The sequence below is a fragment of the Tianweitania aestuarii genome (genome assembly GCF_018457165.1).
GTDB classification, from domain to species: domain Bacteria; phylum Pseudomonadota; class Alphaproteobacteria; order Rhizobiales; family Rhizobiaceae; genus Tianweitania; species Tianweitania aestuarii.
Genome location: NZ_JAFMNX010000001.1, coordinates 736,755 through 792,497 on the forward strand (window position 1 = coordinate 736,755; position 55,743 = coordinate 792,497).

Here is a 55,743-nt window from a genome sequence, read left to right on the forward strand (position 1 = left end):
TCTGGGCGATCGATGAAAAGCCGACCGGAAGCAAGGATCCGTATGCTTTGCGTCGTGCAGCGCTCGGCGTGATCCGGATCCTCGTCGAGAATGGCGTAGAGCTGAAGCTGCTTCCGCTTCTGGAGGACCATGATGGCGTTGCCGGAAGGACGATCCCGGCGGCTTCCGATGAAGGCACTGGCGGGATCAAGGCGATCGGCCGCGCGATTGTGTCCGTTTTCCACAAAGGACGAGATACCAATCAGAACAGCCTGGACCTCCTGTCCTTCTTCCACGACCGTCTGAAGGTCTATCTCCGCGACCGTGGTGCGCGGCATGATCTGATCGATGCTGTGCTGGCAACGGACTCGGCCAATGACGATCTGCTTCTGATCGTGCGCCGCGTGGAAGCGCTCGGCACTTTCCTCGATACCGAGAACGGCAAGAACCTGCTGGCCGGCACCAAGCGTGCGGCGAACATTCTGGCCGCCGAGGAAAAGAAGGGCACGGCGGTTGCCGATGCTGTAGATGCAGCGATCTTCAAGCTGCCACAGGAGGAAGCGCTCTTTGCGGCCGTCAACCAAGCTGAGAAAGATGCTGCGGAAGCGATCCAGCGCCAGGACTTCTCGGCTGCCATGCAGGCGCTGAGCCAGTTGCGGGCTCCGGTGGACGCCTTCTTCGACGCCGTTCTGGTGAATGACGAGGATGAAAGCGTGCGGGCCAATCGTCTGGCGCTGCTGCAGCGCATCCGCGCCGCCACCGGTCAGGTCGCGGACTTCTCGCGCATCGCGGGCTAAGCGATGTCGGACCGCGCCGCGATCGAGCGTGCCGTTACCGAGCTTGCCGCCGGCCGCCTTGTCGCGGTTCCGACGGAAACGGTGTACGGCCTCGCGGCAGATGCGACCAATGGCGAAGCGGTGGCCGGGATCTTCGAAGCCAAGGGCCGGCCACGCTTCAATCCGCTGATCGTCCATGTCGCCGACCGCGCCATGGCCGAGCGCATCGCACGTTTCGACCCGCTTTCCGCAGCGCTGGCCGACCGCTTCTGGCCAGGACCGCTGACGCTGGTTCTGCCTTTGCAGCAGGCCAGCAACATTCATCCGCTGGTTACGGTCGGGCTCGACACGGTGGCGCTGCGCATGCCGCAGGGATTGGCGCGCGACGTCATCGCCGCCCTAGGCAAACCGATTGCGGCCCCCAGCGCCAACACGTCCGGGCGCATCAGCCCGACGAGCGCGCAAGCGGTGCAGGACGATCTTGGTTCCAAGCTCGCTTACATTCTCGATGGCGGTTCGGCGGATGTCGGCGTGGAATCAACGATCCTGAAAGTGGAAGGCGACATCGTTCGTCTTCTGCGTCCGGGCGGACTGACGGTCGAAGAGATCGAGGACGCCATCGGCCAGGACGTTGTTGTCGGCAGCGCGGGCCCGGCTATCGAGGCACCCGGCATGCTCGCCTCGCATTACGCACCGGATGCTTCCGTGCGGCTCCATGCCGAGCATATCGAGGCCGGGGAAGCGCTGCTTGCCTTCGGGCCGGATCGCGCGAGCGGCTTCGAAAGTGCAGCGGCCGTTCGCAACCTTTCGGAAAAAGGCGATCTGCGCGAAGCTGCAGCCAATCTCTACGCGCATCTTCAGGCGCTTGATTGCTACGGCGCGCGCATGATCGCGGTCGAACCTGTTCCGCAACACGGGCTGGGCGCAGCCATCAACGACCGCCTGAGCCGTGCCGCCGCGCCACGCGGCCAATAACCAGCCTTTAATCTTTACGTTCTGCTAAGCATCAATGCTTCGAATACGAAGCTTGATGATTTATGTATTGCGGTTGTATTCCGATAACCATTGTCGAAGCTGAAATTGCTTAACCCAACTTCTTAAGTGCGGCGGTAAGGAGCCCGCTCTAACTTCCACTTCAACGAGGCCGGAACACCGGCCCGGAAGCTGAACCGGACCACCGGAAGACGCTCAGGAAGAACAGGAAGGCACGGATGATGATGAACACGGGATTGAAGCCGGTTTGGGCAAGCAACAACATGCGCCTGGACCCGTTCCACCTGCCGCAGGCGGTAACCTATGCCAGCCGCGATGAGCAGGGGGATGTTCATTTCACGATCGACAAGCGCGGCGCGGTGATCCGCCGTTGGCTGGAGCGCAGCGGTCTGCCGGTCACGATCGCGCTGCCGGCACCAGCATTCCAGGGCGTTGCTGCCCGAGCAATGGAAGACGAGACCGGCTATGTGACGGTGACGCTCGAATTGCACCATTCCGACCCGCAGCTTTCCGTGCCGCTTTTGGTGGCGCATGATCTGGACGATGTGGCAGCCGATTGGCGCGCCTGGGCGGAAGCCTATCGTTTGCCGATGCTTCTGGTGGAATCCGACGGCGTGGCGCGCACGCTGGAAGATTCGATCGGTGGCGTCACCAATGGCGAACCCAAGCCGCGCCGCAAGCGCGCGACATCCGCGCCTCGCCGCCCACGCTTCCTCGCGCGCCGCAAGATCGGCAATCTCGGCCTGCGTCTGGTGGTCGACGGCGAAGAGATCATCGCCCGCAGCTAAGCGGGCGAGTGGATCAGAGATAGATGCGCAGAGCGGCCCACGCGCCGCCCGCCATCAGCCCGATGAACATTAGCCAGCCGATGGTCGAGTTTGAACGGAAAAGTTTGAGGCACTGATCGGGGTTGTCGATATCGAGCACGCTGATCTGCCTGAACATATGCGCGGCCGCTGCGAGCAACCCGGCCATCGCGGGCAAGGGCACCTGCGCCAGTGTAAAGGCCGAAGCAAACAGGATCAGCGCGCCGCCATAAAGATAAACCAGCGCTTCCTTGGTGCGGTCGCCGAACAAGCGCGCCGTTGATCGCACGCCCACAAGCGCGTCGTCTTCCTTGTCCTGATGGGCGTAAAGCGTGTCGTAGCCGATCGTCCACAAGATCGCGCCGAGGTAAAGCAGAACGGGTGCTGCATCGAGCCGCCCGAAATAAGCCGCCCATCCCATCAGCGCACCCCAGGAAAAGGCGAAGCCGAGAAAAAGCTGCGGCCAGTCGGTCACGCGCTTCATGAAGGGGTAGATCGCAACGGGAACCAGAGCACAAAGGCCGGTCACGATCGCGAATGTGTTGAACTGAAGCAGCACGGCCAAACCGACCAGCGCCTGCGCCACCAAAAACGCCCAGGCCTGCTTGCGGCTGACCTGACCCGCCGGCAGCGGCCGTGAACGGGTGCGGTCGACCTTTTCGTCGATGTCGACGTCCACGATGTCGTTATAGGTGCAACCGGCACCTCGCATCGCAATCGATCCGATCAGGAACAAGACGATGTGCCAGGGTGAAGGCAGAACGCTGGCGATTGCGTCGCCCGCCTGCGCACCGGCTGCGGCCGCCATCGCTGCCGACCACCAGCACGGCCAAAGCAGAAGCTGCCAGCCGATCGGCCGGTCCCAACGCGCCAGCTGCGCATAAGGCCACATGCCGCGTGGCAGCAGGCGATAAGTCCAGTGCCCCGAAGGCGCATCCTTGACGCGCCCGCGCACGCCTGACGATTGAACGGTTTCCATGAAGAGCGGGAGTGGCAGGGGCGGAGCAGGGCGTCAAGATGGTATGGTTGTTCGGTCGAGAACACCGTCCTTCCAGCTTGCCTTTCCTGCCTCCCACCCTTAGGCGGAAAGCCAAGATTTCTGCGGACCTTGGTTTCTCATGAACGTTCTCCTGATCGGCTCCGGTGGCCGCGAACATGCGCTGGCCTGGAAGATTGCTTCCTCGCCGAAGTTGACGACGCTGTATGCCGCGCCCGGCAACCCCGGGATCGCCGACCATGCGGAGTTGGTTGATCTGACTGTGACGGATCATGCGGCGGTGATCTCCTTTTGCCGGGACAAGGCTGTCGAGCTCGTTGTCGTCGGGCCGGAAGCGCCGTTGGTCGATGGCTTGTCGGATGCGCTGCGCGAAGCGGGCATCAAGGTGTTCGGACCGAGCAAGGCAGCTGCGCAGCTGGAAGGCTCGAAGGGCTTCACCAAGGATCTCTGCGCACGCTTCGATATTCCGACTGCAGCCTATGGCCGCTTCGACAATGCCGCCGACGCCCGTGCCTATATCGAGAGCAAGGGCGCGCCGATCGTGGTCAAGGCCGATGGATTGGCTGCGGGCAAGGGCGTCACGGTCGCCATGACCACGCAGGAAGCGCTGGATGCCGTGGATGCCTGCTTCGACGGCAGCTTCGGCGCGGCCGGTGCGGAGCTGGTGGTCGAGGAGTATCTCGAAGGCGAGGAAGTCAGTTTCTTCTGTTTGTGCGACGGCAGCGCTGCTCTGGCCTTTGGGGCAGCACAGGACCACAAGCGCGTCGGCGACGGCGACACGGGCCCCAACACCGGCGGCATGGGCGCTTATTCTCCAGCGCCTGCCTTCACCGATGCGGTCGAGAAGGAAGTGATGCGCGATATTATCGCGCCGACGCTGAGGGGAATGCGCGAGATCGGCATGCCGTTTTCGGGCGTTCTCTTTGCCGGGCTGATGCTGACGAAGGATGGTCCCAAGCTCATCGAGTATAACGTCCGCTTCGGAGATCCCGAATGCCAGGTGCTGATGATGCGCCTGCAAAGCGATCTGCTGGCTCTTCTGGATGCGGCAGCGCAGGGGCGTCTGCCCGATCAGACGCCTGAGTGGAGCGAGGATACGGCGCTGACCGTGGTCATGGCTGCCGAGGGGTATCCAGGCAAGCCGCGCACCGGAACCGTCATCAAGGGCGTCGAAACGGCGGCGGGCGAGGGCGCCAAAGTGTTCCATGCCGGTACGGTTTTGAAGGATGGGGCGCTGCTCGCCAATGGTGGACGAGTGCTCAACGTGACGGGAAAAGCGCCGACGGTGGGCGAAGCGCAGGCCAAGGCTTACCAGGCCGTGGATCGCATCAATTGGCCGGAAGGCTTCTGCCGCCGTGATATCGGCTGGCGAGCTGTGTAGCCGGGCATCTCGTTTGTTTGACGCTACAACACTGAGACATTATAATGGTCTCTGGAGTGGAGACTGAGCTTTCGCCCAGCCTCCGTTTCCTCAGATGATGAATTGAACCCGGAACTTCAGCTGCCAGCCGGTCCGGGTTCTTTTCATATCCAGGGTGACACTCAGTGGTATGAACCACATCATCGTCACCTCCAGTTTCAAGGACAAAGCCTGTTTGCCTCAGCCGGGAAAGCTCATCCTCCCGGTCGCGCCGGCTGGCTGGCGCTGCTGCTTCTGCCCTCAAAAACAGATTATCGACGCATAGCAGCGTTCTTTCTGTCGGCAAGATGGTTGTAGTGAACTGACGCTCGCTGCGCTGCCTCTTCAAAAGCCTCTGAAAACCGTCTAACACGCGTTAGGTTACGGAGGATCTTGCATGTATCGCGCGCCGGTCGACGACATCGCCTTTACCCTCAAGCAGGTTGCGGGGCTTGGACCTGATCTTGAACAGGGGCGCTACGGCGATCTGTCGGATGATCTGGTGGATGCGATCTTGAGCGAGGCCGGGCGCTTTGCGAGCGAGGAGATCGCGCCGCTGAACCTGCCGGGCGACATGGAAGGCGCGCGTTGGAATGATGGCGCCGTGACCATGCCGAAGGGCTGGCCGGAGCTTTACCATCGCTGGCGTGAAGGCGGCTGGAACGGGTTGTCCGGTCCGGGAGAGTTCGGCGGCCAGGATCTGCCGGTCATGATCAATGTTGCCGCCAACGAAATGTGGAGCGCGGCCTCCATGGCGTTCGGACTGGGGCCGCTGCTCACGATGGGCGCGGTCGAGGCGCTGGACAAGCACGGTTCGGAGGCGCTGAAGGCGACCTATCTCGCCAAGCTGGTGTCGGGTGAATGGACCGGCACGATGAACTTGACCGAGCCCCAGGCAGGGTCCGATCTGGCTGCGCTGCGTACACGTGCGGAACGGCAGGACGACGGCACTTACCGCATCTTCGGGCAGAAGATCTTCATCACCTACGGTGAGCACGACATCACCGACAACATCGTTCATCTCGTTCTGGCACGGCTGCCGGACGCACCGGCCGGCACGCGCGGTATTTCCCTGTTTGTCGTGCCGAAGTTCCTGGTCAACGAAGATGGATCGCTCGGCGCACGCAACGATGTGTTCTGCGCTTCGATCGAACACAAGATCGGCATTCATGCTTCGCCGACCTGCACGATGATCTTCGGCGACAACAAGGGTGATGCGGCTCAAGCGGGTGCCGTCGGCTATCTGCTTGGTGAAGAAAACCGTGGCCTCGCTTGCATGTTCACCATGATGAACAATGCGCGTCTCAATGTGGGCATCGAAGGCGTCGGCATCGCTGAAGCCGCTTACCAGAAGGCCAAGGAATACGCGCAGGAGCGGCGTCAGGGTCGACACGCCACGGCAGCCGGTGCCGATATGAGCCCGATCATCGAGCATGCCGATGTTCAGCGCAATCTTCTGACGATGAAGGCGCTAACGGCTGTGGCGCGTTCGATCTGCTATGCCTGCGCCAATGCGCTCGACCGTGCCCGCTCGGCTGAGGGCGAGGAGGCCAAGACCTGGCAGGAACGCGCCAACCTGCTGACCCCGGTCGCCAAGGCTTTCTCCACCGATATTGGTGTGGAAGTCGCGTCGATCGGTGTTCAGGTGCATGGCGGCATGGGCTTCGTGGAGGAAACCGGTGCAGCGATCTTCTATCGCGACGCCCGTATCGCCCCGATCTATGAGGGCACCAATGGCATTCAGGCGATCGACCTCGTCACGCGCAAGCTCCCGCAATCCGGCGGTGCGCAAGTAACCGGCTATATCGCCGAATTGCGCGCGGATATCACTGCCTTGCGAGCTTCCAATTCGGCCGATCTCGGACAAGCGGCGGATCGGCTGGACGCCGCGATCGATGATCTGGATGATGCGACGGGCTGGTTGCGAACGGCGCTCAGCGAAGGCCGGATGGAAGAAGCGCTGGCCGGTGCAACGCCTTACCTGCAGCTGTTCGGCTTGGCGGCCGGCGGCGCTTATCTCGCCCGTGCAGCAGTTGCCGATACTGGGGCTGCGCGTCGGGCGCTCTGCCGCTTCTTTGCGGAGAACCTCGTTGGCGAAACGGCAGCCCTCAAGTCGCGCGTGATCGAAGGCTCCGAAAGCCTCACCGCTGCCCGCGCTGCGCTGGCCTGAGGAGAAACGCACAATGAGCGAGCTGATCCAGAACGAACGTCGCGGTGCGGTCAACGTCATACGCATCAACCGTCCCGACAAGAAGAACGCGCTGACCTTTGCCATGTATGCCGCGATGGCTGCCGCTCTGCGCGCAGGCGATGCGGATGAGTCCGTGCGCGTTCACGTCATTCTCGGCGTGCCCGGCGCGTTTTCAGCCGGCAACGACCTCGCCGACTTCGTGAAGATCGCGTCGGGTGAAAGCCAGAGCGAGGAGATCTTCGATTTTCTGCGCGCGCTCGCCACAACCAGAAAGCCGCTGGTGTCGGGTGCCGATGGCATTGCGGTCGGGATCGGCGCGACGCTTCACCTTCATTGCGACCTGACGTTTGCCACGCCGCGCACGGCGTTGCGCACGCCCTTCGTGGATCTCGGCATCGTGCCGGAGGCCGGCTCCAGCCTTCTTGTTCCCGAACGGCTCGGGCATCAGCCGGCTTTCGCACTGCTCGTCATGGGCGATCCGCTTGGGGCGGAAGCCGCGCGTCAGGGCGGGCTGATCCATGCGGTTGTGGACGAAGAAGATTTGGAAGCGGCAGTTTTTGCTGCGGCGGATCGTCTGGCCAGCAAGCCGGCCAACGCGCTGAGGATTGCGCGTGAGCTGATCCGCGGATCGCGCACCGAACTTTTGCAACGCATCGACGAGGAAGCCGAGGCGGTGCGCACCGGCTTGAAGTCGGATGAGGCCCGCGCCGCCTTTGCAGCGTTTCTCAACAAGAAGAAGGGTTGAACGCACAAGCTGCGCGCTATCTCCTCGGACAGAACGATCAGCCGAGGAAGAACTCATGGATTACGTCAAACTCGGACGCACCGGCCTCGATGTGTCGCGCATCTGCTTGGGCTGCATGACCTATGGCGAACCCGGACGCGGCTCGCATGAATGGACGCTGCCGGAAGCCGACAGTCGGCCGCTGATCAAGAAGGCGCTCGATCTCGGCATCAACTTCTTCGACACCGCGAATGTGTATTCCGACGGCACCAGCGAGGAGATCGTCGGTCGTGCGCTGAAGGAGTTCACCGATCGCGACGAGGTGGTGATCGCCACGAAGGTGTATAACCGGATGCGACCGGGACCGAATGGCGCTGGCCTGTCGCGCAAGGCGATCCTGAGCGAGATCGACCACAGCCTGAAACGTCTGGGCACGGATTACGTCGATCTCTACCAGATCCACCGCTTCGACCATGCCACACCCATCGAAGAAACGCTGGAAGCGCTGAACGATGTCGTGCGCGCCGGTAAGGCTCGTTATATCGGCGCGTCGTCCATGTATGCCTGGGAGTTCGCGCAGGCGCTCGCTTTGTCCGAGCGCAAGGGCTGGGCGCGCTTTGCAACCATGCAGAACTATGTGAACCTGCTTTATCGCGAAGAAGAGCGCGAGATGCTGCCTTTGTGCAAGGCGGAAGGCATCGGCGTCATTCCCTGGAGCCCAATGGCGCGCGGACGTCTGACGCGCGACTGGGAGGAAAGCAGCTTCCGTGCCGACACCGACAAGTTCGGGCAAACCCTTTACGCGGAAACCGCCGAAGCCGATCGCAAGGTGGTGGAGGCCGTGGCAGATGTTGCGCGGCTGCGTGGCATTCCGCGGGCCCAGGTAGCCCTTGCCTGGGTGTTGCAGAAGGACCCCGTGACAGCACCGATCATCGGCGCCAGCAAAGCGAACCATCTGGACGATGCCGTCGCCGCCTTGTCGGTGAAGCTGACGCCCGACGAGATCGCCGCGCTGGAAGCGCCCTATGTTCCGCACGCGGTTGTGGGCTTCAGCTAGAAAACAGTGAGAGAAGCAAAGAAGGGCAAACGTCGAGCGCCCTTCTTTGCTTGAGATCATCTTTTTTACTTGGCGGCGAGGAAGTCGGCGACCTCAAGCAGGATGAACTCGTTGTGGGCGGCCTTGCCGATTTCGCGGCCGCCGGAGAACGGCAGATTGTTGTCGGCGGCAACCAGGATATGCGTGTCGTCAACCTTCATGACGTCTTCGATCGTCTGGAACGGGAAGGTGAACTTGCCGTCCGGATCGTTCTTGACGATGGACTTGTTGGCTTTGCCGTCCGGATCATCGATGTTCATGAGGTCGATGGAGCCGATACGGCGCATCGCGCCATCCTGATCGATCTGTGCAGTGTCTACCAGGACGATGCGTTTGACCTTTGCCGGCATTGGATAACAGGCCGACTTGTCGGAGCCGTCGGCTTTACATTCAAGGCTGGCATTGCCTTCGCCGGCATCGCGTTCGATCACCAAAGCACGGGTATTGTCGATAAAGTTGAAGTCTCCAATATTGGTGGCACCTTCGCCGAGCGGAAACTTGTAGCTGTCGCCGGTCCAATCATCCTTTGCGGGATCGAAGGTCAGTACGGTCAGCGCCTTGCCTTCGGGCTGGCCGCTTTCGCCGTAAAGGGGCTTTTCCAGCATGGCCCAAAGCAAATTTGTGCCGGGTTGGAGCGCCATACCTTCATAGCCGCCGGAACGCTGGGCCTGGAAATCCTTGCCGGCGACGGCGGGCACAGTGACGCCGGGCGTGTCCGGCCCGAGCAGCGGCTTTCCGTCGAGCTTGGTTGGATAGACGGCCAGGATCTTGCCATCGAGCGTAGCATGGATGAGGTAAGGACCGAACTCGTCGCCGATCCAGACCTCGTTGTTCAGAACCTGCATGCTTTCCGGATCGAAGTCGGCACCCGTCAGATAGCGGCTGTCCGTCCCTTCATAGGCTATGCGGAACGGCACCTTGCGATCGGGATCGCGCAAAAAGATGGAGTCGAGGCGTTCGACTTTGCCTGAGGTGAAATCCGGCTTCATCTTGTGGAAGAACAGCAATGCGTCGGCGCTGTTGGCTTTGGCGCCGAACCCATTGTCGGTCAGCGTGTAGATGCTGCCGTCTTCTGCATGATTCATGGCAAAGCCGGACATGCCCTGAACAGGCTGGCCGAGGAATGGCAGCGACAGGTCGGTGGGATGGTTGCCATAGACAGCACCCACATCGCCCGGCGCAGTCATGGGCTTGTCGTTGCGTGTCTTGCCGGTGAACTTGCCGGAGGTCCAGGCATCGCGCGGCGCATCGGCAGGCGGCGCGATCAGGGTCATGGCAGGAAGATAAGCATGGCCCGCAAGCTTGGCGGGAAAGGTCTCTTCGGCATGAACCGAAGCCGAGATCGCGCAAAGCGCGACGGATGCGAGAATGGCGCGGAGCGTCATGAAACTTCCCCCTTCAGAAGTCGGATGATCAACGCTGCGGAGTTAGGTCCTTCAGATGACAGGGATTGTACGTGGCGATGAAGGATCGATGACGGCGCAGCCTTCGGATCGGCCGCGCCGCCCATGACGGGATCAGGGGAAAAGACGCTCGGTCGTCCAGTCGCCTTCTTGCCGGCTGAAGACCACACGGTCATGCAAGCGGTAGGGCATGTCGCGCCAGAACTCGATGGTTTCGGGCACGATGCGGAAGCCCGACCAATGCGGCGGGCGGGGGATGTCGCCGTCGCCATAGCGTTCCGTCACTTCCGCAACCGATCGTTCCAGCGCTTCGCGGCTTTCCAGCGGCCGCGACTGCTGCGACGCCCAGGCACCGATCCGGCTGCCACGCGGCCGCGATGCGTAGTAAGCGTCGGCTTCTGCGTCGGACACGCGCTCGACCTTACCGCGAATGCGCACCTGGCGCCGCAGCGACTTCCAGTGAAAGCACATGGCAGCCTTGTGCGCGGACAGGATTTCCTGCCCCTTGGCGCTCTCATAATTCGTGTAGAAGGTAAAGCCTCGGCCGTCGAACTCCTTCAACAGAACCATGCGCACATTCGGCATGCCTGAAGGATCGACCGTGGCAACGGCAACCGCATTGGGATCGTTGATCTCGGTAAGTGTGGCTTCGTCGAGCCACTTGCCGAATATCTCGAAAGGATTTTGCGATGCGGCAAAGTCACTGCTTGTTAACGGTGTGTCGTTCACTATCCTGTCCTGACTCGAAATCCGTAAACGGAGATTGCCGATTGTCGCGTCCTGCGCAACCCGCCGATATGGATAGCACCGGATGGCGCTCCAGCAACGCACCACTTCGCACGAAGCGGTTGTCCAGTGGACGTTCGGCATGCTTGCTCGGCTGTCTTGCGCTGACATCGATGCTGGCGGGCTGCGGCATGTCCGTGAACAAGGCGGAGGATGTCGGTTTGACGACGTCGAGCGTGGCGACACCGGCGCCTGACACGCAGATGGCATCCGACCAGTCGATCATCCGCAATGCGGTGTCGGCAACCGATCTCCAGTCGGTGGGTCAGGGCGGCGTTTCCTGGGCCAACACCGATACCGGCTCGCGCGGAGCGATTTCGAGCATTTCCGAATATGCCGAGTCCAATTCCGGCCTGACTTGCCGCAAGTTCGTCGTGTCGCGTGAAAGCTATAATGGCGTCAGCCTGTATGACGGCGATGCCTGCCTGGTGAACGGCGGCGCATGGCAATTGCGCGCCTTCAAGAGCATGTAAGCGGCACTTCGTTTCGCAAAAGCCCTTTAATTCACGGTTTCGAGATCGCATATTGGCGATAACTTCCGTTAACCCGGTCACATCACCATGCGCGATCCTTATGAAGTGCTGGGCGTCAGCAAGGACGCCTCGGCCAAAGACATCAAATCGGCGTTTCGCAAGCTCGCCAAGAAGTATCATCCCGACCAGAATCCGGATGATCCGAAGGCGAAGGAACGCTTCAACGCTGCCAACCAGGCCTATGAGATCGTCGGCGAAGACGATAAGCGCCGGCAATACGACCGCGGCGAGATAGACGCCGAAGGCAAGCCGCGCTTCCAGGGCTTCGAAGGTGCAGGGGCGGGCGGCGGTGATCCGTTCGGCCAGTTCCGACAGCGCGGCGGCGCGGGCAACTCGCATTTCGAGTTCCGCTCCGGTGGTGCGACGGACGACATTTTCAGCGAGATTTTCGGCCAGGCCTTCGGTCGCGGTGGCGCGGCCGGTGCGGGTCCGCGCGGACCAGCGCCGAAGGGCGCCGATCTCAATGCGACGATGCAGGTCTCGATCGAGGATGTGGTCGCAGCCGCAAAGGTCGAGGCGCTTTTCCCAGGCGGCCGCCGTATCGCGGTGAAGCTGCCGTCCTATGTCGATGACGGGCAAACCATCCGCCTGAAAGGGCAGGGTGATCCGTCGCCTTATGGCGGTGAGCCCGGCGATGCGCTGGTAAAGATCGTTTACGCGCATCATCCTCGCTATCGCATCGAAGGTCGCGACCTTCATGTCGATCTGCCGGTTTCGCTTCGGGATGCCGTACTTGGCGCCAAGGTTGCCGTGGAAACGCCGTTGGGCAAGCTTGCCGTCACCGTGCCGGCATGGTCGAGCTCCGACAAGGTTCTGCGCCTCAAGGGCCGCGGCCTGCCGGTGAAAACCGGCGGCCATGCCGATCTCTACGTGCATGTCCGCATCATGCTCGATGCGAGCGACCATGAGCTGGAGCATCTGCTGCGGGCACGAGAGGCGTAAACCGGCGGGGATCAGGCTGCCGGAGGCACCGGCTCCTTTTCGCGGTTGCGCAGGATGAAGCGCTGCACCTTGCCGCTCGGCGTTTTCGGCAGTTCCGTGACGAACTCGATCTCGCGTGGATAAGCGTGGGCGGACAGGCGCTTCTTGACGAAGGTCGAGAGCTCGTCGGCCAGACCGTCTGAGGCGACACCGGGCTTCAGCACGATAAAGGCTTTGACGATCTCGGTGCGTTCGGGATCGGGCTTGCCGATCACCACGGCTTCTACAACGGCCGGATGTTCCACCAGCGCGCTTTCCACGTCGAACGGGCCGATGCGATAGCCTGACGAGGTGATCACGTCGTCGTTGCGGCCAACGAAGCTGATATGGCCGCTGGCTGCGCGCTCGGCGGTGTCGCCGGTGCGATAAAAGCCGTCTGCGATCGAAGGCGTGTTCTGGCGGTAATAGCCGTCGAACCACATCAGGGGTGAGCGGCTGAGATCGACGGCGAGGTCGCCGGGCGTGTTCGGCGGCAGTTCGGTGTTGTCTTCGCCGATCACCGTGACATGGAAGCCCGGCATCGGCAGGCCGGCGGCACCAGGGCGTACGTCGTGGCTGAGGCCATGGTGCGAGTTCACCACCATTCCGGTTTCGGTTTGCCCGTAATGATCATAGATCGGTGCGCCGAGATTGGCGGCAAACCAGCGGATGACCTCTGGGTTGAGCGGTTCGCCCGCGCTGGACACGACGCGCAGCTTGCCTTTCAGCGGTGCTGCCGCATCTTCACCGGCCGCGATCAACAGACGGAAAGCAGTGGGCGCACCGGCGAGATTGTTGATGCCATGCGACTGGATCAGCCGGTAGGTGCTTTCGGCCGTGAATGGACCATCATAGAAGGTCGTCGCGTGGCCGATGAGCAATGGTCCGGTGACGGCATAATACAGGCCATAGGCCCAACCGGGATCGGCGATGTTCCAGAAGACATCGTCGGGCTGAAGATCGATGGCGGTGCGCATATAGACGTCGAAGCTGAGCAGCGCGTGGATGGGCACCGGCACGCCCTTGGGCAGACCCGTGGTGCCTGAGGTCGACATCATCATCATCAGATCGTCGCCGCGCCGCATGACCGGTGAGAAGTCGGCGCTTTGTTTGGCGAGCATGGCGCCCAGATCATCGTCGCCGGCGCCAACAGTCTCGCCCTTTTCGGCGCGAAGAAAGACGCCAACACGCGGTGTGTCGGCGATGTCGGCGAGCTTGGGCCGGTTGACGGCGTCGGTCACCACCAGCTTCGCTTCGCTCATCTTCAAGCGATGGTCGATCGCCTTCGGACCGAAAGCAGTGAAGAGCGGCTGATAGATCGCGCCTGCGCGCCATGTGCCGAGGATGGTGGTGAGAAGGTCCGGCGTGCGCGGCAGCATGCCGGCCACGACATCGCCTGCGCCGATGCCGACGGACTGGAGATAGTTGGCGAACTGGGCCGCGCGGTCGCGCAGGTCTTCAAAGGAAAACTGTTCGCGCCGGCCGTCCTGGTTTTCGTAATCGAGTGCCAGACGGTTGGAGCCGACATGGCGATCGCAGCATTCGACACAGGCATTGATGCCGTGTTCCAGGTCGCCCTGAAGTGTCGCGGCGAGCTCATCTGCGCTGAACCGGGAAACTACATCCTCATAGGTCAGCGTTTCGTTTCCTCCCATTCCCGTCATCACGCCTCCTCAAGCATGTCGTGCAATGCAGCCAACGGTTGGCCACAAGGCCCTTGGCTTGCCATCAAATAGTGTGCAGAACGCCTAAGCAAGGGGCGTTACAGCGCCTCGCACCGCATCGAACAGGATCGTGGCTGCTTGAAGCGGTTGTAGGGCTGTGCGATAGGGCGGCCACTCAATTTGATGAACAGGAGCGCGGGTATGGCGGTCGGAAATAACTTGATGGCTGGCAAGCGCGGTCTGATTTTCGGTGTCGCGAACAATCGTTCGATTGCCTGGGGCATCGCCAAGGCACTTGCCGACCAGGGCGCGGAGATCGCGCTGACCTATCAGGGTGATTCGCTGCGCAAGCGCGTGGAACCCCTGGCTGCCGAACTCGGCGCGACCGTCGTCGGTCATTGCGACGTGACCGATATGGCCACGATCGATGCCGTGTTCGACGTGGTGAAGGAAAAGTGGGGCAAGATCGATTTCGTCGTGCATGCCGTTGCTTTCTCCGACAAGGACGAGCTGACCGGCCGTTACGTCGACACCACGCGCGACAACTTCCTGCGCACGATGGACATTTCCGCTTATTCCTTCACGGCCATCGCCAAGCGCGCCGAGCCGCTGATGACGGATGGCGGCTCGATCCTGACGCTGACTTATTACGGCGCCGAAAAGGTCATGCCGCATTACAACGTCATGGGCATCGCCAAGGCAGCGCTCGAAGCCAGCGTGCAGTATCTCGCCGTCGATCTCGGTGGGTCCGAGATCCGCGTCAACGCGATCTCGGCGGGTCCGATCAAGACGCTGGCCGCATCCGGCATCGGCGACTTCCGCTACATCCTGAAGTGGAACGAATACAATGCGCCGTTGAAGCGCACGGTCACGATCGAGGAAGTGGGCGACAGCGCGCTTTACCTCCTGTCCGACCTTTCGCGCGGCGTGACCGGCGAAGTCATGCATGTCGATTCCGGCTATCATGTCGTCGGCATGAAGGCGGTCGACGCGCCCGACATCTCCGTGGTCAAGGAATAAGAACCAGGTGGTTCGGCCGCTCTGCTACTTCATCCGTCACGGTGAAACCGACTGGAACGCGGAAGGGCGGCTTCAGGGCCAGGCCGACCGCGATCTGACGGAAAAGGGTAGGGAGCAGGCCACCGGTAACGGTATCAAGCTCAAGAGCCTGATCAGCGATGGTTCAGGCTTCGACTTTGTATCGAGCCCGATGATCCGTACGCGCCACACAATGGAACGCGTGCGCGATGCCATGGGGCTTGATCCCAAGGCTTACCGGACCGACCCGCGCTTGAAGGAACTGAGCTTCGGCGACTGGCAAGGCTTCACCTTTGCCGAACTGGAAGAAACGACGCCCGGCCTTCGTGACGAGCGCAGCCGCGACAAGTGGAACTACCTGCCGCCGGGCAAGGGCGCCGAAAGCTACGCGCTTTTGGCGGAGCGCTTGAACGGCTGGCTGGTCGAGGTCGATCAACAAACGGTCTGCGTCGCCCATGGCGGCATCGTTCGTGCACTCTTCCATCTGCTTGGGCAGGCCGATGATCTGGCCGCCAGCGCGATGGACATTCCGCAAGACCGGATCCTGCGGATGGAGAATGACCGGCTCACCTGGATCTGAGCCGGCCGGAACCGATCATTGGTCGGGCAACTGCATGTCGGTGATCAGCTTCTCGCCCTTGACCTCGTCATAGGCGATCACGACGTCCATGCCTTCTTCAAGCGCCGAGACATCGAACTCGCCGGGCAGCTTGAACTTCTCACCGTCTTCCAGCGTGATGGTCATGGCGGTACGGTCGATGCTCTTGATGGCGCCGTCCGTGTCGGCTGCCTGCGCACCAACCATCGACAGAAGCAGGAGGGCGGCAGCGGTTAAACCGGTCTTCATGTTAATCCTCAAAGCGGCTGGCACTGATGCGAAGCAGGTTGCTGCTTCGACCCCCACAAGAACGAAGACAATGTGTCAAAAATAGAAGGCACTGAGCCGCCGCCGGTTTGACCCCTGCCGCAATCGCTCCTAGAAGCGCGGCAGCCTTCTTTTGTCGTCCGCGGAAATCCCATGTCGCACAACACCTTTGGCCATCTTTTTCGGGTTACCACCTGGGGCGAAAGCCATGGTCCGGCTTTGGGCTGCGTTGTCGACGGCTGCCCGCCCGGCTTGCGCTTCAAGCTGGAAGATGTGCAGCGCGAACTCGATCGCCGTAAGCCCGGACAATCGCGCTTCGTCACGCAGCGCCGCGAGCCGGATGAGGTCCGGATCCTGTCCGGCGTGCTGCCTGATGGAGATGACGGTCATCTCGTCACGACCGGCACGCCCATTTCCATGCTGATCGAAAATGTCGACCAGCGCTCGAAGGATTACGGCGACATCGCCCAGCAATATCGTCCTGGCCATGCCGATTACGCCTATGACGTGAAGTACGGCGTGCGCGATTATCGCGGCGGGGGCCGGTCCTCGGCGCGTGAAACGGCGGCGCGCGTGGCAGCAGGCGCTTTGGCGCGGCTCGTTGTCCCCGGTCTCAATGTGCGCGGTGCGCTGGTCGCCATGGGCGACAAGGAGATTACCCGCGCCAACTGGGACTGGGACTTCGTGGAAAGCGCGGAAAACCCCTTCTTCACGCCCGATCCCGGCTCGGTTCCGGTTTTTGCTGATTACCTCGACGGCATCCGCAAGAACGGCTCCTCTGTTGGCGCGCTGATCGAGATCGTTGCGGAAGGCGTTCCGGCGGGTCTCGGCGCGCCGCTCTATGCCAAGCTCGACGCGGATATTGCGGCTGGTCTGATGTCGATCAATGCCGTCAAGGGTGTCGAGATCGGCGACGGCTTTGCCACCGCTAAAATGACCGGCGAAGAGAATGCCGATGAAATGCGCGGCGGCAATGATGGCCAGCCCCGTTTCCTCGCCAACCATGCCGGCGGCATTCTCGGTGGCATCTCGACCGGCCAGCCGATTGTGGCGCGCTTTGCCGTGAAACCGACCTCATCGATCCTGACGCCGCGCCAGTCGGTTGATCGCAGCGGCCAGGAAGTCGACATCATGACCAAGGGCCGTCACGATCCATGCGTTGGCATTCGCGCAGTGCCGATCGGTGAAGCCATGGTCGCCTGCGCGATTGCCGATCATTATCTGCGCCATCGCGGCCAGACCGGCCGTATCTGAAGGTGCGCGATCTCAGCTTCCAGCTGATGCCGCGTTTCACGTCACGCTCGATCAGCCTATAAGGCAAGTCATGACCACGCGCCTGTATTCCCATCCGATCTTTCTCGAGCATCTGACGCCCCCCGGCCATCCCGAGCGTCCGGATCGGATGCGGGCGATTGCGCGCCGCCTCGAGGATCCGGATTTCGATGCCCTCGATCGCGTCGAGCCCGACGCCGCCGATGAGCAGCTCGTGCTGCTCGCCCATCCCGAAAGCCACCTCAAGCGCATCAAGGCGGCCGTGCCGGAAGAGGGGATTGCCCGCATCGATTCCGACACGACGCTGAGCCCGCGTTCGTTTGAAGCGGTGATGACGGCGATCGGCGCGGCGAATGCGGCGGTGGATGATGTGTTTGCAGGCACCGTGGACAACGTCTTCGTTTCGGCGCGTCCACCTGGCCATCATGCCGAAGCGGAAAAGGCGATGGGGTTCTGCTTCTTCAACCAGGCCGCGATCGCCGCGCGCTATGCACAAGAGCGTCACGGCGCCGAACGCGTCGCGATCATCGACTGGGACGTGCATCACGGCAACGGCACGCAGGACATCTTCCAGGACGATCCGAGCGTGATGTATTGCTCCACGCACCAGATGCCCTTGTTTCCGGGTACGGGTGCCAAGAATGAGACCGGCGTCGGCAACATCGTCAACGCGCCGCTCAGCGCCCGCGACGGCGGCAGCCAGTTCCGCGATGCGTTCAACAGCCGCGTCCTGCCCGCTTTGGCGAACTTCCGGCCGGATCTCGTGATCATCTCGGCTGGCTTCGACGCTCATCACCGCGATCCGCTCGCCGAGATCAATCTGGTGGAAGACGATTTCGACTGGGCGACCGGCAAGCTGATGGATGTGGCTTATCGCTCCGCCAATGGCCGCCTGGTGAGCCTGCTGGAAGGTGGCTACGACCTCGAAGGTCTGTCGTCCTCGGTGGCGGCACATGTGAAACGATTGATGAAGGGCTGACCGATGGCCGAAAACGAAGACATCAAAGCCATGACGTTCGAGCAGGCGCTGGCCGCCCTCGAACAGATCGTGGATGATCTGGAGCGCGGCGACGTGCCGCTCGACCAGTCGATCCGCATCTATGAGCGCGGCGAAGCGCTGAAGGATCACTGCGACCGTTTGCTCAAGGCAGCCGAAGCCAAGGTGGAAAAAATCCGCCTGTCGCGCGAAGGCAAGCCACTCGGCGTCGAGCCGCTCGATCCGGAGTAGAAACAGGCGCAATCCGCTTTTTCTGATTGGTCTGCGGAAACGCAGGTTTCCGGCAGCGCGTCGATTTGCGTGCGCGATCCTGGCTGAAACAACGCTGATCCCGCTGCTGTGATGCGGCAAACGCGCGTGATTTGTTTACAACTGGGGCATGCGGCCCTATTTCCGGGCAGATCACGACGGCAAGGTAACAAGAGTGCAGCCTTCTCCCCAGACCCCGCTTCTCGACAAGGTCCGGCTTCCGGCCGATCTTCGCGCGCTTCCTGAAAACGAGCTGCCGCAGCTCGCTTCCGAACTGCGCACCGAAATGATCGACGCCGTTTCGCAGACCGGTGGGCATCTCGGCGCGGGTCTCGGCGTCATCGAACTGACGGTCGCGCTGCATTACGTATTCGACACGCCGGCCGACAAGATCATCTGGGATGTCGGCCATCAGGCCTATCCGCACAAGATCCTGACCGGCCGCCGCGACCGTATCCGCACCTTGCGCCAGGAGCACGGCCTGTCTGGCTTCACCAAGCGCTCGGAGAGCGAATACGACCCGTTTGGCGCGGCCCATTCCTCGACCTCGATCTCGGCCGGCCTCGGCATGGCTGTGGCGCGCGATCTTTCGGGGGGCAAGAACAACGTCATCGCGGTGATCGGCGACGGCGCAATGTCGGCAGGCATGGCCTATGAAGCCATGAACAATGCCGGTGCGCTGGATGCGCGCCTGATCGTCATCCTCAACGACAACGACATGTCGATCGCCCCGCCCTCGGGTGCGATGAGCGCCTATTTGGCGCGGCTCGCATCCGGCAAGGCCTATTCGGAAATCCGCGACATCGGCAAGAAGCTGACCGGCTATCTTGGCCGCCGCGTCGAGCGCACGGTGACACGCGCCGTTGAACATGCGCGCGGTTTTGTGACCGGCGGCACCATGTTCGAGGAACTCGGCTTCTACCATATCGGCCCGATCGACGGGCACAATCTCGAGCATCTCGTACCGGTGCTCAAGAATGTACGCGACAACGGCGACGGCCCGGTGCTGATCCATGTCGTGACCAAGAAGGGCAAGGGCTACGCGCCGGCGGAAGCGGCTGCCGACAAGTATCACGGCGTCAACAAGTTCGACGTCATCACCGGCGCGCAGGCCAAGGCGCCCGCCAATGCGCCGGCTTACACCCGCGTTTTCGCCGAAAGCCTCGTGACGGAAGCCGAGCTCGACGACAAGATCGTGGCAGTCACCGCAGCCATGCCGAGCGGCACGGGCCTTGATCTCTTCGGCGAAGCTTTTCCCAAGCGCACCTTCGATGTCGGCATCGCCGAACAGCATGCCGTGACCTTTGCGGCAGGTCTCGCGACAGAAGGCTACAAGCCCTTCTGCGCGATCTATTCGACCTTCCTGCAGCGCGCCTATGACCAGGTCGTGCATGATGTCGCGTTGCAGAACCTGCCCGTGCGCTTTGCAATCGATCGCGCCGGCTTTGTTGGCGCCGATGGCGCGACCCATGCCGGTGCGTTCGACACGACCTATCTCGGCTCGCTGCCGAACATGGTGATGATGGCCGCTGCCGACGAGGTCGAGCTCAAGCACATGGTGCGCACGGCAGCCGAATATAACGAAGGCCCGATCGCCTTCCGCTATCCGCGCGGCAACGGCGTCGGCATCGAAATGCCCGAGCGCGGTTCGGTGCTGGAGATCGGCAAGGGTCGGGTGATCCGCGAGGGCACCAAGGTGGCGCTGCTGTCATTCGGCACGCGCTTGGCCGATTGCCTGCTGGCAGCCGACGAACTCGATGCCGCCGGTCTCTCGACCACGGTTGCCGATGCGCGCTTTGCCAAGCCGATCGACCGGGATCTGGTGCGTCGTCTTGCTCGGGACCATGAAGTGCTGATCACGGTGGAAGAGGGCGCCATCGGCGGCTTCGGCACGCAGGTGCTCCATTACCTTGCGCTTGAAGGTCTGCTCGACAATGGCTTGAAGGTTCGTCCGCTCGTTTTGCCGGATCTCTTCGTCGACCATGCCAAGCCGGAAAAGATGTATGCCGATGCGGGCCTTGATTCTGCAGGCATCGTGAGCTCTGTCTTCGGTGCGCTCGGACGCAATCAGAACGCCGCACGCGCCTGAGCTTGCTATCCCCGCCTGCTTCGGCCATGGAGCGGGGATGCCAGGCAAAACCACCCAGCGTCTCGATGAACTGCTTGTTGCGCGCGGTTTGTTCGCCAGCCGATCGCGCGCCAGCGATGCCGTGAAGCGCGGCACCGTGCGCGTGAGCGATGCGGTGGTGACCAAGGCGGGCCAGTTGATCGATCCGGCAGCGACGCTCAGCGTCGACGATCCCGCGCAAGGCTATGTGTCGCGCGCTGCGCTCAAGCTCATAGCCGGTCTTGATCATTTCGGCATCGAGGTCAGCGGCAAGACGGTTCTCGATCTCGGCGCGTCCACCGGCGGCTTCACGCAGGTCGCGCTGGAACGTGGGGCTGCAAGCGTGTTTGCTGTTGATGTCGGTCATGGCCAGCTGCATCCGAGTCTGGCAAGCGATCCACGCGTCACCTCGATTGAAAACAAGAACGCGCGAGAGCTGAGCGTTGCCGATCTCGGTGGCGCAGCGATCGATCTCATCGTCTGCGATGTCAGCTTCATATCGCTGACGCTTGCGCTGCCGCCCGCGCTCGACCTCGCAGCACCCGGTGCCGCGGGCGTGTTTCTGGTCAAGCCGCAATTCGAGGCTGGTCGGGATGCGATCGGTAAGGGTGGTTTGCTGAAGGATCCGGCAGAAGCGCCACGCACCGCCGAGCGGCTACGGCTCTGGCTCGATGCGCAACCCGGCTGGACCGCAACTGGACTGACCCCGAGCCCCATCGAAGGCGGCGACGGCAACAAGGAATTCCTGCTCGGCGGGAAGAAAAGCATATGAGCACGCAATATCGTATCGGCCATCTCGGCGCGCAGGGCGACGGCATCGCCAACACCGAGCGCGGACCGGTCTTCATTCCCTTCACGCTGCCCGGCGAAACCGTAACGGCTGCCGTGAACAAGGATCGCGGCGATCTGATCGCCATCCAGGAGGCGGCGGATAACCGCGTCGAGCCGCCGTGCCGGCATTTCGGCACCTGCGGCGGCTGCCAGTTGCAACACATGGCGACGCCGGATTACCTCGCCTGGAAACGCAACAAGGTGGTTCAGGCGCTCAAAAGCCAGCGGCTTGAGCCGGATGTCGGCGACATAGTCCCATGTGCGCCGCACAGCCGCCGACGCGTCACCTTTGCCGTTCGCAAGGTCGAAGCGGGAATGCTGCTCGGCTACAACCGCCATCTGTCGCACGAGATCATCGACATCACGGAATGCCCGATCAGCGTTCCGTCGATCGTTGAAGCGCTTGAATCACTGCGCGCAGTGGCGCGGCTAAGCTGTTCAACGAACAAGCCTTTTCGCATGACCGTAACCGCCACCGTGTCGGGTCTGGATGTTGCGCTGTTCGAAAGCGGCAAGCTCGACGATGCCGCGCGCAAGACGATCGCCGACTTCGCCCTTGCCAGCCGCTTTGCCCGTGTGTCCGTTGATGGCGAGATCATCGTCGAACCGACCAAGCCGCAGGTGTCGATGGGCGCATCGGTGGTGACCTTCCCGCCGGGCGGCTTTCTTCAGGCCGTTGCCTCGGCAGAAGACGCAATGGTCAGTCTGGTGCTGGATCATGTCGGAAAGTCTAAGCGTGTCGCAGATCTCTTTGCGGGATCGGGCGCGTTTTCGCTGAGGCTTGCAACTCGCTCCGAGGTTCACGCCGTGGAAGGCGAGGCGGCTCCGTTGGCGGCGCTCGACCGCGCGTTCCGCTTCACGCCGGGCCTGAAGCGCGTCACCACGGAAAAGCGCGATCTGTTCGAACGCCCGCTGACCACCAAGGAGCTGGACAAGTTCGACGCCGTGGTGTTCGACCCGCCGCGCGCCGGCGCCGAATTTCTTTGCAAGCAGCTGGCAAAAAGCCAGGTGCCGAAAGTCGCCGCCGTGTCCTGCAATCCGCTGACGCTTGCGCGGGATCTGGCGATCCTCACTGCCGGCGGCTATCGCGTCACTTCCGTCACGCCCGTGGATCAGTTCCTTTGGTCGAGCCATGTGGAAGCCGTGGCGCTGCTGGAAAAGCCGAAGAAGCGGCGTTAAGCGCCAAGCAGTTCCTCCACAAAGGCTGGCACCAGTTCCGTGGCGCGGCCACGTCGCACGTCATCGAAAGCGTTGTCATGATCGGTGGGCTCTAAATTGAGCTCCGCCGTATGCGCCCCGTTCGCCTGCGCTTCTTCCACGAAGCCGGCCGCCGGATACACGCTGCCGCTTGTGCCGATCGCAACGAAGAGATCGCAGCGCTGCAGCGCTTCCTGGATTTCGTCCATATGGTAGGGCATTTCGCCGAACCACACGATGTCCGGCCGCAAGGTGCCGGTTGCGCCGCAATGGCTGCAATAATCGAAGGTGGTGAGATCGCCGCGCTCCTCGCGATGCGTGCCGCACTTTGTGCAGAACACCTTGGTCAGCTCGCCATGCATGTGAAGAAGGTTGGTGCTGCCGGCGCGCTCATGCAGATCGTCGATGTTCTGCGTAACAACGAGGACGCTGCCTGTGAACTCCTGTTCCAGCCGGGCCAGAGCCCGATGCGCGACATTCGGTTCAACCGTCTTCAGACCAGCGCGGCGCTCGTTGTAGAAGCCATGAACGCGCTCGGGATCGCGGGCAAAGGCCTGCGGCGTCGCCACATCGCGCAGATCCACCTTCGACCAGATGCCGCCCTTGTCGCGAAACGTGTCGACGCCTGATTCGGCGGAGATGCCCGCGCCGGTCAGGATCACCACGGAGGAAAAAGGCATCGGCTGGCTTTCCGGAACGGCATTCAAGCTGGCGTGATTTGAGGTTTGCGCGTAGATTATCCATATAGCTATCAAACCATGCGCAAATTGCGAGAAGAAATGACAGCTCTCGTTTTGACCGATCTCAGCGATACGCAGTCGCCCTTTCTGTCCCCGCGCCGTGTTTCCGAGGTTCTCGGTGTCACGCTGACGGAACTGGCCGGGTTGATCGGTATCGCCCGCAACACGCTGACCGCCAAAAGCGGCGCTCGCAAGGTCGACGCAGCCTTGAGCCCGGTTGTGCGCATTCTCGCCATGGCCGGCGAAATGGCTGGCGGTGAACAGCGCGCCGCAATCTGGTTCAAGCACCAGCCGCTGCCGGGTTGGGCCGGCAAGACCGCTTATGACCTTGTGCGCGAAAACAAGGCCGACAAGGTGCTGGCCTATCTGGAGGCCGTGCGCTCCGGCGTTTATGCCTGATGCGCTGACACTTTGGCGCGCCTTCGTGCCGCGTTGGGCCTATCTGCCGCTGTCGGGTGAGGGCGCGTCGCGCTTCGGAGGCCGCTGGAACCCGGTGGGCACGCCAACCATCTATGGCGCGCGCGAACTCTCAACGGCATGGGCGGAATACAATCAGGGCTTGGCGCAGCATCCCGCCTTGATTGCGCAATTGACCCTCGCGAAGGCCAAGCTGCTCGATCTCACGGACAACGCGGTGCTCGACAGCCACGACTTTCCCCGAAACATCCATGCCTGCGAGTGGCGCGCCGATCTTGATGAAGGCCGTGTGCCCGCGACGCATGCGCTGCAACAACGTCTTGCTGCCGACGGGTTCGATGGCGTGATCTATCCTTCGTTCATGTCGCCGGGAGGAAGTTGTGTCGCTTTGTGGCGCTGGAACGAAAAAGGCGCGCCCAGGCTCGATATTGTCGATCCCGATGCGCGCCTGCCGAAATCTCCGGCGTCCTGGCTCTAGGCCTGCGTGCCGCCCACCGTCATCTGGTCCATGCGCAGATGCGGCTGGCCGACGCCGACCGGCACGCCCTGGCCGGCCTTGCCGCACATGCCGATGCCGGTGTCGAGCTTCATGTCGTTGCCGATCATCGACACGCGATGCATCGCATCCGGTCCGTTGCCGATCAGCATGGCGCCCTTGATCGGTCGCGTCACCTTGCCGTTTTCGATCATGTAGGCCTCGGTGCAGCCGAACACGAACTTGCCTGACGTGATATCCACCTGGCCACCGCCGAACGATACGGCATAGATGCCGTTCTTCACCGACGCGATGATCTCTTCCGGCGTCTTGTCGCCTGCGGTCATGTAAGTGTTCGTCATGCGCGGCATGGGCTGATGCGCGTAAGATTCGCGCCGTCCGTTGCCTGTCGGCTGCATGCCCATCAGCCGCGCATTTTGGCGATCCTGCATGTAGCCGACGAGTTTGCCGTCTTCGATCAGAACGGTGCGGTTAGTCGGTGTGCCTTCGTCATCGATGGTCAGCGAACCGCGCCGCTCGGCAATCGTGCCGTCATCCACGACAGTCACGCCTTTGGCGGCAACCTGCTGCCCCATCAGGCCTGCAAAGGCAGACGTCTTCTTACGGTTGAAATCACCCTCCAGCCCATGGCCGACCGCCTCATGCAGCATCACGCCGGGCCATCCCGCGGACAAAACGATATCGAACGTGCCGGCGGGGGCAGGGGAAGCTTCAAGATTGACCAAGGCTTGGCGCAGCGCTTCCTTCGCGCCGAAACGCCAGGAGTCATCGGCAATGAACGCGCCGAACCCTTTGCGTCCGCCGATGCCGTATGAGCCGCTTTCCTGCCGGTCGCCTTCGCCAACAACCACGGAAATGTTCATCCGCACCAGCGGACGAATGTCATGAACCAGCCGGCCATCGGCGCGCAGGATTTCGATCTGCTGCCAGGAGGCGACGAGCGAAGCGGTGACCTGCCGGACGCGCGCATCTTCGGCGCGAACAAAGGCGTCGATCTCCTGAAGCAGCTTCGCCTTGTCGGCAAAGGCCGGTTCGATCAGGGGATTGTCGTCGCCATACAGTTTGCGATTCGTGCCTTGCGGCGCGTCGGCCAGCGTCCCGGAATATCCGGCCTTCACCGCGGCCACCGCACTGGCTGCACGGGCAACGGCGGCTTCCGACAATTCGCTGGCATGGGCATAACCGGATGCTTCACTGGCCACGGCACGCAGCCCAAAGCCACGATCCGTGTTGTAGCTTGCCGTTTTCAGCCTGCCATTATCGAACATCAGCGCTTCGCTTTCGCTTTGTTCGAGATAAAGCTCGCCGTCATCTGCACCCTGCAGCGTATCGGCGAGCATCTGCCGCAGCCGATCTTCGGAACAATCGAATTGGCTGATCAGGGACTTGGACATGAATTCGGACTCACTTTGCGAAGCAACTGCCCCAGAAGTAGGGTCTGCCGCCGCCACAATCCAGCCGAAGCGGTCCGACGCTTCGGTTCAACGCGTGCGCATCAAGGATGCCGTCAGGGCAGCGCGGCGAAGCCTTCGCCGAAGCCGTTCAGCTCCACGGGAATGCCGATGCCTTCTTCCGGCGTCTGGAACACGATGAAGGTCGCGGCTTTGCCGTTCTTCAGCGTGTCGAGCAGAGGCTGTTCCAGGATTACCTCGGCATAACAGCCGTCCTGGAAGCAGCGAACGAAATAAGCGCGGCCGATATCCTTGCCGTCGACATTGAGGCCAAGGCCGTTTGGCAAAAGCACGCCGAGCGGGGCCAGAACGCGCAGGATCTCGGCCTTGTTGTCGGCCGTGCGCAGCACCACGACGGAAAGCCCGATCTCGGGGCGGTCTTCTGCAACCACGTTCTGCATCATCGCGCATTGCTCTGACGTCGCACCGGCCGGCGTGTCGCAGATGATCGACCACGCGCCGTGGCTGGAGCGCACGGCACCGGTTGGTGCCGCCTGCTGCGCGACGGCGGGAAGGGTGCCTGCCAAAGGCGAGGCAAGAAGCAGACTGAAGGCGAGCGGCCTCAAAAAGCGCATCAGGGGAAGGTCTCCAACCGAATCATCGCAATCTAGCCTGCAGCCTTCGCATGGAAATCAAAGCGCTGTCAGCGGCAGATCAGCATGCAACCACCACAGATTTATGTGAATCAACCTGAACTCGAGTTCCTGCTCAGCTTCAGAACGCAATGGCAGGTTGTTGATCCAACACGAACAAAATGCCGCATCCAGCAGAATCGTGGCTTTCTTGCGGACGCCAAGAGAGTATGATTTGAACAGGCTGGAGAGAACTGGGAGTCTGTGCGTGTGCATGCCGCATGCCGACGCGCGTCCCAGTCAGGGTGTCCGGGAGATGACGATCACCATGAAGAAAGTGACAGGCGCGGCTGCCGCGATGGTTTTGTTGTCGGGTGCGGCTGCTTTTGCCGCCCAGCCAACGCCGTGGCAGACCGACTTCCAGCCGGCGGCTTCGCCGATCATGGAAAGCATCACGTGGTTCGAGAACTACACGCTGTGGTTCATCATTCCCGTCACACTGCTCGTGCTGGTGCTTCTGGCCTGGTGCATTGTGCGCTTCCGCGCCAGTGCGAACCCGACGCCGTCGCGCACCAGCCACAACACGATCATCGAGGTCATCTGGACCGTTGGTCCGGTTCTGATCCTTTTGTGCCTGGCGATCCCGTCTTTCCAGCTGTTGACGGCGCAATATACGCCGCCGGAAGAGCCCGCCTTGACGGTGAAGGCGATCGGCAACCAGTGGAACTGGGACTACGAATATCAGGTTGAAACGCCGCTGACCTTCAACTCGGCTTTGCTGCTGGATGAAGATCGCGCTGCCGCTGGCAAGGAAGATCGTGGCGCTTACCCACGTCTGCTCGCCGTGGACAACGAAGTGGTGGTGCCGGTGGATGCGACGGTGCGCTTGCTGGTGACCGGGAGCGACGTCATTCACTCCTTCGCAATGCCGGCTTTCGGCGTGAAGGTGGATGCCGTTCCCGGTCGCATCAACGAGACCTGGTTCAAGGCGACCAAGGAAGGTCTTTATTACGGCCAGTGCTCCGAGCTTTGCGGCAAGGATCACGCTTACATGCCGATCGCGATCCGCGTCGTGACGCCGGACCAATATCAGACATGGCTCGCGGCAGCGGCTACGGATCTCGGTGGCGCCAATCGCGCCCTGATGGCCTCGGTCGACGCCCAGAACAAGATTGCTTCGGCCGGCGAGTAACTCGCAACAGCCGGACGGAAGGAGACGGAGCGGAATCATGGCAGGCGCTGCAACCCACCACGATGCCCATAGCGATCATCGGCCCACGGGCTGGACGCGTTGGGTATATTCGACCAACCACAAGGACATCGGCACGCTCTACCTGATCTTCGCGATCACGGCCGGCATCATCGGCGGCGCTTTGTCGATGATGATGCGCTGGGAGCTGCAGGAGCCGGGCATCCAGATCTTCCACGGTCTGGCAGGCATGGTTTATGGCATCGATGGCGACGCCGCGATCGACGCCGGCAAGTCGATGTACAACGCCTTCACCACGGCGCACGGCCTCGTCATGATCTTCTTCATGGTCATGCCCGCGCTGATCGGCGGTTTCGCCAACTGGATGGTGCCGATCATGATCGGTGCGCCGGATATGGCGTTCCCGCGCATGAACAACATTTCCTTCTGGCTGCTTCCGCCGGCTTTCCTCCTGCTACTCATGTCCTTGTTCATGCCAAGCGCGCCTGGCGCTCACGGCGTTGGCGGCGGCTGGACGATCTACCCGCCGTTCTCGACGTCGGGCCAGCCGGGACCGGCCGTGGATATGGCGATCCTGTCGCTGCACATCGCGGGCGCGTCGTCGATCCTTGGTGCGATCAACTTCATCACCACGATCTTCAACATGCGCGCACCCGGCATGACCATCCACAAGATGCCGCTGTTTGCATGGTCGGTGCTGATCACCGCCTTCCTTCTGCTTCTGTCCTTGCCGGTTTTGGCTGGCGGCATCACCATGCTGCTGACGGACCGCAATTTCGGCACGGCCTTCTTTGCGCCGGAAGCCGGTGGTGATCCGATCCTGTTCCAGCATCTGTTCTGGTTCTTCGGTCACCCGGAAGTTTACATCCTGATCCTGCCGGGCTTCGGCATCATCAGCCACATCGTGTCGACTTTCTCGCGCAAGCCGGTGTTCGGTTACCTCGGCATGGCCTACGCCATGGTCGCGATCGGCGTGGTAGGCTTTGTCGTGTGGGCGCACCACATGTACACCACCGGTCTGTCGCTCGACACGCAGCGCTATTTCGTGTTCGCCACGATGGTGATCGCGGTGCCGACCGGCGTGAAGATCTTCTCCTGGATCGCCACCATGTGGGGCGGTTCGATCTCCATGCGCACACCCATGCTGTGGGCGATCGGCTTCATCTTTCTGTTCACCGTCGGCGGTGTGACGGGCGTTCAGCTGGCCAATGCTGGTCTCGATCGTTCGCTGCACGACACCTATTACGTCGTGGCGCACTTCCACTACGTGCTGTCGCTGGGTGCGGTGTTCGCGATCTTCGCGGGCTGGTACTACTGGTTCCCGAAGATGTTCGGCTACATGTACTCGTCGGCTATCGCCCGCGTGCACTTCTGGCTGATGTTCATCGGCGTGAACCTGGTGTTCTTCCCGCAGCACTTCCTCGGTCTGGCTGGCATGCCGCGCCGCTACATCGATTATCCGGATGCGTTTGCAGGCTGGAACATGGTGTCGTCCTATGGCGCATACCTGTCGGGCTTCAGCGTCCTGATCTTCCTGTATGGCGTGTTTGAAGCCTTCTCGAAGAAGCGCATCGCCGGCAACAACCCATGGGGCGAAGGTGCCACCACCCTGGAATGGCAGCTGTCTTCGCCGCCGCCGTTCCACCAGTGGGAGCAGCTGCCGCGCATCAAGTAAGGCGGTTGAACGAACTTCGACCCGGGCTGCAACAGTCCGGGTCCAGACCTTTGGATAACAGTCAATGAGCATGGTTGAACAAACCGCGACGCTGGTTCCGGAAGTGGGCCCAGAGGTTGGATTGTCGGAAGCAACGGCAGGCGATTTCATCGCCTTGTTGAAGCCGCGCGTCATGTCGCTGGTTGTGTTCACGGCGTTTGTCGGCCTCATGGCCGCGCCTGTTCCCTTCGATCCTTTGTTTGCCGCAATCGCCATTCTCTCGATCGCGATCGGTGCCGGCGCATCCGGCGCGTTGAATATGTGGTATGACGCGGATATCGACCGCCTCATGAGCCGCACCGCCCGTCGCCCAGTACCCGCCGGCCGTATGCTTCCAGGCGAGGCGCTCGGCTTCGGTCTGGTTCTATCTTTCTTGTCGGTGATGACGCTTGGCCTGCTGGTGAATTGGCTCGCCGGCGGCCTGCTCGCTTTCACCATCTTCTTTTATGCCGTGATTTACACGATGTGGTTGAAGCGCTGGACGCCGCAGAACATCGTCATCGGCGGAGCCGCCGGTGCGTTCCCGCCGGTTGTCGGCTGGGCTGCAGCCACCGGCTCGGTGAGCCTGGAAAGCATCATCCTGTTTTCGATTATCTTCCTGTGGACCCCGCCGCACTTTTGGGCGCTCGCGCTCTTCAAATCCGGCGACTACGGCCGCGCCGGTATTCCGATGATGCCGAATGTTGCCGGTGAAGCGTCGACGCGGCTCCAGATCTTCATCTACACCCTCATCGTTGCGCCGATCGGTATTCTTCCTTGGGTGCTCGGCTATGCATCCGCAGGCTACGGCATTGTCGCAACGGCGCTTGGCGCGGGCTTCATCTATTACGCCTGGGGCGTGTTCCGCATGGCGCCGGCTGATCGCGTCATGCTGCCGGCAAAACGCATGTTCGGCTTTTCCCTGCTTTATCTGTTCGGCATCTTTGCCGCCTATCTCGCTGACAGCTTGGTCGCGCGCTTTCTTGCAGCAGGCATTTTCTGATGTCGGGCGAGCGCAACCAGTTCGAAGAAACGGTCAAACTGACGGACAAGCAGCGCAAGGCACGTCGCAGCCGGTCCGTTGCGATTGCCATCGGCTTGGCCATTCTCGTCGTGATCTTCTACGTGGCGACGATCGCGAAGTTTGGTCCGTCGCTGCTCAGCAGGCCGCTTTGATCCATGGCTACAAACAGCAAACCCGTTGATCCGAAACGCCGCGCAAATGTCCGCATCGCGGTTGGCTGCGCGACGTTTTTCGCTGCCATGATCGGCGCAGCCTATGCATCGGTCCCTTTGTACCAGATGTTCTGCCAGGTCACTGGTTACGGCGGCACGACGCAGCGCGTGGAGCAGTATTCGGACACCGTGCTCGACCGCGACATCACGGTGCGCTTCGATGCCAATGTCAGCGGCGGTCTGCCGTGGAAGTTTCAGCCTGACCAGCGTGACGTGACGATCAAGATCGGTGAAACGACGCAGATCGGCTATACGGCCACCAATCCATTCTCGACGCCGACCGCGGGCAAGGCCACGTTCAACGTGACGCCGGAACTCGCCGGCGCTTACTTCAACAAGGTCGAATGCTTCTGCTTCACGGATACGACCCTGAAGCCGGGCGAGACCCTGGACATGCCGGTCGTGTTCTTCGTCGATCCAGCGATCGTCGATGATCCTGACATCAAGAACATCAGAACAATTACCTTGTCTTACACGTTCTTCCCCTTGCCAGCCGGCGCGCCGGTAGCGGCCAACGCTGCGGCTGGAAAAGAGGGAAGTGCTGCGGGAAGCAAGGTTTCCAGCGATAATCTCGGGGGTTGATATGGCTGAGGCGCACGCCAAAAATCACGATTACCACATCATAGACCCAAGCCCGTGGCCATTCACGGCTTCGGTCGGTGCGTTGCTCATGGCGCTCGGCGGCGTGGGTTGGATGCAGGGGCTGAAGGGCAACGAGTTCGGTCTGCTCGGCATTCCGCTGAACAATCCATGGCTCTTCGTCGTCGGCCTGGCGGTCATCCTTTACACGATGTTCGGCTGGTGGTCGGACACGATCAAGGAAGGCCACGAAGGTCATCACACCCGCGTGGTGTCGCTGCATCTGCGCTATGGCATGATCATGTTCATCGCCTCCGAGGTGATGTTCTTCGTTGCCTGGTTCTGGGCCTTCTTCGATGCGAGCCTGTTTCCGGGTGAGGTCGCACAGGTTGCGCGCACCGAATATACGGGTGGTCAGTGGCCACCAGCTGGTATCGAGGTGCTCGATCCCTGGCACCTGCCGCTTTACAACACGGTGATCCTGCTTCTGTCGGGCACCACAGTGACCTGGGCGCACCACGCGCTGTTGCACAACGACCGTAAGGGCCTCGTGTCCGGTCTGGTGCTGACCGTCGGATTGGGCGTGCTGTTCTCCTTCGTGCAGGCCTATGAATACATGCACGCGCCGTTTGCCTTCGCGGACTCGATCTACGGCGCGACCTTCTACATGGCGACCGGCTTCCATGGCTTCCATGTGTTCGTCGGCACCATCTTCCTGCTGGTCTGCTTGATCCGCGCCATGAAGGGTGACTTCACGCCCAAGCAGCATTTCGGATTCGAAGCCGCTGCCTGGTACTGGCACTTTGTGGACGTGGTCTGGCTGTTCCTGTTTGCCACGATCTATGTCTGGGCATCAGCTGGCGCGACGATCGCGACCGCACACTGAAGCACACATCATGCTAAGAGACGGGCGGCTGCGCGAGCGGCCGCCTTTTTCGTTTTCGGAGACATGAGCGTTGGCAGTTCAGCAGAGCGACGGACAGTCCGCAGCGACGGAACCCACCTCCAAGGCTCGGCTTTGGATCTTTGGCGTCTTGGTCCTGGCTGCGATGGGGCTTCTGCTTGCCTTAGGCACCTGGCAGGTGGAACGTCTGGCCTGGAAAGAAGGCTTGCTCGCGCGCATCACCAGCCAGCTTGCTCAGCCGCCGGTTGCGCTTGCAACCGTCGAAGCCGCCCAAGCCACAGGCGAGCCGATCGAATATCGCCCCGTCAGCCTCACCGGCACGTTCCTGCATGATCGCGAACGCCATTTCTTCGCGACCTATGCGGGGCAGTCCGGCTTCTATGTTTACACGCCCCTGCGGTTGGCCGATGGACGGGTCGTCTTCGTCAATCGCGGCTTTGTGCCGTATGACCGGAAGAATGCGGCCACGCGCGCCGAAGGGCAGGTAGAAGGCGAAGTGACGATCACCGGGCTGGCACGCGAAAGGCTGGACGGAAAGCCGTCATGGCTGGTGCCGACCAATGATCCGGCAAAGAACATCTTTTACTGGAAAGACCTCGACGCCATGGCTGCGAGTGCAGGGATCAGTGCGCCGGTGCTGCCCTTTTTCGTGGATGCCAACACCGCGCCGAACCCCGGTGGCTTGCCGGTCGGCGGGGTCACCATCATCGATTTGCCGAACAATCATCTGCAATATGCCGTGACCTGGTATGGCCTTGCCTTGGCGCTGGCCGGCATTTGCGTGGCCATGTGGCTGCGTCGCAACAAGCCGGCTGACTCCACCTAACCTTGACAGAGCCACTCCCAGACCTCATGTCCGGCGCGGCCCATGTGAGCGTTTCTATGTCCCTGTTTTCCCCTGCCAAGCCTGCTTTGACGATCCGCCTGTGCGAGCCCCGTGGGTTCTGCGCCGGTGTCGATCGCGCGATCCAGATCGTTGTCTTGGCGCTGAAGAAATACGGCGCGCCGGTCTATGTTCGCCACGAGATCGTGCATAACCGCTTCGTGGTGCAGGGCCTGCAGGAGCGCGGCGCCATTTTCATCGAGGAACTGCACGAGATCCCGCCTGAACACCGCGAACGTCCGGTCGTGTTTTCCGCGCATGGCGTCCCGAAATCGGTTCCGGCGGATGCGCAGGCGCGCAACCTGTTTTATCTCGATGCGACCTGTCCGCTGGTTTCCAAGGTTCACAAGCAGGCCATGCGCCATCAGCGCCTCGGCCGCCATGTCGTGCTTGTCGGCCATGCCGGGCACCCCGAGGTGATCGGCACGATGGGGCAGTTGCCGGAGGGTGCGGCCACGTTGATCGAAAGCGAAGCGGATGTGCAGAGCTTTACGCCTGCTGATCCAGAGCAGCTCGGTTTCGTCACGCAAACGACGCTGTCGGTGAGCGATACGGCCGGCATTATTGCCCGGCTGCAGGAACGCTTCCCGGCGATCCAGGCGCCTTCGGCCGAATCGATCTGCTATGCCACGACCAACCGGCAGGAAGCGGTGAAGGAAACGGCGGAAGGCACCGACTTCTTCCTCATCGTCGGCGCACCCAATTCCTCGAACTCGAAGCGGCTGGTGGAAGTGGCTGAACGGGCAGGGGCCAAACGGGCCTTGTTGGTGCAGCGTGCTTCCGAAATCCCTTGGGACGAAATCGAAACGATCGGCACGCTTGGGCTTTCGGCCGGCGCGTCCGCGCCGCAGATCATCGTCGACGAGATCGTCGATGCCTTCAACGAACGTTTCAACGTGTCCATCGATCTGGCCGTGACCGCGGTCGAGGACGAGAATTTTCCGGTTCCAAGCGTCCTTCGCGACATGCCGCTGCTGCCAGCCGACATGGCCTTCGTGAACGGAAACGCCTGAGCCATGGCTGTTTACACCGACGTCAACGAGGAGCAACTCGAGAGCTTCCTCGGCGAATACAAGATCGGCCGGGTGCTCTCCTACAAGGGCATTGCCGAAGGCTCAGAGAATTCCAACTTCCTGCTTCGCACCGAGACCGGCTCCTATATTTTGACGCTCTATGAGAAGCGCGTCGACCAGAACGATCTACCGTTCTTCCTTTGCCTCATGCAGCATCTCGCGCGCAAAGGCCTGACGTGTCCTCTGCCCGTGGAACGGCGTGATGGTCAGTTGATCGGCGAGTTGGCCGGGCGTCCGGCTGCGATCATCACCTTCCTTGAAGGCATGTGGATGCGCCATCCGACGGTCGCGCAATGCGGCGAAGTCGGGCGCGAACTTGCAGCCTTGCATCTGGCCGGGGCCGACTTCCCCATGCACCGCGCCAATGCGCTGGCCGTGGATGGCTGGCTTGCCCTTTGGAACGGCTCGCGTGACCGAGCCGACGACGTCATGCCGGGGCTGGTTGCGGAAGTGGAGGCGGATTTTGCGCAGCTGCAAGCCAGTTGGCCGAGCGACCTGCCACGCGGCATCATCCATGCCGATCTCTTTCCCGACAATGTCTTCTTTCTGGGTGACCGGCTTTCGGGTCTGATCGACTTCTACTTCGCCTGCGAAGACTTCTACGCCTATGACATAGCGGTGTGCCTGAATGCATGGTGCTTCGAGCCGGATTTCAGCTTCAACGCCGAAAAAGCGGCTGCTTTGACGGGGGGCTATCAGTCGGTCCGGGCATTGAGTGCTGCGGAACAGCAGGCGCTGCCGCTCTTGGCTCAGGGATCGGCGCTGCGTTTCATGCTGACGCGGCTTTATGACTGGCTGACCATTCCGGATGGCGCGCTGGTTCAGAAGCGCGATCCGCTGGAATATGTCGCCAAGCTGCGCTTTCATCGCGGCGTCACCACGCCGGAAGTTTACGGAATCACATGAAAACCATCGAGGCCTATACAGACGGTGCTTGTTCCGGCAATCCCGGCCCGGGCGGCTGGGGCGCGATCCTGCGCTACAACGGCAAGACCAAGGAGCTGTCGGGCGGCGAAGCCGACACGACCAACAATCGCATGGAGCTTATGGCCGCGATTTCGGCGCTGAACGCGCTGAAGGAGCCGTGCGAGATCGATCTTTATACCGACAGCAATTACGTCAAGGACGGCATCGGTGGCTGGATCGAGGGCTGGAAGCGCAATGGCTGGAAAACGGCTGCCAAGCAGCCGGTGAAGAATGCCGAACTGTGGCAGCAACTTGATCACGCACGTCAGCGCCACAAGGTGAAGTGGCATTGGGTCAAGGGCCATGCCGGCCACCCGGAAAACGAGCGGGCCGACGAGCTGGCGCGCATGGGCATGGCGCCCTTCAAGGCGCAACGCGGGGCGAAAGCCAGCACGGCCAAGGTCGATCCGATCAGGGCGGCCGCCGCCGCAGCCAAACCCGCTGCACCCACGCGCAAGCTGAACCGAACCTTCATTCGCGAAGATTGAGGCCGCGGTCGCAGCCTCAATCCTTTTTTCTCAGAGCTGTTCGAGCAGGCGCGCCGCGCCACTGTCGACCGCCTGGCCGGGTGAACCTTCCAAGTTGAGCTCGGTAACCTTGCCGTTGTCGACGATCATCGAAAAGCGCTTGTTGCGCAGCCCCATGCCGCCTGCGCTCATATCCTGCTCGAGCCCGGCTGCCTTGGCGAACACGCCGCTGCCATCGGCAAGAAAGCTGATCTTGCCTTCGCCGCCCGTAAAGCGCGCCCATGCCCGCATGACGAAGGCATCGTTGACCGCAATCACGGCGATCGTGTCGACGCCCTTGCTGCGGATCGCATCGGCATTTTCGAGATAGCCGGGCAGGTGGTTGTTGGAGCAGGTCGGCGTGAAGGCGCCGGGCACGCCGAACAACACGACCTTCTTGCCGGCAAAGAAATCGTTCGAGGAAACTTCGGTGATGTCGTCGGGACCCACCATTTTCAGTTTCACGTCAGGCACGCTGTCGCCCACTGCAATCGTCATCACGGTCTCCAGTTTGTTGGGAGTCTTGAAGCGCGTGATGTAGGCTTGGCTGATCGCGTGTCCAGCCGGTTCGAGCTACGGAAGTGTAAAAGCACCGTCCACGGCCGTGTCGCCATTGCTCAGCGTGTAGGCGATCGATGTTGGTGCGGCCGCGTCCTTCGGTTGCGCAAGAAGCGGCACGCTGAAACGCGTGCTGCCTTCCTCATGCTTCGGCTCGCCAAACTCGAAGCCGCCCTTGCTCGCTAGAAACAGCGTCAGGTTTTCCCGAGCCGGGGCAGTCGTTTCCACAATCAAGGTGTCGTCTTCGACGCGCGTGCTGGTGACACCAAAGCTGGGTGAAGCCTCTGCAGGCAGCGAATCGAAAGCTGCACTGACGGTTGCGCGATCAAACAGGTCATCGGCATTGCGGGTGGAATCGACGGTGAGCTGTGCTTGCACGGGCACGCAGATCTTCTGGCAAAGGCCAAGGAAGACGTCCGCTTCAAGGCTCTGCATGGCCTTGGCCGGCGCAGCATGCAGTGTCAGCGCGAGCGAGATGGGCCATTCATAGCCCGCCCAATGGCTCGCCCCGTCGTCGAACCGCTGCGGCACGGGAAAGCCGATCTCGGCGGTGGTGATGCCGGAAGCCGGCGGAAATGTGATCTGTGGCGGCACGCCGGCGTCACCGGGATCGCGCCAGTAGGTCTTCCAACCTGGCGCGACGTCGATCTGGAGTGCCGCGCGAAGCGTACCGTCTGCTGCCGGGCTGCCTGTGGTCACGAGCCGAATGCGGCCGCCTTCGGTTTCGAACCAGTCGCTCGACGCAGCGTGGGCCGGTAGCGTGGCAAGAAAGAGGGAAAGCGCGAGCGCTGCTTTTTTGGTGTTCGCCATGTCCTTCTTTCCCAACTTGCTCGTGCCGACGCAATCAGGCGGCGCCTCATCTTTGTGTGACACGCGCTTCATCGCAATCAGACCGGTGTTCTCGGCCGTTTTCTTCAGCCTGCGCCCTTCTTCCCACTTTACCGCTTTTCAAAACGCGTTACCCTTCCGCACATGGAACTTCTGGGCAAGAAAAACACAGTGGCCGGACACGGCTACCTCGATGATCACTTTCTTCTCGCCATGCCGGCGATGAAGGACGACCGCTTTGCGCGCACCGTGATCTATATCTGCGCCCATAATGAGGAAGGCGCGATGGGGTTGATCATCAATCAGCCCCAGCAGATGCGCTTCCCCGAACTGCTGGTTCAGATCGGCGTCATCGAGGAACAAGACGCGATCCGCCTGCCGGATGCAGCGCGCGACCTGATCGTGCGCCACGGCGGACCGGTTGATCGTAGTCGAGGGTTTGTGCTGCATTCCGATGACGTGACGATGGAATCGAGCACGCCCGTTGCGGACGACATCTATCTCACCGCAACCGTCGACATCCTGCGCGCGATTTCTGCGGGCAAGGGGCCGAAGCACACTTTGATGGCGCTGGGCTATGCCGGCTGGGGTGCGGGGCAGCTTGAAACCGAGATCATCGAGAACGGTTGGCTGACCTGCCCGGCCGATACAGCGCTTCTGTTCGATACCGAGATCGAGCAGAAATATGATCGCATCCTGAACTCGATCGGCATCGACCTCGCGCATCTCAGCCATACGGCTGGACACGCCTGAGGCGCCGAGAACAAGGTTTAAGCCTATTCCGAGACCTTCCGCAGCATCGTTGCGTCGTGTAGCTGTTGCTGCGGCTTGGCTGGGCTTGATCGGGATCGCCTTTTCAACGCTGTCGCCGATCGGTCTGAGGCCGCATCTCGGCGGACCGAACTATGAGCGGCTGTTCGCCTTTGCGCTGATCGGCGCCTTGTTCGGCCTTGCCTATCCCAAGCATCTCTTGCGCATCGCGATTATCGTCGTGGGCTTCGCGGTCGGGCTGGAAATCCTGCAGATGATCATTCCCGGCCGTCATGCCCGGATGTTCGACGCTGTCGTGAAAGCCTGTGGTGGGATGGCCGGCGTGTTTGTTGCGGCCATCCTCAACTCACTGCTGAGACGCTTCTAGGCCTTCACTGGCTGGGCCGCATTGGCCTGTTCGCGCAGGATTTTTTGCACGATTTCAGCTGGAATCGGCGGGCCAAACAGGAAACTCTGGGCATATTCGCAGCCCATTTCCCGCAAAAGACCTGCATCTTCCTCGTCCGCAACGCCTTCTGCGACCACAGACAGGCCGAGATCGTGCGCCATGGCGACCATCGATTTCAACAACACGCCACGCTTCGGGCTTTCATCGTCAAGGAAGCTCTTGTCGATCTTGATCGTGTCGAAGGGGAAGCGCGTGAGATAGGACAGCGAGGAATAGCCGGTGCCGAAGTCATCGATCGACAGGCCGATGCCGAGCTGTTTCAGCTTGCCGAGTACGTGCGCCGATTGTTCCGGGCTGTCCATGACGAGCGACTCGGTCAGCTCCAGCCGGAAGTGGCGGGGCTGAAGGCCCGAGCGGGCAATCACCGAGCGCACGTCACTGACGAGGTCGCGGCGCAGCAGCTGTCGGCTGGACAGGTTCACCGACACAAAGATCGGCGTGTCGCGCAGATGCTTCTGCCACTCGGCAAGATCTTCGGCCGCGCGGGTCATTGATAGAAGACCGAGCTGACCGATCAGACCGCAGCCTTCCGCCACCGGAATGAAGTCGGATGGCGAGACGGCACCGCGGCGTGGATGTTCCCAGCGTAGCAGGGCCTCGAAGCCCGCCAGGCTGCGATCCTCCAGGCGGATGATCGGTTGATAAGCCAGCGACAGCTCGTTGCGCTCGATAGCGCGGCGAAGATCGGCTTCCAGTGTCAAGCGATCCGTGCCGACGGATCGGAAAGCAGGCCGGAACGGCTCGATGCGGTCGCCGCCGAAACGCTTGGCCTGATGCATCGCAAGCTCGGCGTCCTTCAGCATGTCTTCCGCCGCGTTCTGTGCCGAAGACCAGGAGATCAGCCCGATTGAAGGCGTCAGCACGATCTCGCGCTTGGCGAAGTTCACAGGTGCGCGAACGGCTTGGCGGATCGCCTCTGCAACGGCGGCAATGCGAGCAGGCTCCTGTTCGGATAGGAGCATGAGGGCGAACTGATCGCCGAACAAACGTGACAGCGCGTCACTCGGCTTCAAGAGGCGGTGCAGGCGACGCGCGACGGTCAGCAGGATCGTATCGCCAGCAGCAACGCCAAGCGCGTCATTGACCTCGCCGAACCGGTCGATGTCGATCACGAAGACGGTTGGGCGAACCGTTGGTTCGGTTTTTGCGACCGAGATGATCGTATCGAGGCGGTTGATGAAGAGCTCGCGATTGGGCAGGCCGGTCAGATTGTCATGAACGGCGTCATGCAGCAGGCGCTCCTCGGCCTTTTTTTGATCCGTCACATCCATCAGCGTACCCACGCAGCGGATGACCTCGCCGTCCGAGCCGATTACCGGGCGTGCCTTGAGCGCGAACCAGCGATAATGACCATCGGCACCGCGCAGGCGGAGATCCTGCGAAACACGGCCACGGCGATGTTCGAGCACCACATCGAGCGTGGTGCGGAACATGTCGCGATCGTCGGAATGCAGCACCGGAAGCCAGTTGCGGGCAGGGCCCTGCAGGCTGGCAGGCGCAAGACCGAGCAGCGGCGCGACATCCGGGCGGGTCACGACGCGATCGCGCAGGACGTCCCAATCCCAGACGATGTCGCCTGAGCCGATCACGGCGAGAGCCTGCCGTTCAAGATCGCTGAAAAGACCCTGATGCATGCCGGTGCCGGCCAGCGCGTGCTGCATCACGGTAAAGCCGATCAGCAGGACGATCAGCACGAGACCACCGCCAAGGGCTGGCTGCACGACGTCGTTGTCCAGCATGCCGGTGATCGTCAGCCATGCGCCGGCGAGCCATGCCAGCACCATCAGCCAACTGGGTATGAGCATGATAGCGCGGTCATAGCCGCGGAAGGATAGATAGGCGATCAGCAGGAGGCCGATGCCGGCAGCGGCGGCCATCGACATGCGGGCGATGCCGGATGCGATCACCGGATCGAACACGGCGACGCCGGCAAGCAGCATCAGGCCGAAAATCCAGATCACGGCACCATAAGCGAAGTGGCCGTGCCAGCGATTGAGATTGAGATAGGTGAACAGGAACACCACAAGCGTGACGGCAAGCGCCACCTCCGTGCCTGCGCGCCATATCTGCTCGTTGCCTGGCGCGACCTCGATCAGGCGGTTGAGGAAGCCAAAATCCACGCTGACATAGGTGAGCACGGCCCAGGCAAGCGCGGCTGTGGCGGGGAACATGGAGGTTCCCTTGACCACGAACAGGATGGTCAGGAACAGAGCGAGCAGGCCGGCAATGCCGATGACGATGCCGCGATACAGAGTATAGGAGTTGACCTGATCCTTGTAGGCTTCGGTTTCCCAGAGATAGAGCTGCGGCAGGCGCGGAGAGGCCATTTCGGTGACAAAGGTCACCACCGTGTTCGGGTTCAACGTGACGAGGAACACGTCCGCGTCTTCGCTGGCCTGACGGTCGAGCGCAAAGCCTTCAGACGGCGTGATCGCCGAAATTCGCGTCGAACCGAGGTCCGGCCACAGAATGCCTGAGCCGACAAGGCGGTAATGGGGAGCCACGATCAGGCGGTCGAGCTGCTGGTCGGTGGTGTTGGCGAGCGCGAACACCGCCCAGTCGCCAGCCGAATCCGGGTTCAGCGCCTCGACCTCGATACGTCGCACGATGCCGTCCGGACCGGGCGCGGTGGACACCTGGAAGGTGCTGCCCTGATTGCGGTGGATTTCAACGGCACCCGTCAGATTGAGCGCCACGTCGTCGCGGGTGATCTTGATGGGCTCGACAGCCAGTGCAGGCAGCGCTCCCATGACGAGGGCAACCAAGGCGAGAACGGCCAGAATCGAGTTTTGAATGAAGCGCGGCAAACTCACCCCGTCGACTTGAAGTTACCTAGTTATCTGCGCGCGTCGTCGCAGACCAGGCCGTAAAGAAGATGGTCCTGCCATGCGCCGTTGATGCGCAGGTAAGATCGCGCAAGTCCCTCACGCGTGAATCCGGCTTTTTCAAGCACACGCACGGAGCGTGCGTTGGAAGGGATACAAGCGGCCTCGATCCGGTGCAACCGCAGTTCGCGGAATGCGAAGGGGATAACCAGATCCAGCGCATCCACCATGTAGCCGCGACCGGCATAGGCTTCGCCCATCCAATAGCCGATCTGGCAGGTCTGGGCGACGCCGCGGCGAATGTTGCCGATGGTGATGCCGCCGCACACGCGATCGGCCGCGTTGTCGATCAGGAGGAAGCCGACACCGGTGCCGGCCTTGAACTCAATGCGGTTGCGTTCGAGCCGGTAGCGCCAGCCCGAACGCTCCAGTTCGTCGATCGACCAAAGCGGCTCCCAGGGCTCCAGAAAGGAGCGGCTGGCGTGCCGCAGCGCTGCCCACTGCTCGTAATCGCGGCCAACCGGCAGCCGCAACGTGATCCGCTCGCCCTTCAAGACCGGTGTGGTTTTTTGGGCGAAGGGCAGGGCGAGCATGGGACCGTGCTCTCAGATGGCGACTTTTCGTGAAGCGGAAGCGGGGCTGCCAAGTTGCCGCGAGATCGCATCATAGGAGATCAGCGGCTCGACCGGACCCACTGCGGTCACGGTCGGCAAGCTCGAGAACATCCGATGTGAAAGGTCGGTCAGGCGCTCGATCGTAAGGGCGGACAAACGCTCGATCAGCTCTTCGGTGGGAATCGGCCGGCCATAAAGAAGCAGCTGCCTTGCGATCTGTGATGCACGGCTTGCGGCACTTTCGCGCGACATCAGGAGACCTGCGCGATATTGCGCGCGGGCACGGTCGAGCTCGTCCTGCTGGATCTGTTCGCCGGCTTTCTGCAGTTCGCCGACGATAACCGGCATCAGTTCGCCAAGGTCGCTTTTGCCCGTTGCGGCATGAACGCCGAAGATGCCCGTATCCGAAAAGCCCCAGTGGAAGGCATAAACGGAATAGCAAAGGCCGCGCTTTTCACGGACTTCCTGGAACAGCCGGGAAGACATTCCGCCGCCCAGCATCATCGACAGCACCTGCGACGCATAGAAGTCGCGCGCATGATAGGCGCGACCCTCGAAGCCGAGGATCACCTGCGCATCCATGAGATCGCGATGCTCACGGAAATCGCCGCCCGTATAGGTGGCCTGCTCAAGCGTCCGCTTTTCGGCATGCGGGCGGATTTGGCCGAGCCGCTTTTCAACCTCGCGCACGAAATCATCGTGCTTGAGATTGCCGGCCGCTACCACGACCATGGAGTCGCCCGCATATTGGCGGTCCATGAAGCTGCGCAGCTGCTGCGACGTGAAGGACTGGACCGTTTCCGGCGTGCCGAGGATCGAACGGCCGACGCGCTGGTTCTTGAAGGCTGTCTCGGTGAAATGATCGAAAACGATATCGTCAGGCGTATCGAAGGCGGCACCGATTTCCTGCAGAATGACGTTCTGCTCACGCTCCAATTCGTGCGAATCGAACTTCGATTCGGTCAGAATGTCGGCGAGAATGTCGATGGCGAGCGGCACATCGGTATCGAGCACGCGCGCATAGAAAGAGGTGGTCTCGACGCTGGTCGCGGCATTGATTTCGCCGCCGACATCTTCGATCTGCGAGGCGATCTGCCAGGCTGAACGCCGGCTGGTGCCTTTGAAAGCCATGTGTTCAAGCAGATGAGCAATGCCATGCTCTTCTTCATGCTCGTGCCGGGAGCCCGATTTCACCCACACACCAAGTGCCACCGACTCAATGTGAGGAATCGTTTCGGTGGCGACTGTCAAACCATTGGACAGCCGGCTGACCTCAACCTTCATAGACATTCAATCCCATTATTTGCCCATTATCGGGCTGCCCGCGAATGGCGGTCGATATAATCTTTCACCATTTTCACTTCCGAGGGAAGGGTGGTGAAGCGCTCTTCTCGGCTCATCAGATCATCAAGCCAGACAGGAAGTTCGGGCCGCCGGCCGCTGGCAGCCTGCACGGCGTCCGGGAACTTGGCGGGATGGGCGGTGGCAAGCACCACCATCGGTGCCTCGCTCCGGGTCTCGGCCGCGACCTTGACAGCGGTGGCCGTGTGCGGGTCCAGCAGATAGCCGGTCGATGCCAGTGTGTCTGCAATGGTGCGGTCGGTTTCTGCCATCGATGCGCGGCCAGCGGAGAACTCAGCACGGATGGCTTCGAGTGTAGCAGGCGCGATGGTGAAGGAGCCGGATTGCTTCAATCCGTTCATATAGCCGGCGACTTCTGCAGGGTCGCGGTTCGACGCTTCGAAAAGGAGGCGCTCGAAATTGGAAGAGATCTGGATGTCCATCGAGGGAGAAGTCGTCGCCGTCACGCCGCGCATCTCGTAAGCGCCGGAAGAAAGAGCCCGCGCCAGAATGTCGTTGTCGTTGGTGGCGATCGCCAGGTGCTCGATCGGCAGACCCATGCGTTTGGCGGCGTAGCCCGCAAAGATGTCACCGAAGTTGCCGGTCGGCACGGTGAACGACACCGCGCGATCCGGCGCACCGAGCGAAAGGGCGGATGAGAAGTAATAAACGATCTGAGCCATGACGCGCGCCCAGTTGATCGAGTTCACGCCCGACAAAGCCACGCGGTCACGGAAGGCGTGGTCGTTGAACAGGTCCTTCACGATCGTTTGGCAGTCATCGAAATTGCCGCCGAGCGCCAGCGCATGAACGTTCGACGCCGTGGACGAGGTCATCTGGCGCTGCTGCACCGGCGATACGCGGCCATCCGGAAACAGGATGAAGATATCGGTCCGGTCGCGACCGGCAAAAGCCTCGATGGCCGCACCGCCGGTGTCGCCCGAAGTGGCACCGATGATCGTGGCACGTTCGCCGCGCTCGGCCAGAACGTGATCCATCAGCCGTGCAAGCAGCTGCATGGCGACGTCCTTGAAGGCGAGGGTCGGGCCATGGAACAGTTCCAGCACGAAGCGGTCCTGATCCAGCTGCACCAGCGGGCACACGGCCGGATGGCGGAATGTGGCATAGGCTTCATGCACGATAGCGGAGAACGTTTCGGTCGCGATTTCGCCTTCCACGAAGGGCGTCAGCACGCGAACGGCGAGATCGGCATAAGAAAGACCGCGCATTGCCTCGATCTCGGCGCGGCTGAACTGCGGCCAGGTTTCCGGCAGATAAAGGCCACCGTCGCGGGCAAGTCCCGCAAGGAGAGCGTCGCGAAAACCGAGACGAGGTGCGTTGCCGCGGGTGCTGATGAAGTTCATGACGGGGTGTCCGTACCTGTGGAACTGTCGCATGCTGTGGAACGAGACAGCCAAGATTGTCTGAGGCCGTCGCATTTCAGTCGCGGGCTGTGTATAGGACGGCAGTTCGGTTTGAAAGCTTGGATGGGGGTTCCATTGAAGACTGGTGGACTTTTCGCCGGCTCGCTCGTGATGGGCTTGGCCTTATTCGCTGCTGGATGTCAGTCGAGCGACAATCCGACACGCAATGTTCCGGATGTGGTGAAGCCGCCGGCAGTGCGTGAGTCGGAGCTGCGTGCTTATTGCCCTGGCGTGTCGTTGCGCGAAGGCACGGCTTATTTCTCGACCTATCAGAAGGGCGGTGATGGTGACGCGAGCAAGGTCATCTATCAGGCCTCGCTGACGGACACGACGCGCGCCTGCACCTATGACGGCGAGAATGTCACGATCAAGGTGGCGGCTGCCGGCAAGGTGGTGCCTGGACCGGCTGTGCGGCCTGGCACGATCACCATGCCGATCCGCGTTGCAGTGGTGCGCGGCTCGGAGGTGTTATATTCCAAGCTGCATCAGCAACAGGTGCCGGTCAGCAATACGAACGCGGCAACGCAGTTCATGTTCACCGATCCGGCCATCACCATTCCGATGCCGCCGCAGCGCAACGTTTCCATCTTTGTCGGCTTCGACGAAGGTCCGGAGAAGAACTGATCGGTCAGGCGTTCTCCGACCATTCGGAGAGCGCCGCCAGCACGCCTGGGAAATCGGCCCAGCGCCGGATCACCGTTTCGGCACCGGCTTCCGTCAGCTTGTCGGCATGACCAGGATAGCTGTGCGATCCGCCGGTGTAGCCGATCACGCGCATGCCTGCAGCAACGGCACCCGTGACGCCATGCACGGAATCCTCGACTACGAACGTGGCCTCCGGCCGCGCGTTTTCCTTTTCGGCAGCCTGCAGGAAGATGTCGGGAGCCGGCTTGTGACGGATCCCTGGATTATCGCGCGCCGAATAGATGTGGCCTTCGAAGAACGGCTTCAAACGCACCTTGTCCAGCATGAAGTCGAGCCGGTGCATCTTGGAATTGGAGCAGATGCAGCGCTTGGTCGTGACTGAAGCGACCGCCTCATGCACGCCTTCAAGCGCCCTGACCTCCGCCCTCAGGCGCTGATCGAGCTGTTTCTCCGCCTCGTCGATCATGCGCGCCTGGAACGGGATCTGGCTTTCGCCTTCCAGACGCAGAAGGATGTCCTTGAAGGTGAGGCCGGCATAACGCTCGGCAAACTCTTCCGCTTCGATCGGAAACCCTGCGGCCGTCAGAACGCCGGCATCGACGCGCGCGGCGATGATCTCGGAATCCACGAGGACGCCATCGCAGTCGAAGATCACAAGATCGGGTTGCGGCATAACAAGCTCCAGAGAAAATGACAGACGGCATCGGGAAGGGGCGCGGTCTAGCTCAAGGGGCGAGAAGACGCAAATAATCGATCAGGTTCATCAAATTTTTACGTCGTTCGGTAACCATAACGCTCAGTTAAAGCCCTGTAACGCGTATGTTCCGAGTGCCCGCCATGACCGCCTTGCGTCTTGTTGACGATCAGACTTCGCTCGCTCCTTCCTTCAAGGGCCAGCCCGCTCCGGCTTGGCTGGACACGATCCTGAAGGGCGACTGCGTGGCGGCCATGAACCGCCTGCCGGACCATTCGGTCGACGCGATCTTCGCCGACCCGCCCTACAACCTTCAGCTCGAAGGTGCGCTGCATCGTCCCGATCAGTCCAAGGTCGACGCGGTGGATGATGAATGGGACCAGTTCGAAAGCTTCCAGGCCTATGACGCTTTCACGCGTGCCTGGCTTTTGGCGGCGCGCCGCGTGTTGAAACCGTCCGGCACGATCTGGGTGATCGGCTCCTACCACAACATCTTCCGCGTTGGCGCGATCATGCAGGATCTCGGCTTCTGGATCCTGAACGACGTGGTTTGGCGCAAGACCAACCCGATGCCGAACTTTCGCGGCCGACGGTTCCAGAACGCGCATGAAACGATGATCTGGTGCAGCCGCGACCGTAACGCCAAGGGCTATACCTTCAACTATGAGAGCATGAAGGCGGCCAATGACGACGTGCAGATGCGCTCCGACTGGCTGTTCCCGATCTGCACCGGCAATGAACGCCTGAAGGACGACAAGGGCACCAAGATCCATCCGACACAGAAGCCGGAAGCGCTTCTGGCGCGCGTGCTCCTGTCTTCCACCAAGCCAGGAGATGTCGTGCTCGATCCCTTCTTCGGTTCGGGAACCACGGGTGCCGTTGCCAAGCGCCTGGGCCGCCACTTCGTCGGCATTGAACGCGAGCAGGCCTATATCGACGCAGCGCAGGAACGCATTGCAGAGGTGAAGACGCTGGAGCGTCAGGCGCTGGAACTGCTGGTCAGCAAGCGCTCCGAGCCGCGCATCGCCTTTGTCAGCCTGATCGATGGCGGTCTGATGAAGGTCGGCACCAAGCTCTATGATGCCAAGCGCCGGTACACGGCCACCGTCCGCGCCGATGGCACGCTGTCATGCGGAACACTGGCCGGCTCGATCCACAAGGTCGGTGCGCAGGTGCAGGAAGCCGAAGCCTGCAACGGCTGGACCTTCTGGCACTATGAACGCGCAGGCGGCCTGACACCCATCGACGAGCTGCGCCGTGTCGCACGCGTCGGGATCGAGCGGGCCGGGGCTTAAAGCTACGACCTAAGCGGCCCGGACTTCCAGCGGCTGGATCTTGGAAAGTTCTTGCGCGATGTGAGCTTCCTCCCGATGCAGGTCGTAAGCCTGCTGGAAGTTCATCCAGAATTCCGGGCTCGTGCCAAAGAACCTGGCAATCCGTAAGGCTGTGTCGGCTGTCAGGCTGACTTCCTCCTTGACCAGACGCTCGATCCTCGTTCGTGGGAGATCGAGCTTTCTGGCCAGCATGCCCGCGCTCAGACCGAGCGGGCCGAGATATTCTTCCCGTAGGAATTCGCCGGGATGAACGGGATTTGCGAACTTCAGCATCGATGATGTCTCGATGTAAGAGGGATGGGATTGTCTAGTGGTAGTCGACAATTTCAACATCTTCGGCACCTGCATCACTCCAACGAAAGCAGATGCGCCATTGATCGTTGATGCGGATGGAATGCTGTCCGTCTCGATCTCCGTGAAGCCTCTCCAAACGGTTGCCAGGCGGCGACCGCAGATCTTCCAGGCGAACTGCGTTGGCTACTGCCTGTAATCTGCGGTTTGCACTCGAAAGCAAATCCGCAGGAAATCCCTTCGGACATTTACCCGCAGCGACTGCCTCGATGAACTTGCCTTTGTAGGAAAGGATCAAAGCGGCCTCGAATAGTTTGTATCATAGCGTGATACAGTTGTTCGTGCAAGCGGTTGGATGTCAGACCTGCACCCCGAGCGTCCGGAGTTCCCTCTCCAGCTGCTCGGCGCTCGTGAAATGGATTGCCTGCCAACCGGCAGCTTTCGCGCCTTCGACGTTCTTCAGGCTGTCGTCGATGAACACCGTTGAAGCCGGGTCGAGCTCGAAGTCGGCGGTGTGGCGGTTGTAGATTGCTTTGTCCGGCTTGATCAGAAAGACATCACCCGACACGGTCACACCACGCGTTTCGTTGAGAAACGGGAAGATCGTGCGCGCTTGCGCAAAGGTGTCCGAGTTGAAGTTGGTCAGCATGGTCACGTCATAGCCGGCCGCAATGATGCGGCGCATGAGGGCGACGCTGTCATCGTAGGAATAGCTGACCATTTCGTGCCAATGTTTGCGAAACGCCCGGATCATGCCTTCTTGGCTGGGATGCTCGGCAATCAGCAGGGCCTCGGCATCCTCCCACGAGCGGCCGCGATCCTGTTCCAGGTTCCAGTCGTTGGTGCAGACCGTCTCAAAGAACAGGCGACGCTCCTCATCATCCGGGATCAGACGGGCATAAGGAATGTTTGGATCGTAATGGATCAGCACCTTGCCGATGTCGAAAACGATATGCTTGATCTCGGCCATGGTTCATCTCGCTTGTTGACGGAAGGCGTCGGGAACGGCTGCTTCGATCGCCTTTTTCATGACGGTGGGCAAGGCCTCGCCGGCGACCTCGCTTGGTGCCGACCACCACATGTCGGAGGGCGCAGGACCTTCAAACGGCGCGCGATACACATCTAGCATCAACGCAAAATGGGTGAAGATGTGAGTGATCGTGCCGGATGGCTTCCAATCCGCCTGGAAAGGCGCCTCATCCGGGCCAAACCCGCCGCTTGCCTGCCAGGCGCTGCACGGCACCTCGGCCATGCCGCCCAGCAAACCTTTGTCCGGCCGCTTGCGCAGCAGGATCGCACCATCGGCGCGGACCGCGACGAAGGCTGCACCGTGCCGCACAGGCCGCTCGGCCTTTGGCTTCTTGACTGGGAAGCGTTCCGGTTCATCCAAGGCAAGCGCCTGACAATCGTCCTTGAACGGGCACAGAATGCAGGTCGGCCGGCGCGGCGTGCAGATGGAGGAGCCGAGATCCATCAAAGCCTGCGCGAAGTCGCCGGGTCGATCCGCAGGAACGATCTTAGCCAGTTCCGTTCGGATTTCGGATTTCGCCTGCGGAAGCGGTGTGTCGATGCGGTAAAGCCGCGTCACCACGCGCTCGATATTGCCGTCGATCACGACCGCAGGACGATTGAAAGCGATCGCTGCAATGGCCGCAGCGGTGTAGGCGCCAACGCCGGGCAGGGCACGTAGGCCTTCTTCCGTATCGGGAAACTGGCCGCCAAATTGCTGCGCGACCGTATCGGCGCACTTCTTGAGGTTGCGAGCGCGCGAGTAATAGCCGAGGCCGGCCCATGCTCGCAGGATGTCGTCTTCGCTCGCAGCCGCCATTGCCAGCACATCGGGCCACCGCTCGGTGAAAGCGAGGAAGTATTTCTTCACAGCTTCAACCGTGGTCTGCTGCAGCATCACTTCGGAGAGCCAGATGCGATAGGGATCGGCTCGCACGCCACGCGCGGCTTCCGCTGGCGAAATGCGCCATGGCAGAACCCGGTGATGGCGATCATACCAGGCAAGCAGACGCTCGGCCTTGGGCGGAAGGGTGGGCAGATCTGTCGAAAGAAGGGTCATGCGGCGGAGGACGGCTACCATCCAGCGTGGCGAAGCGGTAAACCCATCCCATGGCAGAGAAACGTCGCTCCTACAACGCCCAGCCCGTCAGCGATCTTTCAACCGCGATCCTTGATCCGGTGCTGCGCCGCCGCGCCGGGATCTCGGTTGGCCTCGTGCAATCCTGGGAAGAAATCGTCGGTCCAAAGGTCGCGGCCACATCTCGACCGGAAAAGATTCAGTGGCCGCGACGCGCGCATGAAGATGATCCCTATCAGCCGGCCACGCTCATCATCGCCTGTGAAGGCCTAGCTGCCATGCGCATCCAGCACGAGGCCACGGAAATCATCGGCCGCATCAACGGCTATCTTGGTTTTCCAGCGATCGGCCGCATCAAGATCCTGCAAAAGCCGATCCTCCATACGCATGCCAAACCCAAGCCGGAACTACGGCCATTGACCCCAGGCGAAAGCGACAAGTTGGCAGGCCGCGTCAGCGTGATCGAGGACGAAGGTTTGCGCCAATCGCTGGAAGCTTTGGGGCGCGCGGTGATTGGTCGCCGCAAGCGACCTTAATTTTCGCGCATTCGTGAATGTTTTGTCTCATCCAGTTAATTGGTTTAACGACAGGAATGACGTATTTGCCGCATAAAGGTGTGGCGACTACGATAGGCCCGCTACCAGATACAAGTCACAGGTGATCCCGATCATGACGCCCTCGCTTACACGCCGCTCCCTGCTGGGGTCGATGTCAGTCGTTCCCGCCGCGCTTACTTTGGCGTCCTTCGGCGGAAGTAGTGTAGCCAACGCGCAGGCGGCTGCTCCGGCTGCCACCGGCAATGTCGATATGGTGAAGCTCCTGGAAGCCGGCTCGCTGCCCGACAAGGTGCTGGGCAAGGATGACGCGCCGGTCACGATCGTCGAATACGCATCCATGACCTGCAGCCACTGCGCGCATTTCGATGTCGCAACGCTGCCGACGATCAAGGAAAAGTACATCGACACGGGCAAGGCGCGGCTGATCATGCGCGAGTTCCCGTTTGATCCGCGTGCCGAAGCAGGCTTCATGCTGGCGCGCTGTTCGGGCGACAACTACTTCGCCATGGTCGACGTGCTCTTCAAGCAGCAGGAACAGTGGGCGCCGGTTCAGGATGCCAAGGCTGCCCTGCTTCAGATCTCCAAGCTGGCCGGCTTTACACAGGAAAGCTTCGAGGCGTGCTTGACCGACCAGAAGCTGCTCGACGATATCAGGGCTGTCCGGACCCGTGGCTCCCAGGAATTTGGCGTCGATGCCACCCCGACCTTCTTCATCAATGGCAAGAAATATTCCGGCGCGCTCTCGATCGACGAGATGTCGGCGGTTATCGACGGCCTGCTTTAAGCCGATCGGCGGACGCGGCTTGTCCGCGTTCCCGTTTTTCCGGGAAGAGAGCTGATGCGCTTTTCCCGCCTGCGCCTGCTCGGCTTCAAGTCCTTCGTGGAACCGGCCGAGTTCGTGATCGAGCGCGGCTTGACCGGTGTGGTCGGGCCCAATGGCTGCGGCAAGTCCAACCTTGTCGAGGCGCTGCGCTGGGTCATGGGCGAAAGCTCCTACAAGAACATGCGCGCGTCCGGCATGGACGATGTGATCTTTTCCGGTTCCGCCACGCGTCCGGCGCGCAATGCGGCCGAAGTCACGCTCTTTCTCGACAATTCCGATCGCACCGCGCCGCCATCCTTCAACAATGACGACGAGTTGCAGGTATCGCGTCGCATCGAGCGCGCGTCCGGCTCGATCTACCGCATCAACGGCAAGGAAGCGCGCGCCAAGGATGTGCAGCTGCTTTTCGCCGACCAGTCCACCGGCGCCCGATCGCCATCCATGGTGGGGCAGGGGCGCATTGGCGAACTGATCCAGGCCAAGCCGCAGGCACGCCGCGCGTTGCTGGAAGAAGCCGCCGGCATATCCGGTCTGCATACCCGCCGCCATGAAGCGGAGTTGCGCCTGCGCGCGGCCGAACAGAACCTCGAACGTCTTGATGACGTGGTCGGCGAACTCGGCTCTCAGATCGAGAACCTGAAGCGTCAGGCGCGTCAGGCGCAGCGCTTCAAGAACCTGTCAGCCGACATTCGCAAGGCCGAAGCCACCTTGCTGCATCTGCGCTGGACGCAGGCCAAGGAGCAGGCGGCGCAGGCACAAACGGTTCTGCATCAGGCCACGATGGTCGTGGCGACACGTGCCGCGACACAGATGGAAGCCGCCAAGCAGCAAGGTATCGGCGCGCATCACCTGCCGACTTTACGCGATGCAGCGGCCGCAGCATTGGCCACGGTCCAGCGGCTGGAGCTTGCCAAGGCGCAGATGGAAGATGAGGCCAGGCGCCTGCGCGAGCGCCAGGCGGAGCTTGCCCGACGTCTCGAACAATTGACCGGCGACCTCGCGCGCGAGGAACAGCTTGGCACTGAGAACACCGCCGCTCTTGCCCGTCTGGATGAGGAGGAGGCCGTTCTTCAGGCTGACCATGACGGAGCGGATCTTCGCGAAAGGCAGAGCCACGAGGCTTTGGAGCAGGGGAGCGCAGCTTTGTCTGCCGCCGAAGCAGCGCTGGGCGAGGCTACGACGCGGCGGGCGGAAGTGGCTGCGCAACGGGCTGAACTCGATCGCGCTCTTCGCGCCGCCCAAGAGCGCTTGCAGCGGCTGAGCGCTCAGGCCGCCGATATCCAGCGCGAAGCGGAAGCGCTCAACGCCCGGATGAGGGCTGCGCCTGATGTCGAAGACGCGAAGCGGGCCGTTGCGGCTGCTGAAACGGAGTCAAAGCAGGCCGAAAGCGTGTTGGCGCAAGCTGAACACGCGGTTGTTGAAGCGCGTCGCGAGGAAAGTGAAGCGCGTGCGCCTTTGGGTGACGCGAAGGCCGCGTTGGCTGCAATCGAAACCGAAGCGCGGACGCTAACCAGGGTGCTGAATGCCGGGCACAGCCAGGACTTTCCGCCCGTGCTCGATCAGATCGAAGTCGAGCGCGGCTATGAGGCAGCTCTCGGCGCGGCCTTGGGTGATGATCTCGATCTGCCACTCCACGTTCAAGCGCCGGCGTTCTGGGGTGATGCGCCGTTCCGTTCCGACGATCCAAACCTGCCCGTCGGTATCGTGTCTTTGGCGCAGCATGTCAAAGCACCTCGTCAGCTCGGGCGGCGGTTGGCGCAGATCGGCTTGGTGACGGCAGACGATGGCGCGCGTCGCCAAAGCGAGCTGGCGCCGGGCCAACGGCTGGTGACATCGGATGGCGCTTTGTGGCGATGGGACGGTTACCGCGCCAGCGCCGATGCGCCCACAGCCGCCGCGCAGCGCCTTGCGCAAAAGAACCGGTTGGCTGAACTCGATGCCGAGCTTCAGCTTGGGCGAGCAACCCTGACGGATGCTGAGCAGAGCGCGCAGGCTGCGGACGCTAGCTTGAAACAGGCGGTGAACGCTGAGCGCGAAGCGCGTGACGCCCTGCGGCGCTTGCAGCAGGAAACCGCAAAAGCGCGCGACGTCTTGCTTAGAGCCGAACGCGCTGCGGCGGATCTTGCGGCGCGGCAGGCCGCGATTGGTGAGGCATCCGCGCGCATCAACGACAGTCGGAGCGAGGCTGAGCGTGCGCTTGCAGATGCGAGTGATGCGATGGGCACGGCGCCGGAACTCTCCGCGCTCGATGCTGATCTGGACGCCTCGCGCGCTGTGGCCGCTTCGAAGCGGACCCATCACGCCGATCTCCGCGCAGCCGTCGACACGTTAAGGCGCGAAGCCGAGATGCGGACGCGTCGCTTGGGCGCGATCGCCAATGAGCGCCGCGCCTGGCGCGATCGCAGCGAGAATGCAGGCAAGCAGCTTGTCGCTCTGGAAGCCCGCCGCGCTGATGCGCAAGCCGAGCAGTCGACCTTGTTCGCGGCACCGGAAGAGCTTGATACGCGCCGCCGATCCTTGAACAGCGAGTTGGCGCAAGCGGAAACGACGCACACCCATGCCGCCGATGCACTGAAAACAGCTGAGATCAAACAGCTCGAATTCGACAGGGCGGCGACGACCGCGATTGCCGCGCTGTCCGAAGCGCGCGAAACACGTGGCCGCGCCGAAGAGCGTGTTACGGCAGCCGACGATCGTCGCCTGGAGATCGAAGCACGTATCAATGAGGCTCTGGGCGTGCCCCCGCATAAGGCGCTTGCTCATGCAGGCATCGCGGAGGCGGATGCACTGCCGACTGCAGCGGAGGTCGAGCAGCGGCTTGAGCGGTTCAAGTCCGAGCGCGATCGGCTTGGCGCCGTGAACCTGCGCGCCGATGAGGAACAGCGTGAACTGACCGATCGGCTCAACACCTTGGTAAAGGACCGGGACGATGTTGTGGAAGCGATCCGAATGTTGCGGCAGGCGATCCATGGCCTGAACCGCGAAGGGCGCGAGCGCTTGCTGGCCGCCTTCGAGGTCGTCAACGGTCAGTTCCAGCGGCTCTTCACGCATCTGTTCGGCGGCGGCGAGGCGGAGCTTCAGCTGATCGAGTCGGATGATCCGCTGAATGCAGGTCTCGAAATCGTCGCCCGCCCGCCTGGCAAGAAGCCGCAAACCATGACGCTTCTGTCCGGCGGTGAGCAGGCTTTGACGGCCATGGCGCTGATTTTTGCGGTTTTCCTCACCAATCCCGCACCGATTTGCGTGCTGGACGAGGTCGATGCACCGCTCGACGACCACAATGTCGAGCGTTTCTGCAACCTCATGGACGAGATGGCGGCATCCACGGACACGCGCTTCGTGGTGATCACGCACAATCCAATTACCATGGCACGCATGAACCGGCTGTTCGGCGTGACCATGGCCGAGCAGGGTGTGAGCCAGCTTGTTTCGGTGGACCTGCAAACCGCCGAGCAGATCGCGGAAGCCGTCTAGCGTACGTGCTCCGCCGCCGGTTTATTACCGGCAGGATCGATGCAGTGAACGTGCCGGATAGTCCGTAACGCTCCAGCCAAACGCCTCCGTATCTGCATCAAGCGGGCCGCTCGAATCAGGCAGTCGACACTGCTAATCGATTGAGTGATGGGGATGAGGCGAGCGTGTCTTGCCATCCGACAGGCCACAGCCTATCCGCCTTGTTGAGCTTGATCGGCCGCTGCAGGAGGGACGAATGGCAAAATGGGTTTACAGCTTCGGCGATGGCGCGGCTGAAGGACGGGCCGGTGACAAGAACCTGCTTGGCGGCAAGGGCGCAAACCTCGCCGAAATGTGCAGCCTCGGCCTGCCTGTTCCTCCAGGCTTTACCGTCACGACCGAGCTTTGCTCCTACTATTACGAGCATGGCCAGAACTACCCCGACGAGCTGAAGCAGCAGGTCGCCGAAGCGCTGGCAAAGGTCGGCGACATCGCCGGCCGCCACTTTGGCGATAAGGACAAGCTGCTGCTCGTGTCCGTACGCTCGGGCGCACGTGCGTCGATGCCCGGCATGATGGATACCGTTCTTAATCTCGGCCTCAACGACGAAACGGTCGAAGCTCTGGCAAAGGATGCCTCCGACGAGCGCTTTGCCTGGGACAGCTATCGCCGCTTCATCCAGATGTATTCGGACGTCGTGCTCGGCGTCGATCACGAGCATTTCGAAGAGATCCTGGAGGACCAGAAGGCGCGGCTCGGGCTGGAACTCGACACCGAAATCACGGCTGCCGACTGGAAGAAGATCGTCGGGCTCTACAAGGCAAAGGTCGAGGAAGAGCTGGAGCGGCCTTTCCCGCAGGATCCGCAGGAGCAGCTTTGGGGCGCAATCGGTGCGGTGTTTTCAAGCTGGATGAATGCGCGCGCGATCACCTACCGCCGCTTGCACGACATCCCCGAAAGCTGGGGCACGGCCGTCAACGTTCAGGCCATGGTGTTCGGCAATATGGGCGACACCTCGGCCACCGGCGTGGCCTTCACCCGCAATCCTTCGACGGGTGAAAAGGCGCTTTACGGTGAATTTCTCGTCAATGCGCAGGGCGAGGATGTCGTCGCTGGCATTCGCACGCCGCAAAACATTACCGAAGAAGCCCGCATCGCCGCTGGCTCCGACCAGCCGTCGCTGCAAAAGGTGATGCCTGACGCCTTTAACGAGTTCGTTCGCATTGCCGATGTGCTGGAACAGCATTATCGCGACATGCAGGATCTCGAATTCACCATCGAGCGTGGCAAGCTCTGGATGCTGCAAACGCGTTCGGGAAAGCGCACGGCCAAGGCCGCGCTGAAGACGGCCGTCGAGATGGCAGGTGAGGGCCTCATCACGCCGGAAGAAGCCGTAACGCGGATCGATCCGGCATCGCTCGACCAGTTGCTTCATCCAACCATCGACCCGTCGGCCGAACGC

At 61.7% G+C, this 55,743-nt stretch carries 56 protein-coding genes (2 of these 56 running past the window's edge); 37 read left to right on the plus strand and 19 right to left on the minus strand.

Features of this window, described 5'->3' with window-relative positions; all coding sequences use genetic code 11:
• The 3 genes from glyS to JYU29_RS03515 all read left to right on the plus strand — a co-directional run.
• Positions 1-776, plus strand: partial view of a glycine--tRNA ligase subunit beta gene (gene glyS / locus JYU29_RS03505; RefSeq protein WP_213983358.1) — the 3' end only. 1,477 nt of this gene lie to the left of the window's left edge; the window shows 776 of its 2,253 coding nt (coding positions 1,478-2,253); the start codon falls outside the window, past its left edge; it ends in the stop codon at positions 774-776.
• A gap of 3 nt (positions 777-779) precedes the next feature.
• Positions 780-1,730 carry an L-threonylcarbamoyladenylate synthase gene (locus JYU29_RS03510; protein WP_213983359.1) on the plus strand — a complete coding sequence of 317 codons (951 nt, stop codon included), beginning with the start codon at positions 780-782 and terminating at the stop codon, positions 1,728-1,730.
• Positions 1,731-1,972: 242 nt separating this feature from the next.
• Positions 1,973-2,536 (plus strand): DUF6101 family protein, encoded by a 564-nt coding sequence (locus JYU29_RS03515; protein ID WP_213984242.1) that lies wholly within the window; start codon positions 1,973-1,975, stop codon positions 2,534-2,536.
• A 13-nt stretch (positions 2,537-2,549) separates the two neighbouring features.
• Here JYU29_RS03515 and ubiA read toward each other — a convergent pair whose 3' ends face one another.
• Complete coding sequence (gene ubiA / locus JYU29_RS03520; RefSeq protein WP_213983360.1) at positions 2,550-3,533, minus strand: 4-hydroxybenzoate octaprenyltransferase; 984 nt, start codon at positions 3,531-3,533, stop codon at positions 2,550-2,552.
• A 139-nt stretch (positions 3,534-3,672) separates the two neighbouring features.
• Between ubiA and purD the strand changes: the two genes are divergently transcribed.
• The 4 genes from purD (at position 3,673) to JYU29_RS03540 (ending at position 8,922) form a co-directional block, all read left to right on the plus strand.
• Positions 3,673-4,932 carry a phosphoribosylamine--glycine ligase gene (purD, locus tag JYU29_RS03525; RefSeq protein WP_213983361.1) on the plus strand — a complete coding sequence of 420 codons (1,260 nt, stop codon included), beginning with the start codon at positions 3,673-3,675 and terminating at the stop codon, positions 4,930-4,932.
• A gap of 415 nt (positions 4,933-5,347) precedes the next feature.
• The gene (locus JYU29_RS03530; RefSeq protein WP_213983362.1) at positions 5,348-7,120 is read left to right on the plus strand and encodes an acyl-CoA dehydrogenase family protein; all 1,773 of its coding nucleotides are present in this window, start codon (positions 5,348-5,350) and stop codon (positions 7,118-7,120) included.
• Positions 7,121-7,133: 13 nt separating this feature from the next.
• A complete protein-coding gene (locus JYU29_RS03535; protein ID WP_213983363.1) occupies positions 7,134-7,886 on the plus strand; it encodes a crotonase/enoyl-CoA hydratase family protein in 753 nt (250 codons plus the stop codon).
• A 55-nt stretch (positions 7,887-7,941) separates the two neighbouring features.
• Positions 7,942-8,922: an aldo/keto reductase gene (locus JYU29_RS03540; RefSeq protein ID WP_213983364.1), complete on the plus strand. Its 981-nt coding sequence runs from the start codon at positions 7,942-7,944 to the stop codon at positions 8,920-8,922.
• A 65-nt stretch (positions 8,923-8,987) separates the two neighbouring features.
• Here JYU29_RS03540 and JYU29_RS03545 read toward each other — a convergent pair whose 3' ends face one another.
• Together JYU29_RS03545 and pdxH are read right to left on the minus strand one after the other, a co-directional pair.
• Positions 8,988-10,346 (minus strand): esterase-like activity of phytase family protein, encoded by a 1,359-nt coding sequence (locus tag JYU29_RS03545; RefSeq protein WP_213983365.1) that lies wholly within the window; start codon positions 10,344-10,346, stop codon positions 8,988-8,990.
• Positions 10,347-10,478: 132 nt separating this feature from the next.
• Positions 10,479-11,093, minus strand: a complete 615-nt coding sequence (pdxH, locus tag JYU29_RS03550) for a pyridoxamine 5'-phosphate oxidase (protein WP_347879842.1) — start codon at positions 11,091-11,093, stop codon at positions 10,479-10,481.
• Positions 11,094-11,281: 188 nt separating this feature from the next.
• Between pdxH and JYU29_RS03555 the strand changes: the two genes are divergently transcribed.
• Together JYU29_RS03555 and JYU29_RS03560 are read left to right on the plus strand one after the other, a co-directional pair.
• The gene (locus JYU29_RS03555) at positions 11,282-11,623 is read left to right on the plus strand and encodes an RT0821/Lpp0805 family surface protein (protein WP_213983367.1); all 342 of its coding nucleotides are present in this window, start codon (positions 11,282-11,284) and stop codon (positions 11,621-11,623) included.
• Positions 11,624-11,710: 87 nt separating this feature from the next.
• Entirely contained in the window at positions 11,711-12,625 is a 915-nt protein-coding gene (locus JYU29_RS03560) for a DnaJ C-terminal domain-containing protein (protein WP_213983368.1), read from the plus strand.
• An 11-nt stretch (positions 12,626-12,636) separates the two neighbouring features.
• Here the strand turns inward: JYU29_RS03560 and JYU29_RS03565 are convergent, their stop codons facing one another.
• Positions 12,637-14,307: an AMP-binding protein gene (locus JYU29_RS03565; RefSeq protein WP_250157172.1), complete on the minus strand. Its 1,671-nt coding sequence runs from the start codon at positions 14,305-14,307 to the stop codon at positions 12,637-12,639.
• Between the two features lie 201 nt (positions 14,308-14,508).
• On the opposite strand from JYU29_RS03565, the gene fabI reads away from it, so the two are divergent.
• Together fabI and JYU29_RS03575 are read left to right on the plus strand one after the other, a co-directional pair.
• The gene (gene fabI, locus JYU29_RS03570; protein WP_213983369.1) at positions 14,509-15,327 is read left to right on the plus strand and encodes an enoyl-ACP reductase FabI; all 819 of its coding nucleotides are present in this window, start codon (positions 14,509-14,511) and stop codon (positions 15,325-15,327) included.
• 7 nt (positions 15,328-15,334) lie between these two features.
• Entirely contained in the window at positions 15,335-15,925 is a 591-nt protein-coding gene (locus JYU29_RS03575; RefSeq protein ID WP_213983370.1) for a histidine phosphatase family protein, read from the plus strand.
• 15 nt (positions 15,926-15,940) lie between these two features.
• On the opposite strand, the gene JYU29_RS03580 is transcribed toward JYU29_RS03575, so the two are convergent.
• Positions 15,941-16,192, minus strand: coding sequence for a DUF1344 domain-containing protein (locus JYU29_RS03580; protein WP_213983371.1), 252 nt, complete (start codon positions 16,190-16,192; stop codon positions 15,941-15,943).
• A gap of 171 nt (positions 16,193-16,363) precedes the next feature.
• Here JYU29_RS03580 and aroC point away from each other — a divergent pair, with 171 nt between their 5' ends.
• The 6 genes from aroC to JYU29_RS03610 all read left to right on the plus strand — a co-directional run bounded on the left by aroC (position 16,364) and on the right by JYU29_RS03610 (position 22,845).
• Positions 16,364-17,464 carry a chorismate synthase gene (aroC, locus tag JYU29_RS03585; RefSeq protein ID WP_213983372.1) on the plus strand — a complete coding sequence of 367 codons (1,101 nt, stop codon included), beginning with the start codon at positions 16,364-16,366 and terminating at the stop codon, positions 17,462-17,464.
• Between the two features lie 70 nt (positions 17,465-17,534).
• On the plus strand, positions 17,535-18,461 hold the full coding sequence (locus JYU29_RS03590; protein ID WP_213983373.1) for a histone deacetylase family protein: 927 nt from the start codon (positions 17,535-17,537) through the stop codon (positions 18,459-18,461).
• A gap of 3 nt (positions 18,462-18,464) precedes the next feature.
• On the plus strand, positions 18,465-18,710 hold the full coding sequence (locus JYU29_RS03595; protein WP_189501111.1) for an exodeoxyribonuclease VII small subunit: 246 nt from the start codon (positions 18,465-18,467) through the stop codon (positions 18,708-18,710).
• 148 nt (positions 18,711-18,858) lie between these two features.
• Positions 18,859-20,817: a 1-deoxy-D-xylulose-5-phosphate synthase gene (gene dxs / locus JYU29_RS03600; protein ID WP_213983374.1), complete on the plus strand. Its 1,959-nt coding sequence runs from the start codon at positions 18,859-18,861 to the stop codon at positions 20,815-20,817.
• 37 nt (positions 20,818-20,854) lie between these two features.
• Complete coding sequence (locus JYU29_RS03605; RefSeq protein WP_213983375.1) at positions 20,855-21,607, plus strand: TlyA family RNA methyltransferase; 753 nt, start codon at positions 20,855-20,857, stop codon at positions 21,605-21,607.
• On the plus strand, positions 21,604-22,845 hold the full coding sequence (locus JYU29_RS03610; protein WP_213983376.1) for a class I SAM-dependent RNA methyltransferase: 1,242 nt from the start codon (positions 21,604-21,606) through the stop codon (positions 22,843-22,845). The genes JYU29_RS03605 and JYU29_RS03610 overlap by 4 nt, the downstream gene beginning before the upstream one ends.
• Here the strand turns inward: JYU29_RS03610 and JYU29_RS03615 are convergent.
• Entirely contained in the window at positions 22,842-23,543 is a 702-nt protein-coding gene (locus JYU29_RS03615) for an NAD-dependent deacylase (RefSeq protein WP_213983377.1), read from the minus strand. The two genes, JYU29_RS03610 and JYU29_RS03615, sit on opposite strands and share 4 nt — an antisense overlap.
• 99 nt (positions 23,544-23,642) lie before the next feature.
• On the opposite strand from JYU29_RS03615, the gene JYU29_RS03620 reads away from it, so the two are divergent.
• Positions 23,643-24,002: an antitoxin Xre/MbcA/ParS toxin-binding domain-containing protein gene (locus JYU29_RS03620; protein ID WP_213983378.1), complete on the plus strand. Its 360-nt coding sequence runs from the start codon at positions 23,643-23,645 to the stop codon at positions 24,000-24,002.
• Positions 23,995-24,498, plus strand: coding sequence for an RES family NAD+ phosphorylase (locus tag JYU29_RS03625; RefSeq protein WP_213983379.1), 504 nt, complete (start codon positions 23,995-23,997; stop codon positions 24,496-24,498). The genes JYU29_RS03620 and JYU29_RS03625 overlap by 8 nt, the downstream gene beginning before the upstream one ends.
• Here JYU29_RS03625 and tldD read toward each other — a convergent pair.
• On the minus strand, positions 24,495-25,910 hold the full coding sequence (tldD, locus tag JYU29_RS03630; protein ID WP_213983380.1) for a metalloprotease TldD: 1,416 nt from the start codon (positions 25,908-25,910) through the stop codon (positions 24,495-24,497). The genes JYU29_RS03625 and tldD overlap by 4 nt on opposite strands.
• 113 nt (positions 25,911-26,023) lie before the next feature.
• Entirely contained in the window at positions 26,024-26,542 is a 519-nt protein-coding gene (locus JYU29_RS03635) for an invasion associated locus B family protein (RefSeq protein ID WP_213983381.1), read from the minus strand.
• A gap of 325 nt (positions 26,543-26,867) precedes the next feature.
• Here JYU29_RS03635 and coxB point away from each other — a divergent pair, with 325 nt between their 5' ends.
• From coxB to rnhA, 10 genes are all read left to right on the plus strand, one after another.
• A complete protein-coding gene (gene coxB / locus JYU29_RS03640; RefSeq protein ID WP_213983382.1) occupies positions 26,868-27,731 on the plus strand; it encodes a cytochrome c oxidase subunit II in 864 nt (287 codons plus the stop codon).
• Positions 27,732-27,768: 37 nt separating this feature from the next.
• Positions 27,769-29,424 (plus strand): cytochrome c oxidase subunit I, encoded by a 1,656-nt coding sequence (gene ctaD / locus JYU29_RS03645; protein ID WP_213983383.1) that lies wholly within the window; start codon positions 27,769-27,771, stop codon positions 29,422-29,424.
• Between the two features lie 64 nt (positions 29,425-29,488).
• A complete protein-coding gene (cyoE, locus tag JYU29_RS03650) occupies positions 29,489-30,445 on the plus strand; it encodes a heme o synthase (RefSeq protein WP_213983384.1) in 957 nt (318 codons plus the stop codon).
• Positions 30,445-30,618, plus strand: coding sequence for a hypothetical protein (locus JYU29_RS03655; protein ID WP_213983385.1), 174 nt, complete (start codon positions 30,445-30,447; stop codon positions 30,616-30,618). Before cyoE ends, JYU29_RS03655 begins: the two co-directional genes overlap by 1 nt.
• 3 nt (positions 30,619-30,621) lie before the next feature.
• Positions 30,622-31,260: a cytochrome c oxidase assembly protein gene (locus JYU29_RS03660; protein WP_213983386.1), complete on the plus strand. Its 639-nt coding sequence runs from the start codon at positions 30,622-30,624 to the stop codon at positions 31,258-31,260.
• Position 31,261: 1 nt separating this feature from the next.
• Positions 31,262-32,143, plus strand: coding sequence for a cytochrome c oxidase subunit 3 (locus JYU29_RS03665; RefSeq protein ID WP_213983387.1), 882 nt, complete (start codon positions 31,262-31,264; stop codon positions 32,141-32,143).
• Between the two features lie 163 nt (positions 32,144-32,306).
• Positions 32,307-32,987 (plus strand): SURF1 family protein, encoded by a 681-nt coding sequence (locus JYU29_RS03670; protein ID WP_213984244.1) that lies wholly within the window; start codon positions 32,307-32,309, stop codon positions 32,985-32,987.
• 56 nt (positions 32,988-33,043) lie between these two features.
• Complete coding sequence (gene ispH, locus JYU29_RS03675) at positions 33,044-34,057, plus strand: 4-hydroxy-3-methylbut-2-enyl diphosphate reductase (RefSeq protein WP_213983388.1); 1,014 nt, start codon at positions 33,044-33,046, stop codon at positions 34,055-34,057.
• A gap of 3 nt (positions 34,058-34,060) precedes the next feature.
• Positions 34,061-35,023: a homoserine kinase gene (locus tag JYU29_RS03680; protein ID WP_213983389.1), complete on the plus strand. Its 963-nt coding sequence runs from the start codon at positions 34,061-34,063 to the stop codon at positions 35,021-35,023.
• A complete protein-coding gene (rnhA, locus tag JYU29_RS03685) occupies positions 35,020-35,571 on the plus strand; it encodes a ribonuclease HI (RefSeq protein ID WP_213983390.1) in 552 nt (183 codons plus the stop codon). The genes JYU29_RS03680 and rnhA overlap by 4 nt, the downstream gene beginning before the upstream one ends.
• A 30-nt stretch (positions 35,572-35,601) precedes the next feature.
• On the opposite strand, the gene JYU29_RS03690 is transcribed toward rnhA, so the two are convergent.
• Both JYU29_RS03690 and JYU29_RS03695 read right to left on the minus strand, forming a co-directional pair.
• Entirely contained in the window at positions 35,602-36,087 is a 486-nt protein-coding gene (locus JYU29_RS03690) for a peroxiredoxin (RefSeq protein WP_213983391.1), read from the minus strand.
• A gap of 75 nt (positions 36,088-36,162) precedes the next feature.
• Positions 36,163-36,957 carry a protein-disulfide reductase DsbD domain-containing protein gene (locus JYU29_RS03695; protein ID WP_213983392.1) on the minus strand — a complete coding sequence of 265 codons (795 nt, stop codon included), beginning with the start codon at positions 36,955-36,957 and terminating at the stop codon, positions 36,163-36,165.
• A gap of 162 nt (positions 36,958-37,119) precedes the next feature.
• Here JYU29_RS03695 and JYU29_RS03700 point away from each other — a divergent pair, with 162 nt between their 5' ends.
• Positions 37,120-37,728, plus strand: coding sequence for a YqgE/AlgH family protein (locus JYU29_RS03700; RefSeq protein ID WP_213983393.1), 609 nt, complete (start codon positions 37,120-37,122; stop codon positions 37,726-37,728).
• Positions 37,729-37,777: 49 nt separating this feature from the next.
• Positions 37,778-38,113: a VanZ family protein gene (locus JYU29_RS03705; RefSeq protein ID WP_213983394.1), complete on the plus strand. Its 336-nt coding sequence runs from the start codon at positions 37,778-37,780 to the stop codon at positions 38,111-38,113.
• Here the strand turns inward: JYU29_RS03705 and JYU29_RS03710 are convergent.
• The 4 genes from JYU29_RS03710 to thrC all read right to left on the minus strand — a co-directional run bounded on the left by JYU29_RS03710 (position 38,110) and on the right by thrC (position 44,338).
• Positions 38,110-40,944 (minus strand): putative bifunctional diguanylate cyclase/phosphodiesterase, encoded by a 2,835-nt coding sequence (locus JYU29_RS03710; protein ID WP_213984245.1) that lies wholly within the window; start codon positions 40,942-40,944, stop codon positions 38,110-38,112. The genes JYU29_RS03705 and JYU29_RS03710 overlap by 4 nt on opposite strands.
• 86 nt (positions 40,945-41,030) lie before the next feature.
• Entirely contained in the window at positions 41,031-41,612 is a 582-nt protein-coding gene (locus tag JYU29_RS03715; RefSeq protein WP_213983395.1) for a GNAT family N-acetyltransferase, read from the minus strand.
• 12 nt (positions 41,613-41,624) lie between these two features.
• Positions 41,625-42,917, minus strand: coding sequence for a M16 family metallopeptidase (locus JYU29_RS03720; RefSeq protein ID WP_213984246.1), 1,293 nt, complete (start codon positions 42,915-42,917; stop codon positions 41,625-41,627).
• 26 nt (positions 42,918-42,943) lie between these two features.
• Complete coding sequence (gene thrC / locus JYU29_RS03725) at positions 42,944-44,338, minus strand: threonine synthase (RefSeq protein ID WP_213983396.1); 1,395 nt, start codon at positions 44,336-44,338, stop codon at positions 42,944-42,946.
• Between the two features lie 123 nt (positions 44,339-44,461).
• Here thrC and JYU29_RS03730 point away from each other — a divergent pair, with 123 nt between their 5' ends.
• Positions 44,462-45,022, plus strand: coding sequence for a hypothetical protein (locus JYU29_RS03730; protein ID WP_213983397.1), 561 nt, complete (start codon positions 44,462-44,464; stop codon positions 45,020-45,022).
• 4 nt (positions 45,023-45,026) lie between these two features.
• On the opposite strand, the gene JYU29_RS03735 is transcribed toward JYU29_RS03730, so the two are convergent.
• Positions 45,027-45,716: an HAD family hydrolase gene (locus JYU29_RS03735; protein ID WP_213983398.1), complete on the minus strand. Its 690-nt coding sequence runs from the start codon at positions 45,714-45,716 to the stop codon at positions 45,027-45,029.
• A 164-nt stretch (positions 45,717-45,880) separates the two neighbouring features.
• Here JYU29_RS03735 and JYU29_RS03740 point away from each other — a divergent pair, with 164 nt between their 5' ends.
• A complete protein-coding gene (locus JYU29_RS03740; RefSeq protein WP_213983399.1) occupies positions 45,881-47,032 on the plus strand; it encodes a site-specific DNA-methyltransferase in 1,152 nt (383 codons plus the stop codon).
• A 9-nt stretch (positions 47,033-47,041) separates the two neighbouring features.
• Here JYU29_RS03740 and JYU29_RS03745 read toward each other — a convergent pair whose 3' ends face one another.
• The 4 genes from JYU29_RS03745 to mutY are packed head-to-tail and all read right to left on the minus strand — an operon-like array spanning position 47,042 to position 49,430.
• A complete protein-coding gene (locus JYU29_RS03745; protein WP_213983400.1) occupies positions 47,042-47,344 on the minus strand; it encodes a HigA family addiction module antitoxin in 303 nt (100 codons plus the stop codon).
• Positions 47,345-47,378: 34 nt separating this feature from the next.
• A complete protein-coding gene (locus tag JYU29_RS03750) occupies positions 47,379-47,660 on the minus strand; it encodes a type II toxin-antitoxin system RelE/ParE family toxin (protein WP_213983401.1) in 282 nt (93 codons plus the stop codon).
• Between the two features lie 60 nt (positions 47,661-47,720).
• Positions 47,721-48,332, minus strand: coding sequence for an HAD family hydrolase (locus tag JYU29_RS03755; RefSeq protein WP_213983402.1), 612 nt, complete (start codon positions 48,330-48,332; stop codon positions 47,721-47,723).
• A gap of 3 nt (positions 48,333-48,335) precedes the next feature.
• Positions 48,336-49,430, minus strand: a complete 1,095-nt coding sequence (gene mutY, locus JYU29_RS03760) for an A/G-specific adenine glycosylase (RefSeq protein ID WP_250157173.1) — start codon at positions 49,428-49,430, stop codon at positions 48,336-48,338.
• A gap of 50 nt (positions 49,431-49,480) precedes the next feature.
• Here mutY and JYU29_RS03765 point away from each other — a divergent pair, with 50 nt between their 5' ends.
• The 4 genes from JYU29_RS03765 to ppdK form a co-directional block, all read left to right on the plus strand.
• Entirely contained in the window at positions 49,481-49,984 is a 504-nt protein-coding gene (locus tag JYU29_RS03765; RefSeq protein ID WP_213983404.1) for a DUF721 domain-containing protein, read from the plus strand.
• 133 nt (positions 49,985-50,117) lie between these two features.
• Positions 50,118-50,789, plus strand: a complete 672-nt coding sequence (locus tag JYU29_RS03770; RefSeq protein ID WP_213983405.1) for a DsbA family protein — start codon at positions 50,118-50,120, stop codon at positions 50,787-50,789.
• A 54-nt stretch (positions 50,790-50,843) separates the two neighbouring features.
• On the plus strand, positions 50,844-54,302 hold the full coding sequence (smc, locus tag JYU29_RS03775) for a chromosome segregation protein SMC (RefSeq protein WP_213983406.1): 3,459 nt from the start codon (positions 50,844-50,846) through the stop codon (positions 54,300-54,302).
• A gap of 235 nt (positions 54,303-54,537) precedes the next feature.
• A protein-coding gene (gene ppdK / locus JYU29_RS03780; protein ID WP_213983407.1) for a pyruvate, phosphate dikinase crosses the window boundary here: on the plus strand, positions 54,538-55,743 show its 5' portion. The gene runs 1,458 nt beyond the window's last position; the window shows 1,206 of its 2,664 coding nt (coding positions 1-1,206); it begins with the start codon at positions 54,538-54,540; its stop codon lies beyond the right edge, outside the window.

Excerpts from the sequence above, each read along its gene's own strand:
- JYU29_RS03510 (WP_213983359.1), top strand. The coding sequence starts at position 780 with ATGTCGGACCGCGCCGCGATCGAGCGTGCCGTTACCGAGCTTGCCGCC.
- JYU29_RS03515 (WP_213984242.1), top strand. The coding sequence starts at position 1,973 with ATGAACACGGGATTGAAGCCGGTTTGGGCAAGCAACAACATGCGCCTG.
- ubiA (WP_213983360.1), bottom strand. The coding sequence starts at position 3,533 with ATGGAAACCGTTCAATCGTCAGGCGTGCGCGGGCGCGTCAAGGATGCG.
- purD (WP_213983361.1), top strand. The coding sequence starts at position 3,673 with ATGAACGTTCTCCTGATCGGCTCCGGTGGCCGCGAACATGCGCTGGCC.
- JYU29_RS03530 (WP_213983362.1), top strand. The coding sequence starts at position 5,348 with ATGTATCGCGCGCCGGTCGACGACATCGCCTTTACCCTCAAGCAGGTT.
- JYU29_RS03535 (WP_213983363.1), top strand. The coding sequence starts at position 7,134 with ATGAGCGAGCTGATCCAGAACGAACGTCGCGGTGCGGTCAACGTCATA.
- JYU29_RS03540 (WP_213983364.1), top strand. The coding sequence starts at position 7,942 with ATGGATTACGTCAAACTCGGACGCACCGGCCTCGATGTGTCGCGCATC.
- JYU29_RS03545 (WP_213983365.1), bottom strand. The coding sequence starts at position 10,346 with ATGACGCTCCGCGCCATTCTCGCATCCGTCGCGCTTTGCGCGATCTCG.
- JYU29_RS03555 (WP_213983367.1), top strand. The coding sequence starts at position 11,282 with ATGTCCGTGAACAAGGCGGAGGATGTCGGTTTGACGACGTCGAGCGTG.
- JYU29_RS03560 (WP_213983368.1), top strand. The coding sequence starts at position 11,711 with ATGCGCGATCCTTATGAAGTGCTGGGCGTCAGCAAGGACGCCTCGGCC.
- JYU29_RS03565 (WP_250157172.1), bottom strand. The coding sequence starts at position 14,307 with ATGACGGGAATGGGAGGAAACGAAACGCTGACCTATGAGGATGTAGTT.
- fabI (WP_213983369.1), top strand. The coding sequence starts at position 14,509 with ATGGCGGTCGGAAATAACTTGATGGCTGGCAAGCGCGGTCTGATTTTC.
- JYU29_RS03580 (WP_213983371.1), bottom strand. The coding sequence starts at position 16,192 with ATGAAGACCGGTTTAACCGCTGCCGCCCTCCTGCTTCTGTCGATGGTT.
- aroC (WP_213983372.1), top strand. The coding sequence starts at position 16,364 with ATGTCGCACAACACCTTTGGCCATCTTTTTCGGGTTACCACCTGGGGC.
- JYU29_RS03590 (WP_213983373.1), top strand. The coding sequence starts at position 17,535 with ATGACCACGCGCCTGTATTCCCATCCGATCTTTCTCGAGCATCTGACG.
- JYU29_RS03595 (WP_189501111.1), top strand. The coding sequence starts at position 18,465 with ATGGCCGAAAACGAAGACATCAAAGCCATGACGTTCGAGCAGGCGCTG.
- dxs (WP_213983374.1), top strand. The coding sequence starts at position 18,859 with ATGCGGCCCTATTTCCGGGCAGATCACGACGGCAAGGTAACAAGAGTG.
- JYU29_RS03605 (WP_213983375.1), top strand. The coding sequence starts at position 20,855 with ATGCCAGGCAAAACCACCCAGCGTCTCGATGAACTGCTTGTTGCGCGC.
- JYU29_RS03610 (WP_213983376.1), top strand. The coding sequence starts at position 21,604 with ATGAGCACGCAATATCGTATCGGCCATCTCGGCGCGCAGGGCGACGGC.
- JYU29_RS03615 (WP_213983377.1), bottom strand. The coding sequence starts at position 23,543 with ATGCCTTTTTCCTCCGTGGTGATCCTGACCGGCGCGGGCATCTCCGCC.
- JYU29_RS03620 (WP_213983378.1), top strand. The coding sequence starts at position 23,643 with ATGACAGCTCTCGTTTTGACCGATCTCAGCGATACGCAGTCGCCCTTT.
- JYU29_RS03625 (WP_213983379.1), top strand. The coding sequence starts at position 23,995 with ATGCCTGATGCGCTGACACTTTGGCGCGCCTTCGTGCCGCGTTGGGCC.
- tldD (WP_213983380.1), bottom strand. The coding sequence starts at position 25,910 with ATGTCCAAGTCCCTGATCAGCCAATTCGATTGTTCCGAAGATCGGCTG.
- JYU29_RS03635 (WP_213983381.1), bottom strand. The coding sequence starts at position 26,542 with ATGCGCTTTTTGAGGCCGCTCGCCTTCAGTCTGCTTCTTGCCTCGCCT.
- coxB (WP_213983382.1), top strand. The coding sequence starts at position 26,868 with ATGAAGAAAGTGACAGGCGCGGCTGCCGCGATGGTTTTGTTGTCGGGT.
- ctaD (WP_213983383.1), top strand. The coding sequence starts at position 27,769 with ATGGCAGGCGCTGCAACCCACCACGATGCCCATAGCGATCATCGGCCC.
- cyoE (WP_213983384.1), top strand. The coding sequence starts at position 29,489 with ATGAGCATGGTTGAACAAACCGCGACGCTGGTTCCGGAAGTGGGCCCA.
- JYU29_RS03655 (WP_213983385.1), top strand. The coding sequence starts at position 30,445 with ATGTCGGGCGAGCGCAACCAGTTCGAAGAAACGGTCAAACTGACGGAC.
- JYU29_RS03660 (WP_213983386.1), top strand. The coding sequence starts at position 30,622 with ATGGCTACAAACAGCAAACCCGTTGATCCGAAACGCCGCGCAAATGTC.
- JYU29_RS03665 (WP_213983387.1), top strand. The coding sequence starts at position 31,262 with ATGGCTGAGGCGCACGCCAAAAATCACGATTACCACATCATAGACCCA.
- JYU29_RS03670 (WP_213984244.1), top strand. The coding sequence starts at position 32,307 with ATGGGGCTTCTGCTTGCCTTAGGCACCTGGCAGGTGGAACGTCTGGCC.
- ispH (WP_213983388.1), top strand. The coding sequence starts at position 33,044 with ATGTCCCTGTTTTCCCCTGCCAAGCCTGCTTTGACGATCCGCCTGTGC.
- JYU29_RS03680 (WP_213983389.1), top strand. The coding sequence starts at position 34,061 with ATGGCTGTTTACACCGACGTCAACGAGGAGCAACTCGAGAGCTTCCTC.
- rnhA (WP_213983390.1), top strand. The coding sequence starts at position 35,020 with ATGAAAACCATCGAGGCCTATACAGACGGTGCTTGTTCCGGCAATCCC.
- JYU29_RS03690 (WP_213983391.1), bottom strand. The coding sequence starts at position 36,087 with ATGACGATTGCAGTGGGCGACAGCGTGCCTGACGTGAAACTGAAAATG.
- JYU29_RS03695 (WP_213983392.1), bottom strand. The coding sequence starts at position 36,957 with ATGGCGAACACCAAAAAAGCAGCGCTCGCGCTTTCCCTCTTTCTTGCC.
- JYU29_RS03700 (WP_213983393.1), top strand. The coding sequence starts at position 37,120 with ATGGAACTTCTGGGCAAGAAAAACACAGTGGCCGGACACGGCTACCTC.
- JYU29_RS03710 (WP_213984245.1), bottom strand. The coding sequence starts at position 40,944 with ATGGGAGCGCTGCCTGCACTGGCTGTCGAGCCCATCAAGATCACCCGC.
- JYU29_RS03715 (WP_213983395.1), bottom strand. The coding sequence starts at position 41,612 with ATGCTCGCCCTGCCCTTCGCCCAAAAAACCACACCGGTCTTGAAGGGC.
- JYU29_RS03720 (WP_213984246.1), bottom strand. The coding sequence starts at position 42,917 with ATGAAGGTTGAGGTCAGCCGGCTGTCCAATGGTTTGACAGTCGCCACC.
- thrC (WP_213983396.1), bottom strand. The coding sequence starts at position 44,338 with ATGAACTTCATCAGCACCCGCGGCAACGCACCTCGTCTCGGTTTTCGC.
- JYU29_RS03730 (WP_213983397.1), top strand. The coding sequence starts at position 44,462 with ATGGGGGTTCCATTGAAGACTGGTGGACTTTTCGCCGGCTCGCTCGTG.
- JYU29_RS03735 (WP_213983398.1), bottom strand. The coding sequence starts at position 45,716 with ATGCCGCAACCCGATCTTGTGATCTTCGACTGCGATGGCGTCCTCGTG.
- JYU29_RS03740 (WP_213983399.1), top strand. The coding sequence starts at position 45,881 with ATGACCGCCTTGCGTCTTGTTGACGATCAGACTTCGCTCGCTCCTTCC.
- JYU29_RS03745 (WP_213983400.1), bottom strand. The coding sequence starts at position 47,344 with ATGCTGAAGTTCGCAAATCCCGTTCATCCCGGCGAATTCCTACGGGAA.
- JYU29_RS03755 (WP_213983402.1), bottom strand. The coding sequence starts at position 48,332 with ATGGCCGAGATCAAGCATATCGTTTTCGACATCGGCAAGGTGCTGATC.
- mutY (WP_250157173.1), bottom strand. The coding sequence starts at position 49,430 with ATGACCCTTCTTTCGACAGATCTGCCCACCCTTCCGCCCAAGGCCGAG.
- JYU29_RS03765 (WP_213983404.1), top strand. The coding sequence starts at position 49,481 with ATGGCAGAGAAACGTCGCTCCTACAACGCCCAGCCCGTCAGCGATCTT.
- JYU29_RS03770 (WP_213983405.1), top strand. The coding sequence starts at position 50,118 with ATGACGCCCTCGCTTACACGCCGCTCCCTGCTGGGGTCGATGTCAGTC.
- smc (WP_213983406.1), top strand. The coding sequence starts at position 50,844 with ATGCGCTTTTCCCGCCTGCGCCTGCTCGGCTTCAAGTCCTTCGTGGAA.